60 protein-coding genes (2 of these 60 cut by a window edge) are annotated in these 55,960 nt (G+C 71.0%); 39 read left to right on the forward strand and 21 right to left on the reverse strand.

The annotated features are described in order from the left end of the window. The 7 genes from SNA_RS36190 to SNA_RS36220 form a co-directional block, all read right to left on the reverse strand. A protein-coding gene (locus SNA_RS36190; RefSeq protein WP_037793238.1) for a sensor histidine kinase crosses the window boundary here: on the reverse strand, nt 1–193 show its start. It extends 1,238 nt beyond the left edge of the window; the window shows 193 of its 1,431 coding nt (coding positions 1–193); its start codon is at nt 191–193; the stop codon falls past the left edge of the window. Next, nucleotides 190–927, reverse strand: coding sequence for a response regulator transcription factor (locus SNA_RS36195; RefSeq protein ID WP_044368598.1), 738 nt, complete (start codon nt 925–927; stop codon nt 190–192). The genes SNA_RS36190 and SNA_RS36195 overlap by 4 nt, the downstream gene beginning before the upstream one ends. A gap of 108 nt (nt 928–1,035) precedes the next feature. Beyond that, on the reverse strand, nt 1,036–2,094 hold the full coding sequence (locus SNA_RS36200; protein ID WP_030070823.1) for a S1C family serine protease: 1,059 nt from the start codon (nt 2,092–2,094) through the stop codon (nt 1,036–1,038). A gap of 109 nt (nt 2,095–2,203) precedes the next feature. Continuing rightward, nucleotides 2,204–3,229, reverse strand: a complete 1,026-nt coding sequence (locus SNA_RS36205) for a LacI family DNA-binding transcriptional regulator (RefSeq protein ID WP_044368599.1) — start codon at nt 3,227–3,229, stop codon at nt 2,204–2,206. A gap of 24 nt (nt 3,230–3,253) precedes the next feature. Then, the gene (locus SNA_RS36210; protein WP_044368601.1) at nt 3,254–4,078 is read right to left on the reverse strand and encodes a response regulator transcription factor; all 825 of its coding nucleotides are present in this window, start codon (nt 4,076–4,078) and stop codon (nt 3,254–3,256) included. A gap of 728 nt (nt 4,079–4,806) precedes the next feature. Further along, nucleotides 4,807–6,720, reverse strand: coding sequence for an ABC transporter ATP-binding protein (locus SNA_RS36215; protein ID WP_104532156.1), 1,914 nt, complete (start codon nt 6,718–6,720; stop codon nt 4,807–4,809). Between the two features lie 65 nt (nt 6,721–6,785). Beyond that, nucleotides 6,786–8,519, reverse strand: coding sequence for an ABC transporter ATP-binding protein (locus tag SNA_RS36220; RefSeq protein ID WP_030069840.1), 1,734 nt, complete (start codon nt 8,517–8,519; stop codon nt 6,786–6,788). 137 nt (nt 8,520–8,656) lie between these two features. On the opposite strand from SNA_RS36220, the gene SNA_RS36225 reads away from it, so the two are divergent. The 7 genes from SNA_RS36225 to SNA_RS36250 all read left to right on the forward strand — a co-directional run bounded on the left by SNA_RS36225 (nt 8,657) and on the right by SNA_RS36250 (nt 13,047). Continuing rightward, a complete protein-coding gene (locus SNA_RS36225; RefSeq protein WP_030069838.1) occupies nt 8,657–8,920 on the forward strand; it encodes a MoaD/ThiS family protein in 264 nt (87 codons plus the stop codon). A 10-nt stretch (nt 8,921–8,930) separates the two neighbouring features. Further along, on the forward strand, nt 8,931–10,067 hold the full coding sequence (locus tag SNA_RS36230) for a hypothetical protein (protein ID WP_030069836.1): 1,137 nt from the start codon (nt 8,931–8,933) through the stop codon (nt 10,065–10,067). 99 nt (nt 10,068–10,166) lie between these two features. After that, entirely contained in the window at nt 10,167–10,865 is a 699-nt protein-coding gene (locus SNA_RS36235) for an LmeA family phospholipid-binding protein (protein WP_030069834.1), read from the forward strand. Between the two features lie 287 nt (nt 10,866–11,152). Then, complete coding sequence (locus SNA_RS45400) at nt 11,153–11,260, forward strand: putative leader peptide (protein WP_359112129.1); 108 nt, start codon at nt 11,153–11,155, stop codon at nt 11,258–11,260. A gap of 192 nt (nt 11,261–11,452) precedes the next feature. Further along, nucleotides 11,453–12,298 carry a sulfurtransferase gene (locus SNA_RS36240; RefSeq protein ID WP_030069832.1) on the forward strand — a complete coding sequence of 282 codons (846 nt, stop codon included), beginning with the start codon at nt 11,453–11,455 and terminating at the stop codon, nt 12,296–12,298. Between the two features lie 52 nt (nt 12,299–12,350). Then, complete coding sequence (locus tag SNA_RS36245) at nt 12,351–12,638, forward strand: DUF1416 domain-containing protein (RefSeq protein ID WP_030069830.1); 288 nt, start codon at nt 12,351–12,353, stop codon at nt 12,636–12,638. A 118-nt stretch (nt 12,639–12,756) separates the two neighbouring features. After that, nucleotides 12,757–13,047 carry a DUF3099 domain-containing protein gene (locus tag SNA_RS36250; protein WP_030069829.1) on the forward strand — a complete coding sequence of 97 codons (291 nt, stop codon included), beginning with the start codon at nt 12,757–12,759 and terminating at the stop codon, nt 13,045–13,047. 69 nt (nt 13,048–13,116) lie between these two features. Here the strand turns inward: SNA_RS36250 and SNA_RS36255 are convergent, their stop codons facing one another. Next, nucleotides 13,117–13,482 (reverse strand): DsrE family protein, encoded by a 366-nt coding sequence (locus SNA_RS36255; protein WP_030069827.1) that lies wholly within the window; start codon nt 13,480–13,482, stop codon nt 13,117–13,119. Nucleotides 13,483–13,837: 355 nt separating this feature from the next. Between SNA_RS36255 and SNA_RS36265 the strand changes: the two genes are divergently transcribed. From SNA_RS36265 to ygfZ, 6 genes are all read left to right on the forward strand, one after another. After that, nucleotides 13,838–14,425 (forward strand): heme-binding beta-barrel domain-containing protein, encoded by a 588-nt coding sequence (locus SNA_RS36265; protein WP_044368603.1) that lies wholly within the window; start codon nt 13,838–13,840, stop codon nt 14,423–14,425. A 247-nt stretch (nt 14,426–14,672) separates the two neighbouring features. Continuing rightward, the gene (locus SNA_RS36270; protein ID WP_030069819.1) at nt 14,673–15,716 is read left to right on the forward strand and encodes a FecCD family ABC transporter permease; all 1,044 of its coding nucleotides are present in this window, start codon (nt 14,673–14,675) and stop codon (nt 15,714–15,716) included. Further along, a complete protein-coding gene (locus SNA_RS36275) occupies nt 15,716–16,510 on the forward strand; it encodes an ABC transporter ATP-binding protein (RefSeq protein ID WP_030069816.1) in 795 nt (264 codons plus the stop codon). The genes SNA_RS36270 and SNA_RS36275 overlap by 1 nt, the downstream gene beginning before the upstream one ends. 16 nt (nt 16,511–16,526) lie before the next feature. Then, nucleotides 16,527–17,567: an ABC transporter substrate-binding protein gene (locus tag SNA_RS36280; RefSeq protein WP_241779983.1), complete on the forward strand. Its 1,041-nt coding sequence runs from the start codon at nt 16,527–16,529 to the stop codon at nt 17,565–17,567. A 41-nt stretch (nt 17,568–17,608) separates the two neighbouring features. Further along, entirely contained in the window at nt 17,609–18,106 is a 498-nt protein-coding gene (locus SNA_RS36285; protein ID WP_044368604.1) for a Fur family transcriptional regulator, read from the forward strand. Nucleotides 18,107–18,127: 21 nt separating this feature from the next. Beyond that, a complete protein-coding gene (ygfZ, locus tag SNA_RS36290; RefSeq protein ID WP_044368605.1) occupies nt 18,128–19,093 on the forward strand; it encodes a CAF17-like 4Fe-4S cluster assembly/insertion protein YgfZ in 966 nt (321 codons plus the stop codon). 97 nt (nt 19,094–19,190) lie between these two features. Here the strand turns inward: ygfZ and dtd are convergent, their stop codons facing one another. Then, entirely contained in the window at nt 19,191–19,616 is a 426-nt protein-coding gene (gene dtd / locus SNA_RS36295; protein ID WP_030069809.1) for a D-aminoacyl-tRNA deacylase, read from the reverse strand. Nucleotides 19,617–20,007: 391 nt separating this feature from the next. Between dtd and SNA_RS36300 the strand changes: the two genes are divergently transcribed. The 5 genes from SNA_RS36300 (at nt 20,008) to SNA_RS36320 (ending at nt 24,313) form a co-directional block, all read left to right on the forward strand. Next, nucleotides 20,008–20,553 (forward strand): RsiG family protein, encoded by a 546-nt coding sequence (locus tag SNA_RS36300; protein ID WP_030069807.1) that lies wholly within the window; start codon nt 20,008–20,010, stop codon nt 20,551–20,553. 53 nt (nt 20,554–20,606) lie between these two features. Beyond that, nucleotides 20,607–21,623: an asparaginase gene (locus tag SNA_RS36305; protein WP_044368607.1), complete on the forward strand. Its 1,017-nt coding sequence runs from the start codon at nt 20,607–20,609 to the stop codon at nt 21,621–21,623. Nucleotides 21,624–21,734: 111 nt separating this feature from the next. Next, nucleotides 21,735–22,976, forward strand: a complete 1,242-nt coding sequence (locus SNA_RS36310; protein WP_044368608.1) for a GNAT family N-acetyltransferase — start codon at nt 21,735–21,737, stop codon at nt 22,974–22,976. Between the two features lie 166 nt (nt 22,977–23,142). Continuing rightward, on the forward strand, nt 23,143–23,574 hold the full coding sequence (locus SNA_RS36315) for an ankyrin repeat domain-containing protein (RefSeq protein ID WP_030069800.1): 432 nt from the start codon (nt 23,143–23,145) through the stop codon (nt 23,572–23,574). 154 nt (nt 23,575–23,728) lie between these two features. Next, nucleotides 23,729–24,313 carry an NADPH-dependent FMN reductase gene (locus tag SNA_RS36320; protein ID WP_044368609.1) on the forward strand — a complete coding sequence of 195 codons (585 nt, stop codon included), beginning with the start codon at nt 23,729–23,731 and terminating at the stop codon, nt 24,311–24,313. Nucleotides 24,314–24,493: 180 nt separating this feature from the next. Here the strand turns inward: SNA_RS36320 and SNA_RS36325 are convergent, their stop codons facing one another. From SNA_RS36325 to SNA_RS36335, 3 genes are all read right to left on the reverse strand, one after another. Continuing rightward, the gene (locus tag SNA_RS36325; protein WP_030069794.1) at nt 24,494–24,952 is read right to left on the reverse strand and encodes a carboxymuconolactone decarboxylase family protein; all 459 of its coding nucleotides are present in this window, start codon (nt 24,950–24,952) and stop codon (nt 24,494–24,496) included. A gap of 90 nt (nt 24,953–25,042) precedes the next feature. Next, nucleotides 25,043–25,456 carry a VOC family protein gene (locus SNA_RS36330; protein WP_030069791.1) on the reverse strand — a complete coding sequence of 138 codons (414 nt, stop codon included), beginning with the start codon at nt 25,454–25,456 and terminating at the stop codon, nt 25,043–25,045. A gap of 96 nt (nt 25,457–25,552) precedes the next feature. After that, a complete protein-coding gene (locus tag SNA_RS36335; protein ID WP_030069789.1) occupies nt 25,553–26,539 on the reverse strand; it encodes an aldo/keto reductase in 987 nt (328 codons plus the stop codon). 324 nt (nt 26,540–26,863) lie between these two features. On the opposite strand from SNA_RS36335, the gene SNA_RS36340 reads away from it, so the two are divergent. Next, entirely contained in the window at nt 26,864–27,787 is a 924-nt protein-coding gene (locus tag SNA_RS36340; RefSeq protein ID WP_030069787.1) for a putative protein N(5)-glutamine methyltransferase, read from the forward strand. Here SNA_RS36340 and SNA_RS36345 read toward each other — a convergent pair. Further along, on the reverse strand, nt 27,784–28,335 hold the full coding sequence (locus tag SNA_RS36345; RefSeq protein WP_030069786.1) for a DoxX family protein: 552 nt from the start codon (nt 28,333–28,335) through the stop codon (nt 27,784–27,786). The two genes, SNA_RS36340 and SNA_RS36345, sit on opposite strands and share 4 nt — an antisense overlap. 102 nt (nt 28,336–28,437) lie before the next feature. On the opposite strand from SNA_RS36345, the gene SNA_RS36350 reads away from it, so the two are divergent. The 5 genes from SNA_RS36350 (at nt 28,438) to SNA_RS36370 (ending at nt 32,259) form a co-directional block, all read left to right on the forward strand. Further along, nucleotides 28,438–29,127 (forward strand): TetR/AcrR family transcriptional regulator, encoded by a 690-nt coding sequence (locus SNA_RS36350; RefSeq protein WP_078970449.1) that lies wholly within the window; start codon nt 28,438–28,440, stop codon nt 29,125–29,127. After that, entirely contained in the window at nt 29,124–30,569 is a 1,446-nt protein-coding gene (locus tag SNA_RS36355) for an MFS transporter (RefSeq protein WP_044368610.1), read from the forward strand. The genes SNA_RS36350 and SNA_RS36355 overlap by 4 nt, the downstream gene beginning before the upstream one ends. Before the next feature lie 101 nt (nt 30,570–30,670). Then, nucleotides 30,671–31,114 (forward strand): helix-turn-helix domain-containing protein, encoded by a 444-nt coding sequence (locus SNA_RS36360; RefSeq protein ID WP_030069778.1) that lies wholly within the window; start codon nt 30,671–30,673, stop codon nt 31,112–31,114. A 33-nt stretch (nt 31,115–31,147) separates the two neighbouring features. Beyond that, entirely contained in the window at nt 31,148–31,783 is a 636-nt protein-coding gene (locus tag SNA_RS36365) for a hypothetical protein (RefSeq protein ID WP_030069776.1), read from the forward strand. A gap of 131 nt (nt 31,784–31,914) precedes the next feature. After that, nucleotides 31,915–32,259, forward strand: a complete 345-nt coding sequence (locus tag SNA_RS36370) for a DUF2516 family protein (protein WP_030069774.1) — start codon at nt 31,915–31,917, stop codon at nt 32,257–32,259. Nucleotides 32,260–32,369: 110 nt separating this feature from the next. On the opposite strand, the gene SNA_RS36375 is transcribed toward SNA_RS36370, so the two are convergent. Together SNA_RS36375 and SNA_RS36380 are read right to left on the reverse strand one after the other, a co-directional pair. Further along, nucleotides 32,370–33,722 (reverse strand): PP2C family protein-serine/threonine phosphatase, encoded by a 1,353-nt coding sequence (locus SNA_RS36375; protein ID WP_030069772.1) that lies wholly within the window; start codon nt 33,720–33,722, stop codon nt 32,370–32,372. 359 nt (nt 33,723–34,081) lie between these two features. Next, nucleotides 34,082–35,251, reverse strand: a complete 1,170-nt coding sequence (locus SNA_RS36380; protein ID WP_241779984.1) for a C40 family peptidase — start codon at nt 35,249–35,251, stop codon at nt 34,082–34,084. A 468-nt stretch (nt 35,252–35,719) separates the two neighbouring features. Between SNA_RS36380 and pstS the strand changes: the two genes are divergently transcribed. The 4 genes from pstS to pstB all read left to right on the forward strand — a co-directional run bounded on the left by pstS (nt 35,720) and on the right by pstB (nt 39,839). Further along, nucleotides 35,720–36,847, forward strand: coding sequence for a phosphate ABC transporter substrate-binding protein PstS (gene pstS / locus SNA_RS36385; protein WP_030069768.1), 1,128 nt, complete (start codon nt 35,720–35,722; stop codon nt 36,845–36,847). A gap of 108 nt (nt 36,848–36,955) precedes the next feature. Continuing rightward, nucleotides 36,956–37,954 carry a phosphate ABC transporter permease subunit PstC gene (gene pstC, locus SNA_RS36390; RefSeq protein ID WP_030069766.1) on the forward strand — a complete coding sequence of 333 codons (999 nt, stop codon included), beginning with the start codon at nt 36,956–36,958 and terminating at the stop codon, nt 37,952–37,954. After that, complete coding sequence (gene pstA, locus SNA_RS36395) at nt 37,951–39,030, forward strand: phosphate ABC transporter permease PstA (RefSeq protein WP_030069764.1); 1,080 nt, start codon at nt 37,951–37,953, stop codon at nt 39,028–39,030. Before pstC ends, pstA begins: the two co-directional genes overlap by 4 nt. Nucleotides 39,031–39,062: 32 nt before the next feature. Next, a complete protein-coding gene (gene pstB / locus SNA_RS36400) occupies nt 39,063–39,839 on the forward strand; it encodes a phosphate ABC transporter ATP-binding protein PstB (protein WP_044368680.1) in 777 nt (258 codons plus the stop codon). 123 nt (nt 39,840–39,962) lie between these two features. On the opposite strand, the gene SNA_RS36405 is transcribed toward pstB, so the two are convergent. Both SNA_RS36405 and SNA_RS36410 read right to left on the reverse strand, forming a co-directional pair. Further along, nucleotides 39,963–40,961, reverse strand: coding sequence for an inorganic phosphate transporter (locus SNA_RS36405; protein ID WP_030069758.1), 999 nt, complete (start codon nt 40,959–40,961; stop codon nt 39,963–39,965). Nucleotides 40,962–40,970: 9 nt separating this feature from the next. Next, nucleotides 40,971–41,591, reverse strand: coding sequence for a DUF47 domain-containing protein (locus SNA_RS36410; protein ID WP_030069756.1), 621 nt, complete (start codon nt 41,589–41,591; stop codon nt 40,971–40,973). A gap of 277 nt (nt 41,592–41,868) precedes the next feature. Here SNA_RS36410 and SNA_RS36415 point away from each other — a divergent pair, with 277 nt between their 5' ends. Further along, nucleotides 41,869–42,273: a metal-sensitive transcriptional regulator gene (locus SNA_RS36415; protein WP_030069754.1), complete on the forward strand. Its 405-nt coding sequence runs from the start codon at nt 41,869–41,871 to the stop codon at nt 42,271–42,273. A gap of 49 nt (nt 42,274–42,322) precedes the next feature. On the opposite strand, the gene SNA_RS36420 is transcribed toward SNA_RS36415, so the two are convergent. Then, nucleotides 42,323–42,574: a hypothetical protein gene (locus SNA_RS36420; protein ID WP_198535188.1), complete on the reverse strand. Its 252-nt coding sequence runs from the start codon at nt 42,572–42,574 to the stop codon at nt 42,323–42,325. A gap of 138 nt (nt 42,575–42,712) precedes the next feature. Beyond that, nucleotides 42,713–43,573 carry an SCO4651 family lipoprotein gene (locus SNA_RS36425; protein WP_030069752.1) on the reverse strand — a complete coding sequence of 287 codons (861 nt, stop codon included), beginning with the start codon at nt 43,571–43,573 and terminating at the stop codon, nt 42,713–42,715. Between the two features lie 608 nt (nt 43,574–44,181). Between SNA_RS36425 and SNA_RS36430 the strand changes: the two genes are divergently transcribed. Continuing rightward, nucleotides 44,182–45,780, forward strand: coding sequence for an FAD-binding oxidoreductase (locus tag SNA_RS36430; RefSeq protein ID WP_044368611.1), 1,599 nt, complete (start codon nt 44,182–44,184; stop codon nt 45,778–45,780). 182 nt (nt 45,781–45,962) lie between these two features. Here the strand turns inward: SNA_RS36430 and SNA_RS36435 are convergent, their stop codons facing one another. Together SNA_RS36435 and SNA_RS36440 are read right to left on the reverse strand one after the other, a co-directional pair. Next, nucleotides 45,963–46,760: a phosphatase PAP2 family protein gene (locus SNA_RS36435; RefSeq protein ID WP_044368613.1), complete on the reverse strand. Its 798-nt coding sequence runs from the start codon at nt 46,758–46,760 to the stop codon at nt 45,963–45,965. A 296-nt stretch (nt 46,761–47,056) separates the two neighbouring features. Then, a complete protein-coding gene (locus SNA_RS36440; protein ID WP_030069747.1) occupies nt 47,057–48,061 on the reverse strand; it encodes a C40 family peptidase in 1,005 nt (334 codons plus the stop codon). 214 nt (nt 48,062–48,275) lie between these two features. Here SNA_RS36440 and SNA_RS44910 point away from each other — a divergent pair, with 214 nt between their 5' ends. From SNA_RS44910 to SNA_RS36475, 9 genes are all read left to right on the forward strand, one after another. Beyond that, complete coding sequence (locus SNA_RS44910) at nt 48,276–48,398, forward strand: hypothetical protein (protein ID WP_275042043.1); 123 nt, start codon at nt 48,276–48,278, stop codon at nt 48,396–48,398. Nucleotides 48,399–48,573: 175 nt separating this feature from the next. After that, complete coding sequence (locus SNA_RS43015) at nt 48,574–48,717, forward strand: hypothetical protein (RefSeq protein ID WP_157880191.1); 144 nt, start codon at nt 48,574–48,576, stop codon at nt 48,715–48,717. 22 nt (nt 48,718–48,739) lie between these two features. After that, a complete protein-coding gene (locus SNA_RS36445; protein WP_030069745.1) occupies nt 48,740–48,937 on the forward strand; it encodes a DUF397 domain-containing protein in 198 nt (65 codons plus the stop codon). A gap of 299 nt (nt 48,938–49,236) precedes the next feature. Further along, on the forward strand, nt 49,237–49,545 hold the full coding sequence (locus SNA_RS36450; RefSeq protein WP_030069743.1) for a hypothetical protein: 309 nt from the start codon (nt 49,237–49,239) through the stop codon (nt 49,543–49,545). Between the two features lie 521 nt (nt 49,546–50,066). Further along, on the forward strand, nt 50,067–50,903 hold the full coding sequence (locus SNA_RS36455) for a DUF8175 domain-containg protein (protein WP_044368615.1): 837 nt from the start codon (nt 50,067–50,069) through the stop codon (nt 50,901–50,903). Continuing rightward, nucleotides 50,893–52,218, forward strand: a complete 1,326-nt coding sequence (locus SNA_RS36460) for a hypothetical protein (RefSeq protein WP_030069739.1) — start codon at nt 50,893–50,895, stop codon at nt 52,216–52,218. Before SNA_RS36455 ends, SNA_RS36460 begins: the two co-directional genes overlap by 11 nt. Then, nucleotides 52,215–53,777, forward strand: coding sequence for an SCO6880 family protein (locus SNA_RS36465; protein WP_030069737.1), 1,563 nt, complete (start codon nt 52,215–52,217; stop codon nt 53,775–53,777). The genes SNA_RS36460 and SNA_RS36465 overlap by 4 nt, the downstream gene beginning before the upstream one ends. A 28-nt stretch (nt 53,778–53,805) precedes the next feature. Then, a complete protein-coding gene (locus tag SNA_RS36470) occupies nt 53,806–55,326 on the forward strand; it encodes an ATP-binding protein (protein WP_030069736.1) in 1,521 nt (506 codons plus the stop codon). Next, nucleotides 55,323–55,960: the start of a type VI secretion protein gene (locus SNA_RS36475; RefSeq protein WP_241779985.1), read on the forward strand. The gene runs 1,063 nt beyond the window's last position; 638 of the gene's 1,701 nt are visible here — the first part of the coding sequence; it begins with the start codon at nt 55,323–55,325; the stop codon falls past the right edge of the window. Before SNA_RS36470 ends, SNA_RS36475 begins: the two co-directional genes overlap by 4 nt.

The following is a 55,960-nucleotide window of genomic DNA, read 5'->3' on the forward strand; positions in this document are numbered from 1 at the left end:
GGTCGACCAGCGCCCGCACATAGGTGTCGGTCACCTTGACCGAGCTCAGCGTCTCGTCCAGCTGCTCGGTGAGCCGGTCGCGGGTGACCAGCCAGCACGCCGCGGCCGAGAGCGCCACCGCCACCGCCACCGCCAGTCCCACCAGCATCGCCAGCCGGGAGCGCAACGGCAGCCTGCCGTACCAACGGGTCATTCCGCGCCGCCCTCCGACCGCAGCACATAGCCGACGCCGCGCACGGTGTGCACCAGCCGCGGCTCGCCGCCCGCCTCCGTCTTGCGGCGCAGATACATCACATACACATCGAGGGAGTTGGAGGTGGGCTCGAAGTCGAAGCCCCAGACCGCCTTGAGGATCTGCTCACGCGTCAGGACCTGCCGCGGATGGGCCAGGAACATCTCCAGCAGGGTGAATTCGGTACGGGTCAGCTCGACCGGCCGGTTGCCGCGGGTCACCTCGCGGGTGGACAGATCCATCCGCAGATCGGCGAAGGACAGTGTGTCGTTCTCGTCGACCGGCGCACCGGCGGCCGCCGCATACGTGCTGCGCCGCAGCAGCGCGCGGATCCGCGCCAGCAGCTCGTCCAGCTCGAAGGGCTTGACCAGGTAGTCGTCGGCCCCGGCGTCCAGCCCGGTGACCCGGTCGCCGACCGTGTCGCGGGCGGTCAGCATCAGGACCGGTACGGTCACCCCGCTGGCCCGCAGCCGGCGGGCGGCGGTCAGCCCGTCCATCCGCGGCATCAGCACATCCAGCACGATCAGCTCGGGGTGGTACGTCGCGACCTTCTCGACCGCGTCCAGACCGTCGACCGCCTGCTCCGTCGCATAGCCCTCGAAGGCGAGCGAGCGCTGGAGCGCCTCGCGGACGGCCGGCTCGTCGTCGACGATCAGGATGCGGGCGGGCTGATCACCGTGCTCGGCGGGGCTCATGTGCGTGGTTACCTCGGGTGGATGGGGGGCACCTCCCATGCCCTTGAGGCATGGGGGAGGATCGACGGTCGGCACCTTACGGGCTGCCTTCAGCGTGGCACGGCGGCGTCAGATACGGCCGTTGCCGCCGCCCCCGCTCCCCCCGTCGCGCAGCGAATCGAGATCGGCCTTGACGGTGTTGATCGGTATGGCGAAGCCCAGTCCGATGCTGCCCGCGCTGCTGCTGGAGGCCGAACTCGGCGAGTAGATCGCGGAGTTGATGCCGATGACCCGGCCCTGCATATCGATCAGCGCGCCGCCGGAGTTGCCCGGGTTGAGCGAGGCGTCGGTCTGGATGGCCTTGTACGAGGTCTTGGACGAGCCGGTGTCGCCGTTGTACTGGTTGCCGCCGAACTCGAACGGCCAGCCGTCACCCGGGTCCCGCTGCTGCCGGCCGCCCTCCTTGGGGACGGTGACATCGCGGTTGAGGGCGGAGACGATACCGCTGGTCACGGAGCCGGTGAGGCCCTCGGGCGAGCCGATCGCGACCACGCCGTCGCCCACCGCGATCCCGTCGGAGTCGCCGAGCGTGGCGGGGGTCAGGTTCTTGCCGTCGCGGACCTTGATCAGCGCCAGGTCCTTGTCGGGGTCGGTCCCCACGACCTGCGCGGTCTTCCGGCTGCCGTCGCCGAAGGTGACCTGGACCGCCCGCGCACCGGACACCACATGGTTGTTGGTGACGATCTCGCCGCCGCGGGTGAGGACCACGCCGGACCCGGTGGCCTCCCCGGACCCGGTCCGCGCCTTGATCTCCACTATCGCCGGGCTGACCGCCTTGGCCACCCCCGAGACCCCGCTGCCGCTCTGCTTGCCCGCGTTGACCAGCGGCGTACCGGCGCCGTCCGCCTGCACCTGATGGGTGGCACCGGCCAGCAGCGCCGCGCTCCCCCCGCCGATCAGACCGGACGCCAGCGCCACCGCCGCCAGCAGCGCAACCGGCCGCCGCGCCCGGCGGCGCGACCCGGGCTCGACGGAGTCCGGTGCGTACGGGGGCGGCGGCGGAACGGCCTGCCCGTGGTCGCCGTGCCCGTGGTCGCGGGGCCCGTGCTCGTGCCCGTAAAGGTCGCCGTACGCATACGGCCGGTCCTGTGGCATGTCCTCGCCGCTTCGGCGGTAGCTGTCGGTCATGGCATTGACTGTGCGCCCGGTCCATGAGAACCGTCTGAGAACGTCCTGAGAGGTCCGGCAGAAGTCGGTATGCCCGGCATAAGGACCCGCCGGGCACCAGGGCCCGGGCTCAGCCCTGGCAGCCGCAGGACCGCCGCACCACCAGCCGCGACGGGAACTGCCGCAGCCGCTCGCGGCGCGAGCCGACCACCCGCAGCCCGTCGTCCAGGACGAGGTCCACCGCCGCCCGCGCCATCGCCTGACGGTCCGAGGCGACGGTGGTCAGCGGCGGATCGGTCAGCCCGGCTTCCTTCACATCGTCGAAGCCCGCCACGGCCAGCTCGCCCGGCACATCGATCCGCAGCTCCCGGGCGGCCCGCAGCACACCGATCGCCTGGTCGTCGGTCGCGCACATGATGGCCGGCGGCCGGTCCGGCCCGGCCAGCAGCTTCAGCGCGGTCTGGTAGGCGTCGTAGCGGTTGTACAGGGCCTGGAAGTAGCGACCCTCCACGGACTTCCCGGACTCCTGCATGGCCCGCCGCCAGCCCTCGACGTGGTCGGTGACCGGGTCGCCGGACTTGGGCGTCTCCTCCGTGCCGCCGAGGAAGGCGACGTACGGATGGCCGTGCTCCAGCAGATGCCGGGTCGCCAGCTGCGCGCCCCAGATGTCGTCCGTCATGACGGCGACGTCGTCGATGGCATCCGGGCGGCGGTGCAGCAGCACCACGCGCGCATCCCAGGCGTCGATCTCGGCCGCGGCGTGCTCACTCGGTCCCTGGCTGATCAGGATCAGCCCGGCCACCCGCATCCCGAGGAAGGCGCGCAGATAGTGGGCCTCGCGCTCGTCCTCGTAGTTGGCGTTGCCGACCAGCACCATCTTGCCGCGCTCGGACGCGGCCCGTTCCACGGCGTGCGCCATCTCGGCGAAGAACGGCTGCCGGGTGTCCGGCACGATCAGACCTATGAGGTCGGTGCGGCGGGAGGCCATCGCCTGCGCGACCCGGTCCGGCCGGTAGCCGAGCTCCTTGATCGCGGCGAGTACCCGCTCGCGCGTGGCCGGGGCGACCGGCCTTGGTCCGTTGTTGATGACGTAGCTGACCACGGCGGTGGACGTCCCCGCCAGTCTTGCCACATCATCCCGCGTCACCTTGGCCACGCGCGGCAGTCTACGCGGATGGTCCTACCGGGAGGCAGGTCGTCCGGCCACGGTTTGGGCACGCGGGTCGACGGCCTTCGCGGAGCCGTCACCGTCACGGTCCGCCGCCGACCCGTCCTTCGCCGCCTTCGCGGCGTTCTCGGTCGCCTTCGCCTGGGCGTCCGCCGCCCGCTCCGCCTTCTCCGGCGTGACAAAGCGGTAGCCGACGTTACGGACCGTGCCGATCAGCGACTCGTGCTCGGGGCCGAGCTTGGCGCGCAGCCGACGGACATGCACATCGACCGTCCGCGTACCGCCGAAGTAGTCATAGCCCCACACCTCCTGAAGGAGCTGGGCACGGGTGAAGACCCGGCCCGGGTGCTGCGCCAGATACTTCAGCAGCTCGAACTCCTTGAAGGTCAGGTCCAGGACCCGCCCCTTCAGCTTGGCGCTGTACGTCGCCTCGTCCACCGAAAGATCACCGTTACGGATCTCCGTCGGGCCGTCGTCGGTGGTGATCTGCTGGCGGCCCATCGCCAGCCGCAGCCGGGCCTCCACCTCGGCGGGGCCCGCGGTGTCCAGCAGAACGTCGTCGATGCCCCAGTCGGCGGTGACGGCGGCCAGCCCGCCCTCGGTCACCACCAGCACCAGCGGGCAGCCGGGCCCCGTGGACCGCAGCAGCTGACACAGGGACCGCACATGCGGCAGGTCGCGGCGACCGTCGATCAGTATGACGTCGGCCCCGGGGGTGTCGATCAGGGCCGGGCCCTCGGCGGGGGCCACCCGCACGCTGTGCAGCAGCAGGCCCAGCGCCGGGAGCACCTCCGTCGACGGCTGGAGTGCATTGGTCAGCAGCAGAAGGGAACTCACCTACGACCACCTACCCGGTTTCCGGCGAGCGTCATCCTGTGCGGCTGCTCACGGTCCTGCCTGCCCTGCCTGCTTCGCTTGCCCATGACGTCTGGTTCCTCCTCGGTCCCTGCGACGGGGGGCACCATCCCGGCCCTACGGGCCTAAGAAAGCACGAAAGGACCCGGGGGCTACGCTGCCCGGATCCTTCTTGTCCAGCAGGATAGCTCACCTGGCGGCAGAGCCAAGGTCGATTGTTCACGTTTTTGTGTTTCGTTGATCACCCTCCGCTGCGCTTGGCTTGGGCCCCACGTTTTCGCTGCGCTTGGCTTAGGCCCCACGTTGTCGGCTTTCCCGCCGTCGCGGGTTTCTCCCCACGTTGTCGGCTTTCCCGCCGCGGGGGTGTTTCGCCGTTGCGCCTGCGGCGGGCGTGGGTTGTACGGGTGCGGTGCCACGCCTCCGGACTCCGTCCTGCGGCGCGGCCCCTCCCGTGAGTGGGGGGGAAGAAGGCCGGTGGTCCACCCCCACCGTCTTTTTCCACCCCCAACGGGGAGGTGCCGGTCCGTAGTGGCGGAGCCGTGTAGGGCCGGTGCCGCTGCCGGACAGCCCCGCGCCAGCGGCAACGCCCGCCGCAGGCGCAACGACGGGAAAGCCAGAACGTCGGCTCAGGCAAAGCGCAGCGGACGGGCCCGCCGCAGGCGCAACGGCGGCAAACCCCTACGGCGGGACGGCCGACAACGTGGGAAGCCTTATACAACGGCCCCGGCGAACTGCGCCGCGTAAAGCCGCGCGTACGCCCCCTCGGCCGCCAGCAGCGCGTCGTGCGTGCCCTGTTCGACGATCGCTCCGGATTCCATGACGAGGATGAGGTCCGCATCACGGATGGTGGAGAGCCGGTGGGCGATGACGAAGCTCGTGCGGCCGGTGCGCAGCTGCGCCATCGCGTGCTGGATGAGGACCTCGGTGCGGGTGTCGACCGAGCTGGTGGCCTCGTCCAGGACGAGGATGGCCGGTTCGGCGAGGAACGCGCGGGCGATGGTGATCAGCTGCTTCTCGCCGACGGAGACGTTGGCGCCCTCTTCGTCTATGACGGTGTCGTAGCCCTCGGGGAGGGTGCGCACGAAGCGGTCGACGTGGGTGGCCTTGGCGGCCTCGATGACCTTGTCGAGGGAGGTGCCCTCCGGGGCGCCGTAGGCGATGTTCTCGGCGATGGTGCCGCCGAAGAGCCAGGTGTCCTGGAGGACCATGCCGATGTTGGCGCGCAGGTCCTCGCGGGACATCTCGGCGATGTCGACGCCGTCGAGGGTGATCCGGCCGCCGCGGACCTCGTAGAACCGCATCAGGAGGTTGACGAGGGTGGTCTTGCCGGCGCCGGTCGGGCCGACGATGGCGACGGTCTGGCCGGGGTGGACGGCCAGGGAGAGGCCGTCGATGAGGGGCTTGTCCTCGTCGTAGCGGAAGGAGACGTCCTCGAAGGCGACCCGGCCTTCGATGTGCTCGGGCCGCACGGGGCGCTCCGCGTCGGGGTCCTGCTCCGTGGCGTCGAGGAGTTCGAAGACCCGCTCGGCGGAGGCGACGCCGGACTGGACGAGGTTGGCCATGGAGGCGACCTGGGTCAGCGGCTGGCTGAACTGGCGGGAGTACTGGATGAACGCCTGGACGTCGCCGATGGACAGGGCCCCCGAGGCGACGCGGAGGCCGCCGACCACCGCCACCAGCACGTAGTTGAGGTTCCCGATGAACATCATCGCGGGCTGGATGATCCCGGAGATGAACTGGGCCTTGAACCCCGCGGCATAGAGCGCATCGTTCTGCTCGCGGAAGAGGGCGGCGGACTCCCGCTGCCGGCCGAAGACCTTGACCAGGCTGTGGCCGGTGTACATCTCCTCGATGTGCGCGTTGAGCTTGCCGGTGGTCTTCCACTGCTGGACGAACTGCGGCTGCGCCCGCTTGCCGATCTTCGTGGCTACCAGGACCGACAGCGGGACGGTCAGCAGCGCGACCGCGGCCAGCAGCGGCGAGATCCAGAACATCATGGCCAGCACGCCGAGGATGGTCAGCAGCGACGTCACGATCTGGCTCATGGTCTGCTGGAGCGTCTGCTGGATGTTGTCGATGTCGTTGGTGGCGCGGGAGAGGACCTCACCGCGCTGCTGTTTGTCGAAGTAGGCGAGCGGCAGCCGGGCCAGCTTCTCCTCGACCTGCTCGCGCATCCGGAAGACGGTGCGCTGGACGACGCGGGTGGCGATACGGGCCTGGACGAAGCCGAAGAGGGAGGCCACGGCGTAGAGCAGCGCGGTGGCCCCCAGGACCGTGCCGACCGTGCCGAAGTCGATGCCGTGGCCGGGCACGACCGGCATCGTGCCGAGCATGTCGGCCAGGCCGCCCTGGCCGTGGGCGCGCAGCTGGGCCGCGGCCTGGGCCTTGGTCACTCCCTCGGGCAGCCGGCGGCCGACGATACCGGCCACGATCAGGTCGGTGGCATGGCCGAGGACCTTGGGCGCCACCACGGTCAGCGCCACGCTCAGCACCCCGAGCCCCAGCCCGAGGCCGATGACGGCGCGCTCGGGCCGCATCTGGCGCAGCAGCCGCTTGCCGGAGCCCTTGAAGTCCATCGACTTCTCGGTGGGCTGGCCGCCCATCATCCGGCCGGGGCCCGCCATCGGGGCGGGGCCGCGCCGGGGGGCGGCCGTGGGAGCCTCGGCGCCCGCTTTCCTGTCCGCGGTGGTCACGCCGCCTCCTGCTCGGTGAGCTGGGAGAGCACGATCTCCCGGTACGTTTCGTTGCCGGCCATCAGCTCGGTGTGGGTGCCGGTGCCGACGATCCGGCCCTCGTCCAGCACCACGATCCGGTCGGCGCCGCGGATGGTGGCGACCCGCTGGGCGACGATCACCACCGTCGCCCGGTCCGTCTCGCGGGCCAGGGCCGCGCGCAGCGCCGCATCCGTGGCGTAGTCGAGCGCCGAGAAGGAGTCGTCGAAGAGATAGACCTCGGGTTTGCGGACCAGCGCGCGGGCGATGGCGAGCCGCTGACGCTGGCCGCCGGAGACATTGGAGCCGCCCTGCGCGACGGCGGCGTCCAGACCGCCCTCCATCCGCTCGACGAACTCCCGCGCCTGCGCGGTCTCCAGGGCGTGCCACAGCTCCTCGTCGGTGGCGTCCGGATTGCCGTAGCGCAGGTTGGTGGCCACCGTCCCGGAGAAGAGGTACGGCTTCTGCGGCACCAGCCCGATGGCCCGCGCCAGCGTCTCCTGGTCGAGGGTGCGTACGTCCTCGCCGTCCACCAGGACCTGGCCGCCGGTGGCGTCGAAGAGGCGGGGGACCAGCCCGAGGAGGGTGGACTTGCCGCTGCCGGTGGAGCCGATGACGGCGGTGGTCTCGCCGGGGCGGGCGGTCAGCGAGATGTCCTTGAGGACCGGTTCCTCGGCGCCGGGGAAGCGGAACTCGACACCGCGGAGCTCCAGTTCGCCGTGGCGGCGCAGTTCGGTGACGGGGTGCTGCGGCGGGACGACGCTGGTGTCCGTGCCGAGCACCTCCTGGATGCGCTCGGCGCAGACCTCGGCGCGCGGCAGCATCATCACCATGAACGTCGCCATCATGATCGACATCAGGATGTACATGAGGTAGGAGAGGAACGCCGTCAGCGCGCCGATCTGCATTCCGCCGCTGTCGATCCGCAGCCCGCCGAACCATACGACGGCCACGCTGGAGAGGTTCACGATCAGCATGACCAGCGGGAACATCATCGACATCAGCCGGCCGGCGCGCAGCGAGACATCGAAGAGATCGGTGTTGGCCCCGGCGAACCGCTCGCGTTCGTGCCGGTCGCGGACGAAGGCGCGGATGACGCGGATGCCGGTGATCTGCTCGCGCAGGACACGGTTGACGGTGTCGATCCGGGTCTGCACCCCGCGGAAGAGCGGACGCATCCGGCGCACGATCAGCGAGACGAAGATCCCGAGGACCGGGACGATGACCAGCAGCGTGCCCGACAGCGTCACGTCCTGGTTCAGCGCCATCGCCACGCCGCCGACGCACATGATCGGCGCCGAGACCATCATCGTGAACGTCATCAGGACCAGCATCTGGACCTGCTGGACGTCATTGGTGGTGCGGGTGATCAGCGAGGGTGCGCCGAAGGTGCCCATTTCCCTTGCGGAGAAGGACTGCACCCGGTCGAAGACGGCGGCGCGGATGTCGCGGCCCAGCGCCATGGCCGTACGGGCGCCGAAATAGACCGCCACGACGGCGCAGACGATCTGGAGCACGGTGACGGCGAGCATCAGGCCGCCCAAGCGGAGGATGTAGCCCGTGTCGCCCTGGACGACACCGTTGTCGATGATGTCGGCGTTCAGGGTGGGGAGGTAGAGATTGGCCAGGGTCTGTATCAGCTGGAGCAGAACGATCAGGGATATCGAGCGCCTGTAGGGCCGCAGATGCGCCCGCGCGAGTCGGACCAACACGGATTGAGCCTAAGGGAAAAATTGCCTTCGGCAATCGAATATCCGGATTCGGCAGGCCGTCCCGAATGCCTCGGCGGGACGGGGCCCGCCGCCGCGTACGCCATCATGGAGGCGGCAACGAAGGAGAAGGGGCCGTCGTGACAACAACAGGCACCGTGCGCTACTGGGCAGCGGCCAAGGCCGCGGCCGGTACGGCCGAGGAGCCGTACGCGGCGGGCACGCTCGCCGAGGCGCTGGACGCGGCGCGCGCCGCACACGCCGCCAACCCGGAATTCGCACGCGTCCTGGTGCGCTGCTCCTTCCTGGTGAACGGCATCGCCGTCGGCACCCGTGACCACGCGACGGTCGAACTGACCCAGGGCGGCACGGTCGAGGTCCTGCCCCCCTTCGCCGGAGGGTGAGCACACAGACATGAGCGACAACCAGCCGCAGTACCCCGGGCACCCCGCGTACGACCCGGCCGCGCAGCAGCAACAGCAGCAACAGCAGTACGGGTACGGCTACGGGCACGGGCACGACGGGCAGAATCCCTACGCCCAGCAGGACGCGTACGGCCAGCAGGACGCGTACGGCCACCAGGACGCCTACGCCCCGCAGGACGCGTACGGCCAGGATGCCTACGGCCACCAGGACGCCTACGCCGCCCCGGCCCCGGCCCCGGCCCCGGCCGACCCGTCGCACGTCCCCTCCCAGCCGCACCAGGTGACGCTGACGCCCGAGGAGCCGGCCGCCCGGCCGCATCCGCAGCCGGCCAGGCCGCACCCCGCCGTCCCCGCGTCCATCGCGCACCTGGCGCCGAATCAGCGCGCCCGCGCCGAGGGCCGCTCCCCGATCATCCCGCCGGGCATCCAGCCGGCCGCGCTGACCGCCGTCCTCGCCGTCCTGCTCGCGCTGACCGCGCCGCTGGCCCGCCCGGTGCTCGCCGTACCGGTCGTGCTGCTCCAGGCGGTCACCGCCGCGGGCTGGTTCCGGCTGAACGGCATGTGGCCCGCCCGCCAGGGCATCGCGCTGGCCTTCCTGGCCGGGCTGGTCACCGATGTCGCCCTGCTGGCCACCGACCGCTCGGAAGCTCCCGTGGTCGCCCTCGGCACGCTCGGCGTGTGGTGTGCGTTCGTCCTCGTCCTCCAGCTGCGCAACCGCAGCAGCGCCGACGAGCGGATGTACGCGCTGACCGCGGGCATCGCCTCGACCGCGCTCGCGGTCCTGGCCTCCGGCCATCTGGCCGCCGCCCCGCAGGCCGTCACGGTCGGCGGCGCCGCGGTCGCCCTGGCCACCCTTGCCCGTGCGCTGCCGCTGCCCTCCGTCGTCTCGGTGGCTGTCGCCCTGCTGGCGGCCGCGGGCGCCGGTATCGCGGCCGGTCAGCTGAACGGCTTCGGCACCGCCGGCGCGTTCCTGGGCCTGGCCGCCGGCGGCTGCGCCCTGATCGGGCTGCGCGTCGCCAGCTACGACTACCCCTCCCGCTTCGTCCACATGACCGCCGGCGTCGCCCTTCCCCTGGCCCTGGCCGCTCCTGCGGTCTACGTGCTGGGCCGGGCGCTGGGCCACTGACTCCTCGTTTAGGGTCGGCGGTGCGCAGACCGGCGGTCTGCGGCAATTGCACCGATGACATGGCCGGGGGTCCGGCCCTTGCGTGGGGGTAGTGGTTCGATGCGTGCACTGAAGTGGCTGCTGTTCGTCGTCGTCATACTCGGCGTGCTGTTCGTGGTCGGCGACCGCGTCGCGGTGAGTTACGCCGAGAGCATGGCCGCGGACAAGATCCGCAGCAGCCAGGGACTGGAGAAGACGCCCGAGGTCTCGATCAAGGGGTTCCCGTTCCTGACCCAGGTCGCCGGGCGCAGCCTGACCGAGGTGGACGCCGAGCTCGGCGGGATGTCGGCCAGCGCCGACGGCCACACCCTGCGGGTGGAGAAGCTCAGCGCGCAGTTCCACGACGTGGCGCTGAGCAGCGACTACACCTCCGTCCAAAGCGCCGCCTCGGCCACCGGCAACGCCCGGATCTCGTACGCGGATCTGACCAAGGCGGCCGGCGGTGACGTCAAGATCGCCTACGCGGGCGAGAAGAACGGCCGCAGCCAGGTGAAGATCTCCCCGAACGTCCCGGTCCTCAACTCCCTCGAAGTGACCGGCTCGATCACCGTCTCCGGCAACACCGTCAGGCTGCGCGCCGACCAGATCCCGGCGATGTGCCGGGCCCTCCCCGCCTGCCAGTCCACCGTGCGCTCGCAGACCGACCATGTGTGGAAGCTGGACCAGCTGCCCGGCAACCTCAAGCTGGACAAGGTCGTGACGCAGCCGGACGGGATCTCCCTCACCGCCTCCGGCCACGATGTGAAGCTTCCCGGCTGACCGGCGTCTGCGGCATCCTGGTGCGGGCCGCCCCACCGGCCCGCACCGGCCGCACCGCCCCGCCCACCCTGATGCGCCGCCGGGGCCCTCGCGCGGCCCCGGCGCCCACCCCGTCCATCTACTGAGACGGCACCGTCCGCAGGCCAGACCCCCCACCTGCGCACCGCTTCCCCCGGCCCGGCCCGAACCCCCGGCCGGAGCCCTCCCATCCCACATCACGGACAATCGCGTCTCATTATTTGAGGCACCGGTGACACGCCCGGCCGGGCGTCCCTACGATCGGTCCCATGCAGAGCGCATGGAGCGGTCTCCGTCCACGGAGACAAGCGGTACTGACGAAGCGGCGGGCAGTCGACCTGTGCCGCGTCGCCGCCATGCTCTGTCGCCCTGCCTGACGGGGCTTTCGCTCCCCGTTTCTCACGGGCTCGGCCCCTCGGGCCGGCCCTCGCCCGTCCCGCGCAGCGCCGCGTGCCGCACCACGCCGTACCTATATCCCGCCAGACGGGGTGCCGCCACGCATATCCGGCCTACCCGCGGGCAAACCTGCCCCTGCACCGCCCCCCGCAACTGCCCCGGAGGAGAAGAACATGAGCCGTAGCGACGTCCTCGTAGACGCCGACTGGGTCGAGGCCCACCTCGAGGACCCGAAGGTCGTCCTGGTCGAGGTCGACGAGGACACCTCGGCCTACGACAAGAACCACATCAAGAACGCGGTCCGCATCGACTGGAAGAAGGACCTCCAGGACCCGGTGCGCCGCGACTTCGTCGACCAGGAGGGCTTCGAGAAGCTCCTCTCGGCGAAGGGCATCGCCAACGACGACACCGTCGTCCTCTACGGCGGCAACAACAACTGGTTCGCGTCCTACGCCTACTGGTACTTCAAGCTCTACGGCCACAGCAGCGTCAAGCTGCTCGACGGCGGCCGCAAGAAGTGGGAGCTGGACTCGCGCGACCTGGTCGACGGCTCCCAGGTCCCCAACCGCCCGGCCACCACGTACCAGGCCAAGGCCCAGGACACCTCCATCCGCGCCTTCCGTGACGACGTCGTCGCCGCGATCGGCAGCCTCAACCTGGTCGACGTGCGCTCCCCCGACGAGTTCAGCGGCAAGCTGCTCGCCCCGGCGCACCTGCCGCAGGAGCAGTCGCAGCGCCCCGGCCACGTGCCCAGCGCCCGCAACATCCCGTGGTCGAAGAACGCCAACGACGACGGCACCTTCAAGTCGGACGACGAGCTCACGAAGCTCTACCAGGAGGAGTCCGTCGACCTGGCGAAGGACACCATCGCCTACTGCCGGATCGGTGAGCGCTCCGCGCTGACCTGGTTCGTGCTGCACGAGCTGCTCGGCCAGACCAACGTCAAGAACTACGACGGTTCCTGGACCGAGTACGGCTCGCTGGTCGGCGTGCCGATCGAGCTCGGCGCCAACAAGTAATCCCGGCTCCGCCCCCCGGAGCTTCTCCCTTACCCCTCAAGGAAGTAACCCCATGTGTGGAGCACAGGCAGGCGGCCCCGACGCCTCGACCATCAAGCCCGGTGAGACCACGATCCAGGGCAGCGTGACCCGCGGCGGCGAGCCCGTCACCGGTTACGTCCGCCTCCTGGACAGCACCGGTGAGTTCACCGCCGAGGTGCCCACCTCGGCGACCGGGCAGTTCCGGTTCTACGCGGCCGAGGGCACCTGGACGGTGCGCGCACTGGTTCCGGGCGGCACCGCCGACCGTACCGTCGTCGCCCAGAAGGGCGGCCTGGCGGAGGTCGCGATCGCGGTCTGAGACCGCGCTTGTACGGCCGGAGGGCCGCACCCCAGGGTTTGGACGCCTTGGCGGGGTGCGGCCCTCCGTCCTTGTTGCGCGGCTTCTCACCGCCCACCGGCGGATTTACCGTGGACTCATGGACGCGCACGGCCGGCTGTCGGCGCCGCAACGCCGTCATCGCAGGTACTTCGTCCTGATGGGCGTGTGCCTGGTGCTGTTCGTGCTGGCGTGGAGCGTGGTGCGGCTGTGGTCCGTACCGGCCGCGGTGGCGATGTGCGTCGTCGCCATGGTCATTCCACCCGTCGCGGCGATCGTCGGCAACCGCCGGGAGCCCGGTGAACGCTGGTGGGACGAGTCCGGCGACCCGGAGTCCGACCGCTGGTGGCACGAGCTGGACGACCGGGACGACGAACAGCATCCCCAGTAAGGCGCCGCGGGGCGGTCAGTGCACGCGGGGCGCTCAGCGCACGCCGGGTGCTCAGTGCACGCGGGGCGGTCAGTACACCAGCGCCTGCACGCCCTCCGGCATGATCTCGCTGACGAAGACCTGGGCCCCCGCGATCCCCGCCTTGTCGATCAGGTCCTTCTGCTCGATGCCCCGCCGGGCCGCGCACTGGGTGCACACCGTGATCGACCCGCCGCCCTCAAGGATCCCGTCCATCAGCTCCGGCAGCGGGGCCGCATGCGGCAGTTCGAACTCGGCGGCCCGCCCCGGCAGCGCGAACCACGACGACTCCCCGGTCAGCCACAGCGACACCTCGACGCCGCTGGCCACCGCCACCGCCGCCACCGTGAACGCCTGCGAGCACCGCTCGGGCGCATCCGCACCCGCCGTCACCTTGATCACGAGCTTCTTCGCCATACGGCAAGACTAGGCCGCCCCGTGCGAGAGGGTTCCCCTGCTCCCTGAGACCTTGGCGCCAGACCTCAAGACCTTGGCGGCAGACCTCACAGCGCCACCGTCGGCGGCGCCGACTAGACTCACAGGCGGTCCCCGTTACACCTCACTCCCCAGGAGCGCGCTCGTGCTTGAGGCAGTCTTCACCACCCTGCTCGTCCTGGTCGCCGTCGGCGTGATCGCCTTCGCCGGCCTGACCTGGAAGAAGCTGTACCAGGGCCAGCGCTGAAGAATCCGCCCACCCGTCGCCCACCACCACCCTTCGTAGGAGCGCTTCGCGCGCCCCTGCCGATTCCCTCACTACAGATCGCCTGAGCTGATGATCGAGATCCCGTCCGACCTGAACCCGGCCCTGGTGCCGCTCGCCTTCCTCCTCGGCACCTGGGAGGGAGCCGGCGTCGCGGACTTCCCCGGCGCCGAGAAGTGCAACTTCGGGCAGGAGGTCACCTTCACCCACGACGGCCGTGACTTCCTGGAGTACCACTCGCACAGCTGGGTGCTCGACGGCGAGGGCAAGAAGGTCCGCCCGCTGGAGACCGAGAGCGGCTACTGGCGCATCGACAAGGACCGCAAGGTCGAGGTCGTGATGATCCGCGACCAGGGTGTGGTGGAGGTCTGGTACGGCGAGCTGGCCGACCAGAAGCCGCAGATCGACCTGGCCACCGACGCCGTCGCCCGCACCGCCGCCGCCGGCCCGTACAGCGGCGGCAAGCGGCTCTACGGCTATGTCAACAGCGACCTGATGTGGGTCGGCGAGAAGGCCACCCCCGAGGTGCCGCTGCGGCCGTACATGTCGGCGCATCTGAAGAAGGTCGCCGACCTCCAGCAGTGGGCCGAGAGCCTGCCCGACGACATGCCCGACGGGGTCTCCTTCTTCCGCCCGGACGGGACCCCGTACGAGGGCTGACCGGCCCTGTAGATGTGACGCGCCCCGCGGGGGAAGTCCGGTGAGAGTCCGGCGCTGACCCGCAACGGTAAGCGGAAGCTTTCCTTCCGCAAGCCCGATCGCCCGCGGCGGCGCCGGATCCTGACAACTCGCCGTGGACTGCGAGGGGACGCCGCGCGGCCGCACGCTCCGGGCCGCCGCCCCGTTTCCGTACGCCTTTGCGTACCGCTGTCGTACGCCCGCGGCCCGAGCCGAAGGCGTACGTCCCTTGGCACCCCCCTCCCGTACCACCGCCCTGGTGGCCGCCCTCTGCGCGCTCCTCGCCGGCTCCGTCCTGTGCGGCGTCGGCCTCGGCGCCGCCGGGGTGAGCTGGCCGCAGGTGCTGCGCTATCTGGGCGCCGGGCTCACCGGCGGCACCATCGGGGCCGACGAGGTCTCCGCGTACACCATCGTCTGGGAGCTGCGCTTCCCGCGGGCCGTGCTGGCCGCCGTCGTCGGCGCCGGCCTCTCCGCGATCGGCGTCGCCGTCCAGGCGCTGGTCCGCAATGCGCTCGCCGACCCCTTCGTCCTCGGCATCTCCTCCGGGGCCGCCGTCGGCGCCAATGCCGTCCTGCTCTTCGGGGCGCTCGGCGCGCTGGGCATCTGGGCGCTGTCGGTGTCGGCGTTCGTCTCCGCGCTGGTCGCCATGGCCCTGGTGTACGCCGCCGCCCGTACGGCGCACGGGCTCACCCCGCTGCGCCTCGTGCTGACCGGCACCGCGATGTACTACGGATTCTCCGCGGTCACCACGTTGATGGTCTTCACCGCGGACCGGGGCGAGGCGGCCCGCTCGGCGATGATGTGGCTGCTGGGCAGCCTGAGCGGGGCCGGCTGGGGCTCGGTGCCGATCGCGGCGGCCGCGGTGGCCGGCGCGCTGGCCCATCTGCTGCTGTCGGCCGGCCGGCTGAACGCGCTGGCCATGGGCGATGAGACCGCCGCCGCGCTCGGGGTGGACGCCGGCCGGCTGCGCCGCGAGCTGTTCGTCGTGGCCGCCGCGGTCACCGGGGCGGTGGTCGCGGTCAGCGGCGCGATCGGGTTCGTGGGGCTGATGGTGCCGCATGTGACGCGGATGCTGACCGGGGCCGATCACCGCCGGGTGCTGGCCGTCGCGCCGCTGCTGGGCGCGGTGCTGCTGGTGTGGGTGGACCTGCTGTCGCGGGTGCTGCTGGCGCCGGTGGAGCTGCCGGTCGGGGTGCTCACCGCCGTCCTCGGCGTGCCCTGCTTCGTCCTGCTGATGCGGCGGCGCGGCTACACCTTCGGGGGCGGCGCCTGATGCGGATCGACATCGAGGGCCTGTGCGTGGACGTGGCCGGGCGCCGCGTCCTGCACGACATCACGCTCCGGGCCGCGAGCGGCCGCGTCGTCGGCCTGGTCGGCCCCAACGGCAGCGGCAAATCGACCCTGCTGCGCTGCGTCTACCGCGCGCTGCGCCCGTCGGCCGGGACCGTACGGCTGGACGGCGCCGACCTGCACGCCATGGCTGCCCGGGAGTGCGCCCGGCTGCTGGCCGCCCTGCCCCAGGAGGCGCGCACGGAGTTCGACTTCACGGTGGCCGAGGTCGTCGCGATGGGACGGCTGCCGCATCAGCGCGGTTCGGGCCGGGCGAGCGCCGCGGACCGGGAGGTGTGCGAGCGCGCGCTGATCCGGGTCGGCGCGGCGCGGCTGGCCGGGCGCGGCTTTCTGAGCCTGTCCGGCGGCGAGAAACAGCGGGTGCTGATCGCCCGCGCGCTGGCCCAGGAGCCGCGAGTGCTGGTCCTCGACGAACCCACCAACCACCTTGACATCGCCCAGCAGTTGGAGGTGCTGGCGCTCGTACGGGAGGGGGGCAGCGGGTCCGGCGGCGGACTCACGGTGCTGACGGCGCTGCACGACCTCAATCTGGCCGCCGTGCACTGCGACGACCTCCATGTGATCGCCGAGGGCCGGCTCGTCGCCTCGGGACCGCCGCACGAGGTGCTCACCCCCGGACTGCTGGCCGAGGTCTTCGGCGTCCGGGCGCATCGCGTACGGCATCCCGAAACGGGCGCCGTACAGCTGCTGTTCGACCGTCTGCACCACCCCGAGTAAGGACCTCCTGCGCCCCATGAACATGATCCGGCACCACCTGCCCCTGCGCCGACGCCCCGCCGCCGCCCTGCTCGCCACCCTCGCCGCCCTCGCGCTGCCCGGCTGCGGCGCGAAGGTGGCCCCCGACTCCCGGCACACCGCCGGCCGTTCCCCCGTCACCGTCGTCAACTGCGGTGTGCCGACCACGTATGCGCGCCCGCCCCGACGGGTCGTCACCAACGACGTCGGTATCACCGAGCTGATGTTCGCGCTCGGGCTGGAGGACCGGATGGCCGGCTATGTCATGCCCGACGACAAGGGGGACGTCGACGCCGTCCCCTGGAAGGACGCGTACCGCGAGGTCCCCTGGCTGTCCAAGAAGACCCTCACCAAGGAAATCGCCCTGGACGCGAAGGCCGATCTGGTCATCGCGGGCTGGAACTACGGCTTCGGCGAGGACAACGGCCTGACCCCCGCCTCCCTGAAGAAGCTCGGCATCGCCGGCTACGTCCTGACCGAGTCCTGCCACCACGGCCGCGACGCCGCCGCCCGCGGGGTGATGCCGCCCCTGAAGGCGCTCTACACCGACCTGGAGAACCTCGGCCGGCTCTTCGGCGTGCAGGACCGGGCCCGCGCCCTGGTGGCGAGGTACAAGAAGCAGGTCGCCGACGCCGCCGCCAAGGCGCCCGCCCCCGCCCGCCGCCCCTCCGTCTTCCTCTACGACGACGGCCGCGACAAACCGCTGACCGCGGGCGCCTACGCCGGACCGCACGACATCATCACCAAGGCCGGCGGCGATCACGTCATGAAGGACCTCAAGGACTCCTGGACGACGGTCGGCTGGGAGACGGTCGTGGCCCGCGATCCCGATGTCATCGTCATCAACAACTACGGCGACACCTCCGCCGCCCAGAAGAAGGCGTTCTTGATGTCCTACGGTCCGCTGCGCAATGTCTCCGCGATCAAACACCACCGGATCTATGTGATGGACTACGCGGATCTGGTGGAAAGCCCCCGCAATCCGGCCGCCATCGCCCATCTGGCCCGCTATCTGCGCACCGTGGCGGCGGGTGGCTGACGCGCGGGCGCCCCGCGCCCCCGCCCTCCTACACTGGCTGTGTGGTGACCACCGACTGGCAGAGCGACCTCCGCAGGCGCGGGTACCGCCTGACCCCACAGCGCCAGCTCGTCCTGGAGGCCGTGGACAGGCTGGAGCACGCCACGCCCGACGACCTCCTCACCGAGGTGCGCAAGACGGCGGGCAGCGTGAACATCTCCACCGTCTACCGGACCCTGGAGCTGCTGGAGGAGCTCGGCCTGGTCAGCCACGCCCACCTGGGCCATGGCGCGCCGACGTACCACCTGGCCGACCGGCATCACCACATCCATCTGGTGTGCCGCGACTGCACCGAGGTCATCGAGGCGGATGTGTCGGTCGCCGATCCGCTCACGTCCCAACTGCGCAGCCAGTTCGGCTTCGATACGGATATGAAGCACTTCGCGATCTTCGGGCGTTGTGCGTCCTGCACCGAGAAGGCGGCGCACGAGGCCGCTGGTGAGGCCACCGGTGGGACCACCGGTGGGACCACTCGTGAGGCCCCTCGGAAGGACGCCTGAGCGCGCCGTAGGCTGGCTGCCATGAAGAGCCCACTGCTGTCGCTGCCCGGTGCCGTTCCCGCCGAGGCCCCCGACGAAGGCGTCGCCGCGCATTACGGCGATCTCTTCCGGGAGCAACGCGCCCTCGCCGACGGCTCCGGCTTCGTGGATCTTTCGCACCGCGGCGTGCTCGCCGTCAGCGGGCCCGAGCGGCTGAGCTGGCTGCATCTGCTGATCACCCAGCACGTCAGCGAGCTGCCGCCCGGCCAGGCCACCGAGGCCCTGATCCTGTCCGCCCACGGCCATATCGAGCATGCTCTCTATCTGGTCGACGACGGCGAGACCACCTGGATCCACACCGAGCCCGGCAACCAGGGGGCGCTGCTCGCCTACCTGGAGAGCATGAAGTTCTTCTACCGGGTCGAGGTCGCCGACCGCACCGCCGAGCTCGCCGTGGTCCATCTGCCGGCCGGTTCGATCGCCGAGGTGCCCGCGGACACCGTCGTACGGGAGACCCCGCAGGGCCGCGACCTCTTCCTGCCCCGCGCCGACCTGGAGTCCTTCGCGGCGGTCACCGGGCCGGCGGTCGGCATCCTGGCCCTGGAGGCGCTGCGCGTCGAGGCGCACCGGCCGCGGCTGGGCCTGGAGACCGACCACCGCACCATCCCGCACGAGCTGGGCTGGATCGGCACCGCCGTCCACCTCCAGAAGGGCTGCTACCGCGGCCAGGAGACCGTCGCCCGCGTCCACAACCTGGGCAAGCCGCCGCGCCGCCTGGTCTTCCTCCACCTGGACGGCAGCGAGGTGCACCTGCCCCCGCACGGCACGCCCGTCCGGCTGGCCGCCGACGGCGAGGAGGGCCGCCAGCTCGGCTTCGTCACCACCTCCGCCCGCCACCACGAACTCGGCCCCATCGCCCTGGCCCTGGTCAAGCGCAACGTGCCGGTGGACGCGGCCCTGCTGGCCGGGAACACGGCGGCGGCCCAGGAGGTCGTGGTCGAGCCGTAGCCGGATCCTGGCCGGCGGCCCGGCCCTGACGGTCGGCCGTGGCGGTCGGCCCTGGCGGCCAGCCGTCGCGGTCGGCCCTGGCGGCCAGCCGTGGCGGCTAGACCTCCACCAGCACCGTGAACGGCCCGTCGTTCGTCAGCGACACCTTCATCTCGGCGCCGAAGCGGCCGGTCTCCACATGGGCGCCCAGGGCGCGGAGTTGGTCGACGACCTCGTCGACGAGGGGTTCGGCGACGGGGCCGGGGGCGGCGGCGTTCCAGGTGGGGCGGCGACCCTTGCGGGCGTCACCGTAGAGGGTGAACTGGCTGATCACCAGGAGCGGGGCGCCATTGTCCGAACATGACTTCTCGCCCTGAAGGATCCGCACGGACCACAGCTTGCGGGCGAGCTGGGCCGCCTTCTCGCGGGTGTCCTCGTGCGTGACCCCCACCAGCACGCACAGCCCTTCTCCGACGATCTCGCCGACCGTCTCGCCCGCCACCTCGACCCGGGCCCCGTCCACCCTCTGTACCACTGCTCGCATACGCGCCATCATGCCCCGGGAGTCGCGGCGTTCGGACGCCCGTACCCCCGCAAGGGCCGTTCGGGTGCCCTCGCGCTGCACACGGACCGCCCAGAGTGGCACGATGCGTGCACGTGGTGCCTTTCACGGACAACATGCCCTGGATGCCGCACCGGACGAGGGGACGGAACGACCCATGACCACTGCCGACTCCGGGCAGACACCCGGTCCCGTACCAGCCGCCCGTACGACTCCGGCCGGCCGGGCGGCACCGGCCGCGCCCGTGTCCCCGGCGGGCGCCCTGGGACCGGCGGCCCCCAAAGGGCCCGTCCCGACCCCGCCCCCCACCGCCCTGACGACCACGGCAACGGCTCACCTGGAGCCCGCGCCCGCCCGCACCGAGGATGGCTCCATGCCCCAGGCAGGCCAGACGCAGCACTCCCGCCCGCCGCAGCAGCGCGACCGCTTCAGCCCCGTCGCCCCGCCCGATCTGCCCCGGCTGAGCCTGCCCGAGCTGCGGGTGGTGCGGCGCGACTCGCAGCAGGAGGAGGCCGATCTGAGCTATCTGCGGCGGCTGCTCCAGGGGCGGATCGACATCCTGCGGGCCGAGATGGCGCATCGGACCACCCCGCATTCCCCGCTGCTGGACCGCCTCCCGGAGATCCTCACGGACGTTCCGTCGCGCCATCGCTCCTCGGCCCGGCATGTGACGCTGGGCACCCCGCACAGCGAGGAGTACCGCCGGCTGGCCGAGGAGATGCTCGGCGAGGTCGAGCTGTCCGACCTGGGGGCGCGGACGGACGAGGAGCTGCACACCGCGATGGCGCGGCTGATCCGCTACGAGCAGCAGATCTCCCGGCGCCGCCAGTCACTCCAGCGGACGGCCGACGATTGCAGCGGGGAGATTGCCCGCAGGTACCGTGAAGGTGAAGCACAAGTCGACGACCTGCTGTCCTGACCGGCCACAAGCCTGGGGCGCGGGTTCTCCTCAGCCCTCCGGAAGGCCGCCCGATGACCTCGACCCGTCCGATATCCGACGAGATGGACGAGATTTCCGAAGCGGCACCTTCGCAGTCGCCGGAGTCCCCCGTCTCCCCCGTCCTCGCCGAGGTCGTCCGCTCCGGTTTCGTCGAGGGCCGCCACCGCGGGTCCCTGGTCGTGCTGGGCGCCGACGGGAGCGTGGAGTGGTCGCTGGGCGATATCGCCGCCCCGGTCTTCCCCCGCTCGACGAACAAGCCCATGCAGGCTGCGGCCGTACTGCGGGCCGGTCTGGACCTCGCGGACGAACGGCTGGCGCTGAGCGCGGCCAGCCACTCCGGCGAGCCCTTCCACCTCGACCTCGTGCGCACCATGCTCACCGAGCACGGCCTGACCCCCGAGCAGCTCCAGACGCCGCCCGACCTGCCGCTGGACCCGGCGGAGGCGGAGTCGTACCTGGCCGCGGGCAACGTCCGCGACCCGCTCGCCATGAACTGCTCCGGCAAGCACACCGCCATGCTGGCCGCCAGCGCCGCCAACGGCTGGCCGCTCGACTCGTACCTGGACCGGGACCATCCGCTCCAGCAGCTGGTGCTGGCGGGCGTGCGGGAGGCGAGCGGCGAGGACGTCGTGCACATCGGCACGGACGGCTGCGGCGCGCCCCTGATGTCGCTGTCGCTGACGGGGCTGGCCCGCGCCTTCCGCCATTTCGTCCTGGCCGCGCCCGGCACCCCCGAGCGCCGGGTCGCCGACGCCATGCGGGCGCACCCCGAGTACGTCGCCGGCACCCGCCGCCCGGACACCTGGCTGATGCAGGCGCTGCCCGGCACGCTGTCCAAGATGGGCGCCGAGGCCGTGCAGGCCCTGGCCCTGCCCGACGGCCGGGCCCTCGCGTTCAAGATCGACGACGGGGCGAACCGCACCCTGGGCCCGATCCTGGCGCGCGTCCTGCGCCGGATGGGCGTCGAGGACCCCGTTCTGGAGCGGATCGAGGACGTGCCGCTGCTGGGCGGCGGGGCCCGCGTGGGCGAGATCCGCGCGGCGTTCTGACGGCGGGGCGGGCGGCCCCGGCGTCCGCGTCCGCGGGAATGCCGGGGCCGCCCGCTCAGCGGCTCGCAAAATCCACACGACGTTCCGGGCCTGTGTGACTAGCGTGCCGTTATGAGCTCAGAGATACGGACGATCGGTGACGACGACCTCCACGACTGGTCCGTGGCCGTGCTGGCAGGCTTCCTCATGGGACCGACGGTCACCGAGGAGGACGTCGCATTCCGCAGGGGGAATTACGACCCCGAGCGGACCTTGGGCGCGTTCGACGGCGGCCGGTGCGTCGCCACCCTGCGCAGCTTCACGCAGGAGCTGACGGTGGTGGGCGGCGCGCGGGTGACCGCGGACGCCGTCTCGACCGTGACGGTCTCCCCCACCCACCGCCGCCGCGGGCTACTGACCCGGATGATGGCGAACGACCTGCGGGCCGCCAAGGACCGCGGCGACGCCGTCTCCACCTTGATCGCCGCGGAGTACCCGATCTACGGGCGCTACGGCTTCGGCCCGGCGACCCACACCGCCGGCTGGCTCATCGACACCGCCCGCACCGGGCTCGACCCGCGGCACGCCGTCCCGGAGGGCGGCGGCCGGATCGACTTCGCCACCGGGGAGGAGGTCCGCGGGTTCGGCCCCGCCCTCCACGACCGCTTCCGCGCCCGGAAGCCGGGGGCGGTCTCCCGGGGCGAGCGGTGGTGGCTGCGGAACACCGGCGCGATACGCCTGTCCCACGACCCGAAGCTGGACCTGCACCACGCCGTCTACCGTTCCCCGTCGGGCGAGATCGAGGGCCTGGCCAGCTACACGTACGACTCGACCTGGACGGCCGGGCGGCCGGACGCCACGGCGCAGGTCCAGCGGCTGATCGGCACCTCGCCCGCCGCCGAACGGGCCCTGTGGCAGTTCCTGTGCTCCATCGACTGGGTGCAGCGGGTCGACACCGGCCGCCGGGCCCCCGACGATCTGCTGCCGCACTTCCTGGGTGATCCGCGGGCGGCCGCCATCCAGGAGATCGCCGACTATCTGTGGCTGCGCCCGCTGGACGTCCCCCGTCTCCTGGAGGCCCGTACCTACCCGGTGGCCGGCAGCCTCGTCCTCCAGGTCGAGGACCGTGCCGGACTGGCCGGCGGCCGCTTCCTCCTGGAGGCCGGCCCGGAGGGCGCCAGCTGCACGCCGACCACCCGGTCCGCCGGACTGACCCTGGACGTGGGCGAGTTGGGCGCGCTCTATCTGGGCGATGCGACCGCCACCCGGCTGGCCGCACTGGGCCGGATCGGCGAGGAGCGGCCGGGCGCGCTCACCACCGCCGACACGCTGCTGCACACGGCGCGCCGACCGTGGTGCCCGGACATGTTCTGACCTGGCGGTTGCGAGCGTTGCCTGCCGCGTCCTCGGCCCGGCGGCCGCGACCGCTGCCGCGCGCCCACCGGCCTGCATAAGGTGGCGACGACAGACCATGTGCACCGGTGCGCCAGCGCACCTCGCGCACCGGGGCACCACCCATCACAGCAGGAGGCCGGCGACCATGAGCGACGCGAATTCCGAGCCGCGGGGGCCCGAGGCGATCGAGCACGCGCACGACCCCGAGGTGCTCCAGCTCGCGGCCAAGGTGTTCGACCTGGCGCGGCACGGTGACACCGACACCGTCGCCGCCTACGTGGACGCGGGCGTACCCGCCAACCTGACCAATGACAAGGGCGACTCCCTGGTGATGCTCGCCGCCTACCACGGCCATGCGGACACCGTGGAGGCCCTGCTCCAGCGCGGTGGCGACGCCGACCGGGCCAACGACCGGGGGCAGACGCCGCTGGCCGGCGCGGTCTTCAAGGGCGCGGACGAGGTCATCAAGGTCCTGGTCGCGCACGGTGCGGATCCGGCGGCGGGGATGCCGTCGGCGATCGACACGGCGCGGATGTTCGAGAAGACCGAGCTGCTGAAGCTGTTCGGCGAGGAGTGACGGCGCTGCCGTTCGGGGCGGGCGGACGGAACTGCGGGGCGGCCGGGGAGCGGCTTGACCTCAAGATTGCTTGAGGTTTTAGCGTCTGGGTCGACGGCCACACCGCCGCCGCGCACGGTCAGCCGTGCGCGCCCCGGACCCGAAGGATCCCCGCATGTCCGAGCACCGCTCCCCCTCCGAGCAGCGCCACACCCTCGCCGTGATCGTCGGCAGCACCCGGGAGGGCCGGTTCGCGCCCGTCATCGCGAACTGGTTCACCCGGCACGCCGAGACCCACCCCCATCTCGACGTCGACGTCATCGACCTGGACGCGATCCGCCCCTACACGCTGCGCCCCGGCACCGAGGCGTACGAGTCCTTCGCCAAGCGGGTCGACCAGGCGGACGCCTTCGTCGTGATCACCCCGGAGTACAACCATTCCTTCCCGGCCCCGCTCAAGCACGCGATCGATCTGCTGCACTCCCAGTGGCAGGCCAAGCCGGTGGGCTTCGTCTCGTACGGCGGGATCTCCGGCGGCCTGCGGGCGGTCGAGCAACTCCGCCTGGTATTCGCCGAGTTGCATGCCACCACGGTCCGCGAGACGGTCAGCTTCGCGCTCCCCGGCAACCCCTTCGACGACCGGGGCGAACTGCGCGATCCCGCCCCGGCCGCCAAGGCCGCCGACGCCCTGCTCCGGCAGCTGACCTGGTGGGCGCTGGCCCTGCGCGAGGCGCGACTGACTCGCCCGTACGGGGCCTAGGGCGCTTCTGATGGATCTCCGCGGCGTCGCGGCGCCTGGCACGCACGCTCGCGGCGTTGCCGAAATGTCCCCATAGCTCCGCTATGAAGACATCCCGGCGCCTTGCGATCGCACGCACCAGGCGCCGCTCCTTCCTCCACGGAGATCCGTCAGAAGCGCCCTAGCGCCACCGGCACATCGCTACCAGGTCTGCTCCCCCGCGGGCTGCCGGGTCGTCACGTTGAGGCGGTTGAAGAGGTTGGTCATCCCGATCCACAGGACCAGGGAGGCCAGTTGCCGCTCGTCGTAGTGCTCGGCCGCGGCATCCCAGATCGCGTCCGGAACCGGGTCGGGGCGGTCGGCCAGCCGGGTGGCCGCCTCGGCCAGTGCCAGGGCGGCGCGCTCGGCGTCGGTGAAGTACGGCGCCTCCCGCCAGGCGGCCACCGCATGCAGCCGCTCATCGGTCTCGCCCGCCTTCTTGGCGTTACGGGCGCCCAGATCCAGGCAGAAGCTGCACCCGTTGATCTGGCTCGCGCGCAGATGCACCAGCTCCAGCGTCGCCTCCGGCACACCCCCCTCCTTCGCCGCCTTGACCGCGCCCAGGAGCGGCTGCAAGGCGTTGGGGAGGACCGTGGCCGGGTTCTGAATACGTGCCGTCATCGCTGTTCACCTCAGGGTTCGTGGCCATCCGGCGCCGCCGGTGCGGCGCCTCCACCGGTCTGACGAACCCCGCGGGGAGAATGTGACCGCTCACGCCCCGTCGGCCGGCCGCTCCTGGAGGGCCCAGCCGTTGCCGTCCGGATCGCTGAAGTAGACGAAGGAGTTCCACGGCTCGCCCGGCCCGTCGGCCAGCGCCCCGTTCTCCACGTGCTGGACCGGCCCGGCCGCCACCCCGCGCGCCACCAACTGGGCGCGGGCCGCCGCGATATCGGGGACCACCAGCTGAAGCCCCTGCACGGAACCGGGCTCCGGCTCGGCGACCCCCTCACCCGCGGCGATGACGATGGAACAGCCCGACCCCGGCGGCGTCAGCTGCACGATACGGACGTCCTCGCCGACGCGGGTGTCGTGGTCGACCACAAACCCCATCTGCTCGCTGTAGAAGCGCTTCGCCCGGTCGACGTCGGTCACCGGGACCGGTACGAGTTCGAGCTTCCAGTCCATGGGCAAAAGTGTAGATACCGGATGCCGGGCGCGCACCGGCGCCCGGCGGACGGCGCCTACCGGGCGACGGCGCGGCCCCGCCCCACGGCCGTCGGCTCAGCGGCCCACGAACGTCAGGTTCACCTCGTCGTAGCGGGTACCGGCGACCTGCCCGGCCGGGGCGGCGGCGTCGATCGCCGCGAGGTCCTCGGAGGTCAGGTCCACGGCGAGCGCGCCGAGGTTCTCCTCCAGGTACTTCTGGCGGCGGGTGCCCGGGATCGGCACCACATCGTCGCCGCGGTGCTGCACCCAGGCCAGCGCGAGCTGTCCGGCGCTGACGCCCTTCTCGGCGGCCAGTTCGTTGAGCTTGTCCACGATGGCCAGGTTCTGCTCCAGGTTGCCGTCGGCGAACCGCGGCTGGGTCCGGCGCACATCCGACTCCGGCAGGCCCTCCACCGAGGTGTATCGCCCCGTCAGGAAGCCGCGCCCGAGCGGCGAGAAGGGCACCAGGCCGATGCCGAGCTCCCGGCACACCGGCGCGATCTCCTGCTCCAGATCGCGGGTCCACAGCGACCACTCGCTCTGGAGCGCGGCGATCGGGTGCACCGCATGCGCCCGCCGGATGGTCTCGGCGCCCGCCTCGGACAGCCCGAGGTGGCGCACCTTGCCGGCCGCGACGAGTTCGGCCATCGCGCCGACGGTCTCCTCGATCGGCACGTCGGGGTCGACACGGTGCTGGTAGTAGAGGTCGATGTGGTCGACGCCGAGACGGCGCAGCGAGGCGTCACATGCCTCCCGGACGTACGCGGCATCGCCACGGATCGCGGTGGGCTCGCCGAGACGGTTGGCGAAGCCGAACTTGGTCGCCAGCACCGCCTCGTCCCGCCGCCCGGCGATGGCCCGACCGATCAGCTCCTCGTTGTGCCCCGCACCGTAGAAATCGGAGGTGTCCAGCAGGGTCACACCCAGGTCGAGCGCCCGGCTGATGGTGGCGATCGACTGCGCGTCGTCGGACTCCCCGTAACCGTGGCTCATCCCCATGCAGCCGAGCCCCTGCGCGGAAACCGACAGCTCACCGAGGTGACGGGTGGGAATGTTCGTCATGCTGCTGCCTCCTGGCGCCGTACCGTGGAACGATCCCGGGCTCCCCCCGTGATCCGTGAGAAACGCTAGGAGTTGGAGCACACTCCAAGTCAACTGCCTTTCCCCGCGGTCGAGGTCGGCACCCTCGGGGCGTAGGCCCGCATCGGGTACCCTTGCCGTCCCCGCAGTGGACCGTCCGAGGAGGTGAGACCGATTCCCCGCCAGATCAGGCAGGTGCTCCCGTCTCACGCCGTACGGTCGGCCGGATACGCCGGACACAGGTGACCGTGCGACACAGGTGACCCGGGAGCGCCGCTCGGCGCCCCGAAAGGCTCACGGATTCGTATGCCGACCCACCGCTCCACCCCGCAGGCGTCCCACCGCCCGTCCCCCTCGTGCCGCCCCTACCCCGTCGGCTCCTGCGCCGGCTTCCCGCCGCGCCTCTCCCGCCCCGACGTCATCACCAGGCTCCGCGCCGCCGGCTGCGTCTTCGCCGAGGACGAGGCCGAGTTGCTCCTCACCACGGCCCGCACGCCCGCCGCACTGGCCGCCATGGTGGACCGGCGGGTCAGCGGTCTGCCCCTGGAACAGGTCCTCGGCTGGGCGGAGTTCGCCGGTCTGCGGGTGGCCGTCGACCCCGGGGTCTTCGTGCCCCGCCGCCGTACGGAATTCCTCGTCGGCCAGGCCGTCGCCCTCGGCCGCCGCGCCGCCCGCCCCGCCCCCGGCTCCACGGTCGTCGTCGATCTGTGCTGCGGATCCGGTGCGGTGGGTGCGGCGCTCGGTACGGCGCTGGAGCGGGTCGAGCTGTACGCGGCGGACATCGAGCCCGCGGCGGTGCGCTGCGCGCGGCGCAATGTCGCCGCGGTCGGCGGCACGGTGTACGAGGGGGACCTCTTCGCCCCGCTGCCCGCCGCGCTCCGGGGCCGTATCGACATCCTGGTCGCCAACGTCCCGTACGTACCGTCCGAGGAGGTCGGCCTGCTCCCCGCCGAGGCCCGCGAGCACGAACCGCTGGTGGCGCTCGACGGCGGCGCGGACGGGCTGGACGTGCTGCGCCGGGTGACCGCAGAGGCGTCCCGGTGGCTGGCGCCCGGCGGCCATCTGCTCGTCGAGACCGGCGAACGCCAGGCCGAACGGGCCGTCGAGGCCATGACCCGCGGCGGCCTGCTGCCCCGGGTCGCCGTCTCCGAGGAGCTCTGCGCCACGGTGATCATAGGAACCCGTCCCGGCGACGGCGCATCGTGCGGGCGCCCGGTGGCGGGACGCTAGAGGGCCAGTACGAGCGCGGCGCCCGCGCCCCCGAGACCCAGCGCGAAGGCCGCCTCGCGCCAGCCGCCCTTCCCCCAGCGGAACGGAAGGTCGAGGGAGAGCCGGCCGGGGCCGATCGCGGCGACGGCGAGGGCGACGGCCGTGATGCAGATGCTGTATTCCATGCCGCCGTTGAAGTCCCACAGTCCGTGCAGGGACGTGACGGTCACCATGGCGTTGATCATGACGCCGATCAGCGCCGCGGCCGCCAGCGGTGTGAACAGCCCCGCCGCCAGACCGAGGCCGCCGAGGAATTCGGAAAGGCCGCCGGTGACGGCGTACACCCTGCCGGGGTGGTAACCCAGCGCGGCAAATCCCCGGCCGGTGGCGGCCAGGCCGGGGCCGCCGAATATCCCGAAGAGTTTCTGTGCGCCGTGGCCCGCCATGATCAGGCCGACGGCGAGGCGGATGAGGAGCAGGCCGCAGTCACCGGCGGACACCGACGGCCGTGCTTGAGCGGCCGTCTCGGGTGTGGGGGAGGCACGCAGTCGCTCACCGATGCGTTTCATCGTGAGCCTCTTTCGTCGTTCTTACCCTTCAGCCTCTCACGCCGGCACGGCGGTACGGGAGCCGGTGTAGACACTGTCTACCTCTCCTGGTAGACAGTGTCTATGCCCACCTCGCATCCCCCCACTCCCCCTGCTCCCTCCGGCCCCTCCGGCTCCGCCGACGCCCAGGACGCGGGCCTGCGCGCCCGGCTGGTGGACGTCGGGGTCGACCTCGTCACCCGGGAAGGCATCCAGGCGCTGTCCCTACGGGAGATCGCCCGCCGGGCCGGGGTCTCGCACGGGGCGCCGCGCCGCTACTTCCCGACGCATCTGGCCCTGCTCTCCGCCATCGCCCGCCGCGGTTTCGCCGACCTGGCCGCCAGGACCGCCGAGGTACTGGGCGACAGTGGGGGTCACCAGGCCACCGACCAGGCCACCGACCGCGCCGCCGCCCGCGCGCAGCTCCGTGCGCTCGCCCGCGTCTACCTGGACTTCGCCCTCGCCCACCGCGGCATGTACGAGCTGATGTTCCGTCACGATCTGCTGGAGAGCAACGAGTTGGGTCTGCGCGAAACCAGCCTGCCGCTCTTCGGCGTACTCGTCGGGCTCATCGCCCGAGCGCGGCCGCAGCCGGACGAGGAGCGGGGTGCGGAGCCGGCCGTCATCGCGGGCGCGCTGTGGAGCAATCTGCACGGCATCGCCCAGCTCTGGGGCTGGGGCAGCCTCCCCCTCGCAACGGGCACCGACGAGGTCGAACCGCTGCTCCGCGCCGCGCTCGACGCCCACCTCGGCCCGGAGGCGACGGCCCGATGACCGCCCTCACGCACCCCACCCGGACCCCGCAACCCCTGCCGCCCCCGCACCGGCGCCGCCGCCGTCTCGTCCTCACCGGCAGCATCACCGGCGCCGTCATCGTCGCCCTCGACGGCACCGTACTGACCGTCGCCCAGCCCTCCCTCCAGCATGATCTGCACGCCTCCTTCGCCCAGGTGCAGTGGACCAGCACCGGCTATCTCCTCGCCGTGGCCGGTCTGCTCGTCTTCGCCGGCCGGCTCGGGGACCGTTACGGCCACCAACGGGTCTTCTCCGTCGGCATCCTGGGCTTCGGCGCCGCCTCGGCCGGCATCGGCCTGGCGTCCGGGATCGGCTGGGTGATCGCCCTGCGGATCGCCCAGGGCGTCTTCGGCGCGCTGCTCCAGCCGGCCACCCTGGGGATGCTGCGCGCCACGTACCCGCCCGACGCGCTCGGCATGCCCCTCGCGCTGCGGACCAGCGCCATCGGCCTGTCGGCCGCGGCCGGCCCGCTGATCGGCGGCGCGCTCACCGCCCACCTGGGCTGGCGGGCCGTCTTCTTCCTCAACGTCGTCCCCGCGACCGTCATCGGCGTCCTGGCGCTCCTCGTCCGGATGCCCGCCCCGCCCACGAGCGCGCCCGCCGCCCGGCCCCCGCTCGACCTCCCCGGCGCGGCCCTGCTCACGGTCGCCCTGGTGTCCCTGGTGCACACCCTCGTGGGCATACCGGAATCCGGCTGGACGGCCGCGACCGGCCTCGGACTCGCCGTGGCGGCGGCCGCCGGCGCCCTGTTCGTACGGCATGAACGGCGGGCCGCCGCCCCCATGGTGCCGCCGGGCGTCCTGGGGTCGGCGGCCGTCGCCTCGGCGCTCGCCCTCCTCCTCGCCGCCTCCGCGGCGATGTTCGGCGCGCTCTTCGTCGGCACGTACTTCTTGCAGGACGTCCTCGGACTGGACCCCTTCCAGAGCGGTCTGCGCGTCCTCCCGCTGGCCGCGATGATGGTCCTGAGCGCGCCCGCCTCGGCCGTCCTCCAGCGCCGCCACGGCCCTCGGCGCACGACCGCCGCGGCCATGACCCTGCTGGCCCTCGGCATCCTCCTCCTCGCCCTCGCCGCCCTCTCCCTCCCGGGCCGGTCCTGGACGACGCCGATGCTCGGCGGCGGATTTCTGCTGCTGGGCGCGGGGTTCGGCACCGTGATGGTCACCGCGACGGCCGTCATCGTGCGTCATGCCCCGGCGGCCGACGCGGGGGTGGCCGGCGGCCTCCAGCAGACCGCGATGAACACCGGCCCGGCACTGGGCGTCGCCACGGCGACCATGCTGCTCACCCTCACCGCCCACACCACCGCCGTCACGATGGGCACCACCCTCCTCACCCTGGCGGCCCTGCCCGCACTCGCCGCCCTGCTCACCACACAGTTGCCCGCTCACCCCAACTCCCCTTCACCAGATCGGCGGCGCTGACCGAAGACCGCCACAGCGGCCGGGTCTCCGACCTGACTCGCCCCGCACTCTTTTGCTAGCGCTTGCTTGCAATAGTTAGCACTGGCGTGCACCATGTACGCATGGCATCACTCAACGTCGGCAATCTCGGCGAGTTCCTGCGGGAGCAGCGGCGCACGGCGCAGCTGAGTCTGCGGCAGCTCGCGGATGCGGCGGGGGTGTCCAACCCGTATCTCAGCCAGATTGAGCGCGGCTTGCGCAAGCCGAGTGCGGAGATTCTGCAGCAGCTGGCGAAGGCTCTGCGGATTTCTGCCGAGACGCTGTATGTCCAGGCCGGGATCCTCGATGAGCGACAGGGGCTCGATGGAGTCGAGGTGCAGAGCGCAATACGCACCGATCCGTCGTTGAACGAGAAGCAGAAGCAGGTCCTGCTGCAGATCTATGAGTCCTTCCGTAAGGAGAACGGGCTCGGGAGCGGCGCGGACCGCACTGCGAACGGGCAGGAGAACGGGCGCGGTACGGACTCCCCGGAGTCAGAGGCCGACGGCGGCCCGCACGGCACCTGAGCAACCGAATTCGTTTCCAGGAGGAAGAACGTCATGCCCATCACCGATGACCTCCGCAAGACCCTCACCGATGCGACGCCGCTGTACGCCGCGGCGGGTGCCGTCGACCTGGCCGCCGAGAAGCTCGGCGAGGTGCCGACCCTCGTCGAGAAGATCCGCGTCGAGGCTCCCAAGCGCTTCGAGTCGGTGCGGGCCACCGACCCCAAGGAAGTGCAGGACCGATTCGCCAAGGGCGCGAAGGAGGTCCAGGAGAAGGTGACCGAGCTGGTGGGTTCGCTGGACGGCGACCTCAAGCGGCTGCGCGACCAGGCGCAGGAGGCCGCGCTCCAGGGCGTGGGCCGGGCCGCCGAAACCGCTGTGTGGATGCGCGAGCGGTATGACGAGCTGGCCGAGCGGGGCCGCGGCGCGGTGCAGACCTGGCGCGGGCAGACCGCCGACCACTTCGAGGAGCTGGCGGTGGCGATCGAGCCGGAGCCGGCCGCGAAGTCCGAGCCGCAGTCGCAGTCGACCGTGAACCACTCGACCGTCAACCACGACGCGAGCAAGCAGGAGACCGGGACGGCCAACGGGGCCAAGGCCGCGGACGGCAAGGCGGCCGGGTCGAAGAAGACCGCCCCGGCGGCGCGCAAGCCGGTGGCGAAGAAGACCACACCGCCCGCCGCGAAGTGACATCGCTCACCTAGCAGCGGGAGCGGAGCCGGGCCGGGCACACTTGGGGTGCCCGGCCCGTTGGTTGGGTACGGTGAGGCCGCACAGGCCGCACAAGACCGAGACCGAGAAAGCGAACGGGTGGTGGCAGCGTGCTGGTATTCGGCTTCATGGGCCTTCTGTACTGGGTCGGCAAGGCCCTGGGCGTGTACGCCGCCGTCATGCTGGTCGATGCCGCGGTGCGGCGCGAGGACGCCTATCGGGCGGCCGACAAGCAGAACAAGGGCATGTGGCTGATCTTCCTCGGGCTGGCCACGGCGCTGCTGTTCCTGATGCCGTTCACCGCGTTCCTGCCGATCCTCGGGCTGATCGCCGTGATCGTCTACACCGTGGACGTCCGCCCGGCGCTCCGCCAGGCCGCCGGTGGTGGCCGGGGCCCGCGCCGCGGCGGTTCCAGCTCGGACGGTCCGTACGGGCCGTACAACGGCGGACGGTGAGCGGGCGGGCGTAGGTGAGCGGGCGGGCGTAAGCGCCCGGCCGAGCCCACGGGTGCAAGCCCCGGGCCCCGTGAGACGTCAGGCCCCGGCCCGTAGCAACGGCCCCGGCCCTACCGCCGGTCCAGCAGCAGGACCGCGACATCGTCGGTCAGCTCGCCGCCGTTGAGATCGCGCACTTCCCGCACCGACGCATCCAGGAGTTCCTCGCCGGTCAGACCGGCCGCCATCTGCCGGCTGACGAGATCGGTCATCCCGTCCTGGCCCAGGCGGCGGTTGCCCTCGCCGGTCCGGCCCTCGATCAGGCCGTCGGTGTACATCATCAGGCTCCAGGAGCCGCCCAGATCGACCTGGCGGCGCGGCCAGCGGGCGTGCGGCAGCAGGCCGAGCGCCGGGCCGCCGGATTCATACGGCAGCAGGCGCGGCGGGCGTCCCGCGCGGGCCAGCAGCGGCGCGGGGTGGCCGGCCAGGCACAGGCCCGCGCGGCGGCCGTCGGGGGAGATGTCGACGGTGCACAGGGTCGCGAAGATCTCGTCGTCGGAACGTTCGTGCTCCAGCACCTTCTGGAGCGTGGAGAGAAGTTCGTCGCCGCACAGGCCCGCGAAGGTCAGGGCCCGCCAGGCGATGCGCAGTTCGACGCCGAGGGCGGCCTCGTCCGGGCCGTGGCCGCAGACGTCGCCGATCATGGCGTGGACGGTGCCGTCCGGGGTGCGGACGGTGTCGTAGAAGTCGCCGCCGAGCAGCGCGCGGCTGCGACCGGGGCGGTAGCAGGCGGCGAAGCGCAGATCGGAGCCGTCGAGCAGCGGGGTGGGCAGCAGGCCGCGCTCCAGGCGGGCGTTCTCCTGGGCGAGCATCCGCGATTCGGTCAGCTGGCGCTGGGCGAGGTCGGCCCGTTTGCGTTCGACGGCGTAGCGCACGGCACGGCTGAGCACGGCGCCGTCCAGCTCGTCGCGGAAGAGATAGTCCTGGGCGCCGACGCGTACGGCATCGGCGGCCCGCTCGGCATCGGCTTCGGCGGTGAGCACCAGCACGGCCTGCGTACGGGCCATCCGCAGCACCTCACGCAGCACACCGAGCTCGTCACCGGGGCGGTCGGCGTCGGTCGCGTCGCGGTCGGTGTGCTCGGGCGGGGCCAGGTCGAGCAGGATGCAGTCCACATCGGTGGTGAGCAGCCGCTCGGCCTCGGTGAGGTTACGGGCGGTGCGCAGGCGGACCCGGCGGCCCGCCCAGTCCCACATCTCGGGGACGGGACTGTTGGGGTCCTCGCCTATGAGGAGGAGGGTCAGTCCCTGGGGCGCAGCGCCGTGGCTGGAACCGTTCGCCGTCATCGGGGCGTCCATGGGGTGGAGGGAGCCATCGCCCGCCACCGGTCCGACGGCCGCCGGCGCCTCGGCGCTTGCGTCATCCACCGGTCCTGCCTGCTGCGGCAGCACGGCCGTCCGCTGGTGCGGTACGGGTACGGGCATTCCTTCGGTCCTTCCCTCCCCCCGAGGGTGCAATGGCACGCCGAGTGGCGCGCCGTGCCCGGTTTCACGCCGCTCGTCGGTCGGGCGAGCGAGGTGCTGTCGAGCGCTGAGAGGCGACCATAGCGCCAGAACCAAGCGATGTGGAATGGCCGATGGCAATCGGCCATTGTCATATGCGGCGGCTCAGCTGCGGTTTGACGCGCCTCGGGAGGAATGCGGAATGACGAACATCACCCCGCCTGACCGAATACTGTCCGGTCACAGTTACGGGCGGCCAACCGCCCGATACCGATCAATCCGGTCATTTACCAGTGGCTCAGATCACGATTTCGGGATTTCGGGGGCGCGCGACCGCCCCGCTACTGGCCCTCGTCCCCGTCCCGTTCGGCATCCGGCCGTACGACCCCCAGGATCGGCATCGAGCCGGCGCCGGTGATGGTCACCTGGCGGCCCGGACGCGGGGCGTGCACGACGGCGCCGTCGCCGAGGTACATCCCCACGTGGCTGGCGTCCGAGAAGTAAATGATCAGGTCGCCCGGACGCATGTCCTTGAGCGGGACCCGGTGCAGCCGGCGCCACTGCTCCTGCGAGGTCCGCGGAATCGTCGTCCCGCCGGCCTGCCAGGCGCGCAGCGTCAGGCCCGAGCAGTCAAAGGTGTCGGGCCCTTCGGCGCCCCATACATAGTCCTTGCCGATCTGCGCGGTGGCGAAGGCAATGGCCTTTTCCCCATAACTGGACGCTTTGTTGTGGATCTCCTTCAGTACGCCCGAGTCGAGCCATTTCTGCTGCGCCAGGAACGCCTGCTGGTCCTCCAGCTTCAGTAGCCGCTCCTTTTCCTTGGCGGCCAGCCGGGATTCGATTTTCTTCGCCGCGTCGATCTGTTTCTTGATGTCCCGGCGCGCGCTTTCCTTCTTCTTGCGGTCCGCCTCCAACCGCTCCCAGCGGTCCGTGGCGGCCTGCGCATAGTCGTCCAACTCGGCCTTGGTCCGGGACAGTTGGGTGATCACGCCCTTGGCGGCCTGCTGCGCCTTACGGAACAGGGTGGCGTCGTCGAGGAAGGCGCCGGAGTCGCTGCCGAGCATCAGCCGGGCCTCGGCGGGAATGCCGCTGGCGCGGTACTGGGCGCTGGCCAGCGCGCCCGCCTGGCGCTTGAGGGCGACCAGCTTCTGGCGGGTGCTCTCGATCTTCCGGGCGAGCCCCACGATCTCCTTCTGCTGGAGCTCGACCTGTTCCTTGGCCCCGTTGTAGGCGTCGGTGGCGCGCTCCGCCTTGCGGTAGAGGTCGTCGATCTTCTTGCGTACGTCCTGGAGGTGCTTGAGCGACGCCTCGGCGGATCCGTTGTCCGGCGCCTTGGGCGCCGTATCGCGCCGTTCACCGGGCCGGGGATCCGCGGCGGCCGCCGTGGCCGTGCCCCCCAGCAGCCCCATCGCGCACAGGACCACGGCCGTACCCACCACGACCCGGCCGCCCCGTGCGACGCCCCGGCCCCCGCCGTCCCGAACGCCCTGCCGTGCCCCCTGGCTCCCCACCAGCCACCTCCGGTCGTTCCGCACCGATTCGCGTGGTCATCTCCCGCGCGGATGCTGCCATACCTGCCGGTAATTCAACAGGCCGACGAGCCGGTGAGCACCGCACAATGGAGCCGCCGGGGCACGCATCCGGACACCGCGCGACGGGACGGGGACCCGCCGTCCGCCCTGCCGCACGTCGACCGCCCCCGGATCGCCCGCACCCCTCTAGCCGTACGTTTTCGGCCACGCCCCGCAGGGCGCGCGGCACACCCCCAGCCGATGGCCGAGGTTCACCTTGCGTTCACTCCGCCCAGTCGGCCGCTTCACCTGATCTGCCTAATTTCGGCCGTACCGAGTGCGCCTCATGCTCCTGTGGCAAGCGCGACACGGTCGGCCGACGCTGGATGTAGCGCTGGTCATCACACCCCCGAAAACGCTCCCCAGCACGCCGGTGAAGCGGCGCGCACCAGGAAGGAACTCTCGACAGTGAAGCTTCAGCGCAAGAACCGGGTTCGCGCCCTCGCCGTTGGCGCTCTCGCCGTCTCCGGTGCCCTGGCCCTGACCGCGTGCGGCTCCGATGACACCAGCGGTTCCGGCGGCGCCGGCGGTTCGGCGGCCAAGCCCGCGAACATCAAGTGTGAGGGCAAGGGCAAGCTGCTCGCCTCCGGCTCCTCCGCGCAGAAGAACGCCATGGACGTCTGGGTGCAGAACTACGCCGGGGCGTGCAAGGGCACCGAGATCAACTACCAGCCGACCGGCTCCGGCGCTGGTGTGACCACCTTCCTCCAGGGCCAGACCGCCTTCGCGGGCTCCGACTCGGCGCTCAAGCCGGAGGAGATCGCCAAGTCGAAGAAGCTCTGCAAGGGCGGCCAGGCCATCGACCTGCCCATGGTCGGCGGCCCGATCGCGGTCGGCTACAACGTCCCCGGCGCGGACAACCTCGTCCTGGACGCCCCGACCCTGGCGAAGATCTTCGACTCGAAGATCACCAACTGGAACGACGCCGCGATCAAGAAGCTCAACCCGGGCGCCAAGCTCCCGAACCTCAAGATCCAGGCGTTCCACCGCTCCGACGACTCGGGCACCACGGACAACTTCACCAAGTACCTCAAGGGCGCCGCCCCCGGTGACTGGAAGCACGAGCCCGGCAAGAAGTGGGAGGGCAGCGGCGGCCAGGCGGCCTCCGGCTCCGCCGGCGTCTCCTCGCAGGTCAAGCAGACCAGCGGCGCGATCTCGTACTTCGAGCTGTCCTACGCCACCTCCGGCAAGATCCCCACGGTCAAGCTGGACACCGGCGCCAAGGCCCCGGTCGAGGCCACCGTCGACAACGCCTCCAAGGCGATCTCCGAGGCCAAGCCGGCCGGCCAGGGCAACGACCTGGCGCTGAAGCTCAACTACACCACCAAGGCCGAGGGCGCCTACCCGATCACCCTGGTGACGTACGAGATCGCCTGCGACAAGGGCAACAAGGCCGACACCCTGCCGGCCACCAAGTCCTTCCTCACCTACACCTCCAGCAAGGACGGCCAGGCCGCCCTGAAGGCGCTCGGCTACGCCCCGCTGCCCACCGAGATCGCCGACAAGGTCCGCAAGACCGTCGCCACGCTCTCCTGACCCTCCGGGCGGCGGCCGCACCCCACGGTGCGACCGCCGCCCGTCCGGTGCACCGCCGCCAGGAGCCCTGGACTCACCGTCCGCCCGGCTCCGCAGACCGGAGAAACCATGAATTCACCCTCTTCGATATCCGAAACGCCTCCGCCCCCGGCCTCCCCGGCCGGCGCCGCCATATCGGGCAAGGCAGTCCGCCCCGGTGACCGGATCTTCCTCGGGTTCTCCCGTGGCTCCGGCATCGCCCTCCTGGTGATCATGGCGGCCATCGCCGCCTTCCTCACCTACCGGTCCGTGCTCGCCATCACCGGCGACAAGGCCGACTTCTTCACCACCTTCGACTGGAACGCCACCGGCACCGAGCCGAAGTTCGGCATCGCGGTGCTGGCGTTCGGCACGGTCGTCAGCTCCGTGGTCGCGATGGTCATCGCGGTCCCGGTCGCGGTCGGCATCGCGCTGTTCATCTCGCACTACGCCCCGCGCAAGCTGGCCTCCCCGCTCGGCTACGTCATCGACCTGCTCGCCGCGGTGCCCAGCATCGTCTACGGCCTGTGGGGCGCGCTCTTCCTCGTCCCGCATCTTTCCGGCCTGTACGGCTGGCTGGACGACTACCTCGGCTGGACCGGCATCTTCAGCTACGGCGGCGGCGCGGCCCGCTCGCTGTTCACCGTCGGCATCCTGCTCGCGATCATGATCCTGCCGATCGTGACCAGCGTCAGCCGCGAGGTCTTCCTCCAGGCCCCCAAGATGCACGAGGAGGCCGCCCTCGCCCTCGGCGCCACCCGCTGGGAAGTCATCCGGATGTCGGTGCTCCCCTTCGGCCGCTCCGGCGTGATCAGCGCCTCCATGCTGGGCCTGGGCCGCGCGCTCGGCGAGACCATGGCCGTCGCCACGGTCCTCTCCCCCAGCTTCCTGATCAGCAAGAGCCTGCTGGACCCGGGCGGCGGCACCTTCGCCCAGAACATCGCCAGCAAGTTCAGCGAGGCCGATCAGTTCGGCCAGGACGCCCTGATCGCCTCCGGTCTCGTCCTCTTCGTGATCACGCTGCTCGTCAACGGCGGGGCCCGCCTGATCATCGCCCGCCGCAAGGAGTACTCGGGAGCCGCCGCATGACCGCCGTAACGGACCGTCCCACGGTCGCCAGTGGCGGTGCGCCGCTCCCCGTCTCCCTCAAGCAGGCCCGGCTGCCCCGCTGGGCCCCGCCGGTGATCGCGCTGGTCGCGGCCGGTGCGGGCTGCGGTATCGGCCTGGGCGCCGGACTGGACAGCACGATCCAGTGGGGCCTGATCGCCGCCGCGCTCTTCGTGCTGGGGACCTACGTCCTGTCCGCGGCCGTCGAGGGCGGCCGGCAGGCCAAGGACCGGCTGGCCACCAGCATGGTCTGGACGTCCTTCCTGCTCGCCGTGATCCCGCTGGCCTCCCTGCTGTGGGAGACCGTCGCCCGCGGCATCAAGGTCCTCAACGTCTACTTCCTGTCCCACTCGATGGGCACGCTCCCCGACGCGCTGCCCGGCGGCGGGATCTACCACGCGATCATCGGCACCCTGGAGCAGGTGGGCCTGGCGACCCTGATCGCCGCCCCGATCGGGCTGCTCACCGCGATCTACCTCGTCGAATACGGCCGCGGCCGGTTCGCCAAGACCGTCACCTTCTTCGTCGACGTGATGACGGGCATCCCGTCCATCGTGGCCGGCCTGTTCATCCTCTCCGTGTGGATCCTGATCCTCGGCTTCGGCCCGTCCGGCTTCGCCGGCGCGATGGCCCTGGCGATCCTGATGATGCCGGTCGTCGTCCGCTCCACCGAGGAGATGCTCAAGCTCGTGCCCAACGAGCTGCGCGAGGCGTCCCTCGCCCTGGGTGTCCCGAAGTGGCGCACCATCCTCAAGGTCGTCCTGCCCACCTCCCTCGGCGGGATCACGACCGGTGTGATGCTGGCCATCGCCCGTATCACCGGTGAGACCGCCCCGGTGCTGCTCCTGGTGTGGGGCGCGAAGACGATCAACAACAACCCCTTCGACGGTGCCCAGCAGTCGCTGCCGCTGTATGTGTTCCAGCAGTGGCAGATCGGCACGGACGCGGCGTACGACCGCGCCTGGGGCGCGGCGCTCGTCCTGATCGCCTTCGTCATGATCCTCAACCTGGTGGCCCGCGGCATCGCCCGCTGGAAGGCTCCCAAGACCCACCGCTGACCACGCGGCGAACGAAAGAAGCAGTGATCCCCATGGCCAAGCGAATCGACGTCAGCGGCCTCTCCGCCTTCTACGGCAGCCACAAGGCCATCGACGACATCTCCATGACCATCGAGCCGCGCTCCGTGACGGCCTTCATCGGCCCGTCCGGCTGCGGCAAGTCGACCTTCCTGCGCACCCTGAACCGGATGCACGAGGTCACCCCCGGCGGCCGCGTCGAGGGCAAGGTGATGCTGGACGACGAGAACCTCTACGGCTCCGGCGTCGACCCGGTCGCCGTGCGCCGCACCGTCGGCATGGTCTTCCAGCGCCCCAACCCGTTCCCCACCATGTCGATCTTCGACAATGTCGCGGCCGGGCTGCGCCTGAACGGCTCGTACAAGAAGTCCGAGCTCAAGGAGATCGTCGAGCGCTCCCTCAAGGGCGCCAACCTCTGGAACGAGGTCAAGGACCGCCTGAACAAGCCCGGCTCGGGCCTCTCCGGCGGCCAGCAGCAGCGGCTGTGCATAGCCCGCGCCATCGCGGTCGAGCCGCAGGTCCTGCTGATGGACGAGCCCTGCTCCGCCCTCGACCCGATCTCCACCCTCGCCATCGAGGACCTGATCGGGGAGCTCAAGGAGCGGTTCACGATCGTCATCGTGACGCACAACATGCAGCAGGCCGCCCGCGTCTCGGACCGTACGGCGTTCTTCAACCTCGCGGCCGTCGGCAAGCCCGGCAAGCTGATCGAGATCGACGAGACCGAGCGGATCTTCTCCAACCCCTCGGTCCAGGCCACGGAGGACTACATCTCCGGCCGCTTCGGCTGAGCCGCTCAGGCCCGGCCGACGCCCCTCAAGCGTCCTGCGGTGCTGCATGGCGGTGCCACCGCAAGGCGAAGGGCCCGCCCCTCTTCCCGGGGGGCGGGCCCACTTTTCGTCTGCCGGAGGGCGTTACCCGAACGCCAGCCGGACGAGCCAGTACGCCAGCGCCGCGACACCCGCCGCGGCCGGCATCGTGATGAACCAGCCCATCACGATGTTCTTGGCGACGCCCCAGCGCACCGCGCGCGAGCCCTTGGTCGAGCCGACGCCCATGATCCCGGCCGTGATGACATGCGTCGTGGAGATCGGCGCGTGGAACATGAAGGACGCGGTGTACATGACCGAGGCGGCCGTGGTCTCCGCGGCGAAGCCCTGCGGCGGGTCCAGCTCGATGATCCGGCGGCCGAGCGTGCGCATGATGCGCCAGCCACCCGCGTACGTACCCAGCGAGAGCGTGATCGCGCAGGCCAGCTTGACCCAGATCGGAATGGCGTCGTTGGGGCTTTCGACATCGGCGATGACCAGGGCCATCACCACCACACCCATGGTCTTCTGCGCGTCCTGGAGGCCGTGGCCGAGCGCCATGCCCGCCGCCGAGACCGTCTGCGCTATACGGAAGCCGCGCTTGGCCTTGTGCGGGTTGGCCTTACGGAAGAGCCACAGGATCACGACCATCACCAGATAGCCGACCACCAGGCCGACGAACGGCGAGATGAACATCGGCAGGACGACCTTGTCGATCACGCCGGTCCAGATCACCTTGGTGCCGCCGGCCAGCGCCGCGCCGACCATGCCGCCGAACAGTGCGTGCGACGAGGACGACGGCAGCCCGAAGTACCAGGTGACGAGGTTCCAGACGATCGCGCCGAGCAGCGCCGCGAAGAGGATGCCCATCCCCTGGTCGCCGTGGGGCGTTTCGATCAGCCCTTCGCTGACGGTCTTGGCGACCCCGCTGCCCAGGAAGGCACCGGCGAGGTTCATCACGGCGGCCATCGCGAGCGCCGCCCGCGGGGTCAGCGCCCGCGTCGAGACCGAGGTCGCGATCGCGTTGGCCGAGTCGTGGAAGCCGTTGGTGTAGGTGAAACCGAGCGCGACCGCAATGGTCACGACAAGCGCAAAGGTATCCATGGCCGGGGCTCAGGATTCCTTTACCGCGATGGTCTCGACGGTGTTGGCGACATGCTCGAAGGCGTCCGCCGCCTCTTCCAGGATGTCCACGATCTGCTTGAGCTTGAGGACCTCGATGGCGTCGTACTTGCCGTTGAAGAGGTGCGCGAGCAGCTTGCGGTGGATCTGGTCGGCCTGGTTCTCCAGGCGGTTGACCTCGATCCAGTACTCGGTGAGGTTCGACATCGTGCGCAGATTCGGCATCGCCTCGGCGGTCAGCTCGGCCGCCCGCGCCAGCACCTCGATCTGCTGCTCGATGCCCTTGGGGAGCTCCTCGACCTTGTACAGAACGACAAGATCGACGGCCTCCTCCATGAAGTCCATGATGTCGTCGAGCGACGAGGCGAGGTTGTAGATGTCCTCGCGGTCGAACGGCGTGATGAAGGACGAGTTCAGCTGATGGAAGATCGCGTGCGTCGCGTCATCTCCCGCATGCTCGGCCGCTCGCATCCGCTCGGCGATCTCGGTCCGCGCGGAGGCGTCCGCCCCGAGCAGTTCCATCAGGAGCTTGGAGCCCGTGACGATGTTGTCCGCGGATGCGGCGAACATGTCGTAGAAGCTCGTCTCCCTGGGGGTCAGACGAAATCGCACGTGAAATCCTCGGGGTGCATCGGATTCGGTCGGGTTGATGCTAGGCGCATCATCCAGCCACTGCTAACCGGCATTCCTTCAGTGTCGCCCATCGGACAGCATGCTCTGCACGGGGTACCTTCAGTGCCCGCAAAATTCGGTACAATATACCCACCAGGGGTATATGGATAGCCCGTATGAGCCACCGCGACCTCACGCTCACCGCGAACGGCGCATAACGGACCGCCTCGATATCGCACATGCGCCAGATATCGCCTAGATACCACGGGAGACGGCCATGACGACCACGGACGCCGACACCAACGGCACCGCCACAGCCGCCGCGGCCGACCACACCGCGCAGCCGAAAACCGCCCCCGGCACGGTGACCGATCCCACTCCGCCCACCCCGTCGACGGGCGTCCACGGCTACGCCAAACAAAAGGACGCCCACATCAAGCGACTGCGCCGCATCGAGGGCCAGATCCGCGGCCTCCAGCGGATGCTCGAAGAGGACGTCTACTGCATCGACATACTCACCCAGGTCTCGGCCAGCACCAAGGGCCTCCAGTCCTTCGGCCTCCAGCTCCTGGAGGAGCATCTGCGCCACTGCGTCGCCGACGCGGCCGTCCAGGGCCCCGAGGCCATCGACGCCAAGGTCCAGGAAGCCACCAAGGCCATCGAGCGCATGCTGCGGACCTAGGGCCGGCCCGATGGGCCGGCCTGGCCCACGCCGCCCCATCCGGCAGGCCCTAGGCCAGGCACGGGCCGCGTCCGCCCGGCCCCGCGCACGGCGGGGCCGGATGCGCGCCGTCGTCGCCGTCCGCCCCGTTGCCCCCGTCGTCGTCGCCGTCCACGTCCAGCACCTCGTCGATACGGTCCGGGCTGAGCCGCTCCTCAGGGGCGGCCGCGGCCGCGATCATCAACTCTGCGGTGAGGTCGATCTCGACGAGGGCCACGGGATCCTGAACCGTCGGATGGCGGTGCGCAGCCACGCACAACACCTCCTCCTCCGAGCGCCTTCCCACGCCTGTGGTGGTTACCGCCCAGCGTAGGGACGGCCGCACGCTCCGCGCATGGCACGGATGGACCATTTCCGCCACCCGGCAAGCGCCCCGGGCAGATACCCCGGCCCGGCCGCCCTACTGCGTAGCAGAAGCGATCCGCCCGGCGTAGATCGCGCTCCGCTCGGGCAGCGCCACCCTCCTCACCTGCACCCCGAAGCCGGACAGCTCCGTGGTGGAGGTCACCAACGCCCCCTGCGGCGCACCATTGGCGAACTGGAACCGCTCGCGCACCTTGCGCACCCGCCCCGCGTCGTCCAGATAGGCGTCGAACGGCACCACCTCGGTGGTGAACCCTTTCTCCGCCGCGACCAGCGCCGGCCTGCTGCGCCGCGACGCCGCCCGCGCGGCCGCTTTGATGTTGGTCGTGCCGCGGTAGTGCCGCACCCGGACCCCGCCGAGCCGCCCCTCCCCGCGGTAGGTCACCTTCCGTGCGCCCCGCAGGAGTTCGGCGGCGGTCAGCGGATCGGTCACGCCGCCGGTGACCAGGTTCCCGTCGTCCAGCGAGGCGGTGGCCACCCGTACCCATTTGTCGGCCGGCACCCCGGCGCCGCGGTTCTTCATGTACAGCGCGCCGGGCGCAAGGATCTCGGTGACCGGCTGATGGCCCTCGCCCGGCTTGTCCGCCGGATCGGGCAGGATGACGCGCAGCCGTCCACTGGCCGTACGGAAGTCGTAGGTCCCGGTGCCGCGGATGGCGACGCGGGTGCCGCCGCTGGCCGTCTCCATCGTCGTACGCACCCGGGCGGAGTCGGCCCGCACCAGGGCATCGGCGCTGCGCTGGACCTCGGAGGCGGCGGCGGCCCGGGCGGGCGGCGCCTGATCCTCGGCGGCGGCGCCGTCGGGGGAACAGCCCGTCGCCAGCAGCCCCACGGCCAGACCCGCCCCGCACGCCACGGCCAGGGTGACCGCACCGCCTCGCCTGTCCTGCACCACCATCGCGTACGAGCCCCCTCGGCCGCTGTGTTCGGGACGGCCTGTGCCGACCGCTCCGTTCAACGACCAATACCGGGGGCCCGTCACGCAGACCCCCTCCGGGCGCGTAGCGTGGCCGGGTGCCCGACCGAGCCCCGCACGCGACCTCCACCACCGAACGCGGTGCCTTCTGTCACGCCCGCTGCGACTGCGGCTGGCGGGGGCCGGCCCGCCGCGCCCGCTCCCAGGCACGTACCGACGCGGAGCGCCATCGGACGACGTCCGAGAGTGACGCGAAACGCCCCCCGGAATGAGCCCGTCCTCACCGGGAACCCCCGACGCCCGCACGGCATCTGGGTAAGAGGGAAGCAAGAGCAGCGAGCGGTAGCGGACTTTACGGTCACAGCCGATGCCATCGGACATCACGGGCATCGAGGGCCGGGGGGTATGCGTCGTTTCCGGACATGACGGTCCACACCGGCCGTGTCCTTCGGATCTCCGCACCGGCCGGGCGCCCCGGCCATGCGCCCGCCGCCCGATGCCCGCTTCCCCTTCCTGCGCGCCCCGTCACCGACCATCGGCCGGCAGCCGACGGGCGGGGCCGGACCGTACGAATCGAGGGGGACATCCCAGTGAAGCGGCGCACACTCCTACAGGCGGGCGGCACCCTGGCGGCGACCTCGGTCGCCTGGGCCACCGGCTGCGACACCAAAACGGGCGCGGCGTCGGCCACCACGGGGGCGGCCGGCGCCGACGGGGCCCGGACCGCCTCGGCCGCCGGTGCGGGCGCCATCGGCAGCCGGGCCACCCCGTCCTCCTGGACGGCACTCGGCAAAAGCCTCGACGGCCGGCTGATACGGGCCTCGGACGCCGCCTACGCCAAGGCCCGCCGCCTGTACAACACCCGCTACGACGACCTCAAGCCGTCGGCCATCGCCTACGTCCAGCACCCGGCCGATATCGCCGAATGCCTGGCCTTCGCCCGGCGTTACGACACCCCGGTCGCCATCCGCAGCGGCGGCCACTCCTACGCCGGCTGGTCCAGCGGCAACGGCCGGCTGATCGTCGACGTCTCCGCCCTCTCGAAGGTCGGCGCCCCCTCCGGCGGCGTCACCCGCATCGGCGCCGGCACCAAGCTCATCGACGTCTACCAGGGCCTGGCCGCGCGCGGCGTGACGATACCCGGCGGCTCGTGCCCCACCGTCGGCATATCCGGCCTCACCCTCGGCGGCGGCCATGGCGTGGTCTCCCGCGCATACGGCCTGACCTGCGACAGCCTCGTGGGCGCCACCCTCGTCACGGCCGACGGCAAGACCGTCGACTGCGACAAGTCCCAGCACTCCGACCTCTTCTGGGCGCTGCGCGGCGCGGGCAACGGCAACTTCGGCGTGGTCACCGAACTGCGCTTCCGTACGCACCCCGCACCGCGCGCCGTCATGGCGTACCTGACCTGGCCGTGGTCCAAGGCGGCGAAGGTGCTGGCCTCCTGGCAGAAGTGGGGCCCGGTGCAGGCCGACGAGATCTGGTCGTCCTGCCATCTCGACGCCCGGCCCGGCGGCACCCCGGGCGTCTCCGTCGCCGTCTTCTCCCTCGGGACGAAGGGCGATCTGCACAACGCCGTCGACAAGCTCGCCGACCAGCCCGGCGGCCCCGGCCCCGCCTCCACCGTCCACATCACGCCGATCGGCTACCTGGACGCGATGGAGGCGTACGCCGGCTGCTCGTCCAAGTCGTCCGCGCAGTGCCACACCCCCGGTACGCTGCCCGGCCAGACCGGCACCGGCCAGCTGGGCCGCGAGACCTATGCCGCCCGCTCCGACTTCTTCGACCGGTCGCTGTCCGCGGCCGGTATCCAGACGCTGATGGCCCAGATCGAGAGCGGCGGCCGCAAGGGCGTGGCCGGAAACGTCGCCCTGACGGCGCTGGGCGGTGCGGTCAACCGCGTCGGCCGCACCGACACCGCGTTCGTCCACCGCGGATCGCGCTTCCTCGCCCAGTACTTGACGTCCTGGCCGGCCAACGGCTCGTCGTCCTCCCGTACCGCCTGGCTGAATTCCTTCCACTCCGCCATGCGCCGCCATTCCTCCGGCGCCGCCTACCAGAACTACACCGACCCGGCGCTCACCGACTGGAAGTCCGCCTACTACGGGCCCGCGGCCGACCGCCTCGCGCAGGTCAAGCACACCTACGACCCGCAGCGGCTGTTCAGCACCTTCCCGCAGGCCCTGTGAGGGGAACGTTCCTGCGGGTGCTCTGAGGGGCGTTTCCGCAGGCGCTCCGACGGACACGGAGACGGCAACGGACCGGCTCCTGACGGCAATCGGCCCGGCTCCTGCGGGGGAGCCGGGCCGATTGCCGTGCTGTGGGCCGGTGAGCCGTTGCGGGGCCTGTCAGGCCGCCGTGGGCGCGCCCGTCAGGCCGCCAGGTCCTTGTCGCGGGCGCGGCCCCGCTGCCGGCCCCGTGCCCGGTCGTCGTCATGGCCCCCCGGCACCCCGGCGGCCCGCCGCCCGCCGTCGGCGCCCTCAGCGCCCTCGCCGTCGCGCCCGGAGCGTGCGTCCCGCCGCGCACCGGCCTGCGCGACGGGGCCGCCCGGTGTCCGTACCAGCCAGGCGATCCCGCCGACCGGCGAGCGCCCGACCGCCGTCATCAGCGGTACCAGCAGCGCCTGGGCGAGCGGCGCGAGCAGCAGCGCCACGGCCGTACCCAGCGCGAACCCGCCCACCACATCGGTCGGGTAGTGCACACCCATGTACACCCGGCAGAAACCCTCCGCCAGCGCCAGCGCGATCCCGATGAGCCCGTACTTCCGGCTGGCGATGAACAGGCCGACGCCCACCGCCATCGTCAACGTCGCATGGTCGCTCACGAACGAGTAGTCGCTCTTGCCCTGGATCAGGACGTCCAGCCCGGCATGGTCCTTGAACGGCCGCGGCCGCTCGACGAACGCCCGGATGGGGATGTTGGCCAGCAGCGCGATCCCGGCCGCCAGCGGCGCCCAGACCAGACCGGCGACGGCGGCGGGCGCATCGGACCTGCGCCGGGCGCCCCACCACGCGATCAGACACAGCACGGCGAGCCCGGCGATGATGCCGTACTCGCCGACGTACTCCATGGCTTTGTTGACCCAGTGGGGGGCGTCCTTCGCGAGGCCGTTGATGCCGTCGAGCACGTCGACATCGGGGTTCGGCCCCTCCAGTGCGAGTCCAGCCATCTGCCGCGACCCCTTACCTTTCGCGCGCCCGCGAGCGCCTGTGTGTGCTGCCGGCCCCCGTGTTCGTCGAGCGTCTGCCGTGCCCCGCTGCCGGTGCGGTGCCGCGCGCCGGCCCGGATACGTCCATACGTCCCCACGCAAGGGGAACGCGGCGCCCCCCTCCGGCGTTCCACCCGCTACCGGATGATCACCAGGACGTTATCGAAGCTTGACTCATCACCGCAGTTCAGGGCGCGGTTCCCGGGCCCGGCCGGCGGCGCGCCGCAAGCCGCTCCCGGGCCCGCTGTGCACCATGGTCAGGCAGTGCCCGAGCTGGGCAGCGCTTTCGCGCCATCGGAGGTGACGCGGGTCGCCCCGATGTAGTCGGGCGTATCGATCTTGTCGAACCGGATCACCGCCCCGGTGTACGGCGCATTGATCATGTAACCGCCGCCCACATAGATCCCCACGTGGTGAATCGTCCGCGGATCCTTCAGGTCGTACGCGAAGAACACCAGGTCCCCCGGCAGCAGTTGATCCCTGCTCGGATGCGGTCCGGCATTCCACTGGTCATTGGCGACCCGCGGCAGCTCGATCCCCACGGAGTGGTACGCGGCCTTGGTCAGCCCGGAACAGTCGAACCGCCCGCCCTGGTCCGCCGTCCCGTCCCCGCCCCACAGATACTTCGTCCCCAGCCTCTTCTGGGCGAAGTAGATGGCGGCCGCGGCCTGCCGCGACGACGCCACCGGCCCGGTCGGCGCCTCGAAGCTCTTCGCCAGCGTCGTGATCGTCTTCACATAGTTCTGCGTCTCGCGGTACGGCGGGACACCGTTGTACTGAATCACGCGGTACGCGCCCGCGTTGTAGGCAGCGAGCATGTTGCTCGTGGCGTCCCCCGACGCGCCCTTCACATACTTCGCCAGATCACAGTCGTACGAGGCGGCGGACGGAATGGCATCCTCCGGATCCCATACATCCCGCTTCCCGTCCCCGTTCCCGTCCACCCCATGGGTCGCCCAGGTCCCCGGAATGAACTGCGCCATGCCCTGTGCGGCGGCCGGACTCTGCGCCTTCGGGTTCCACCCGCTCTCCTGGTACAGCTGCGCCGCCAGCAGCGCCGGGCTGAGCGCCGGACAGAGCGCCCCCCACTTCTGCACCAACGACTGATACGCGGCCGGCACGGCCCCCTTGGCCAGCCCCAGGGCCCGCCCGCCGGCCCCCATCAGCCCGGCCGCCGCCGAATACGTCCCCACCACCAGCAGCGCCAGCAGGCAGAGCACCAGCCCCACCCCGGCCCCACCGGCCACCCAGTATTTCCGCACCCCTCAACACTCCCCCATCCGGGCCGGGTTCACCGCCGCTTTCCGTACCTGCGCACGAATTACGGCCATGGTGCCGCGCCCCGGCCGCGCGGCACAGGGGCGCACGCGGCACCCACCCCCTTGATCCATCCCGGGATGAGCGACACTGAACGGGACACTCGGAGACAGGACGGCCCACAGGACACCCCGGACAGGCCCCCAGACAGGACAGGCCATGGACAGCAACAACGAGAAGCAGATGAACCGGCACCTGTGGTGGCGCGTCGCCTACTTCCTGTTCGCGATCCACCTGGTGGCCCTCGTCATGATCTTCGCCGTGTCCCACGCACCGAAGTAGCGCCCGGCCGCCACGGGCAAGGGCCGGCCGTCCCGAACTGCCGCCCGGCCACATCCAGATCTCGGTCCCGATCCCGGTCCCGGTCCTGGCCCCGGTCCCGGTCCCGATCTTGCATCGAGATCCCGGCATTCAGATCCAGATCCTGCCGTTCGAGGCCGCGACCTATCCTGATGCCATGGACACACCCTTCGTGGTCCTTGAACCCTCGGCGCCGGAGCCGAGCACGGTGCACATCAGGCGCCCCGTCTCCGCCCTGCCCCCGGACGACCGGGCGCGGCCCACTCCGGGGTCCCCCTCACCCCCTCACCACTCCCTCTGACGACGCGTCTTAAGGAACCCCCATGTCCCTCACCTGGCAGAAGGCAACCGACGACCCCAGCGCCCCGGAGTACATCGAGGTCGCCTTCGCGGACGACGGCGCCGTGCACCTGCGCACCAACACCGACCCCGAGAACATCGTCACCACCACCCGCACCAAGTGGGACGCCTTCGTCCTCGGCGTAAAGGCAGGGGAGTTCGACCACTTCGCCGGTCTCTGAGACAACGGTCGCGGCCGGGCGCGCACGAGGGGCCGCGCCCCCGGCCCCTCCCCGTTGATCATTGCTCGGGGTTATCGGCCGTGATACACACAGTGAGACTAATGGGTTCGGTGGACGGTGTGAGCGCCCACGCACACCTCCCCGCGGGATCCGTCTCTACATCCACCACAGAAAGCCGCCAAGTCGACTTCTGGCGGCGTGCCTTCGTCGGCGAAGATAGAGACCGACTGCATCATCCGAGGCGGTCAACCAACTACCCATAAAGGGCGGTGAGTTCACACATGGCACACATGTCACACATGGTTCTGGCGGGCCAAAAGGGCGACATCAGCACCATCATCGGCGGAATCGCCCCGGACTGGGGGCCGTTCGGGAGCCTGGGCAGCGAAGCCCGCGTGATGGTCGAAGTGGTCATGGCGGTCGCGATCCTGCTGTGCCTGGGCATCGCGATCTGGGGCGCGGCCAAACAGCGCATCGGCGCCACCGCGCTGCGCGACACCTTCAGCGCCGAACAGGGCAAGGGCCTGATCGTGGCCGGCCTGACCGGCGTCTTCATCATCGGGTCGCTGGGGACGCTCTTCACGATCGTCTACGGCATGGCGGTCTAACGGGCCACGAGGGTCGGCCGCCACCAGGACCACAAGCCCGCCCGTGGTCACCGGTCGGCTTGCCGCCCTCATCACCCCTCGCCACCGCCTGCCCGGGCACACACCTGCCGGACACAACCCGTCCCGGTGCCCCCGTGCGCCCCCGTCCGCGACCTCTCCGCCGTCCCGTGCCCCCTTTTGCCCCCACTGGCCCCACTTCCCCTGCCGAGGCCTCATGCTGACGCCCACTCACCCAGGCCCGGCGCCATGCCGGCCGCTCCTGCGCCACCCCTGCCACCAGCGGGCCGATTGGGCGGGGCGCTACGCGGGGACAGGTGCTTCCGGAGAGAAGAAGGCCACGACAGGCAGGGAGGCAACGAGGGGCGCAAATACCCTAAAGCGCCCCATTCGCCTCCGCCGCCCAGCACCTGAGGAACCGTCACCGTGAGATGTACTCGTACCAGTTCGCCCGAGCCGCCGCCCACGCGGCTACGGTCATATGAGGGCGGAACCACGACGGCGGCAGAGGGGGCACAGGCGCGATGAGTCTCAGCGATGACGGTGGCTACGGGGACAACCGCGGCCCCGAGACGGGGCAGACCCGCACAAGACTTCCCGACAGCGGAGGCGACGGCTACGGCTCGGGCCGACGCCCCCGAGCCGGCGTCTCCAGCCGCAACCTCGTCACGGCCGTAGGCGTGGTCGTACTCCTCATCGCAGCCATCGCCTTCGCCAACCGCACCGACACCACCCCCTCAGGCTCCTCCGATTCCCCTGCCTCCCCCCACACCCAACCCACCGCCCCCACTGGCACCAAGCCCGTCACCGGCAAGAACGGCACCATCGCCTCGGGCTTCGCCAAAACGGAACAGGGGGCGCAGTCGGCGGCGGCTAATTACGCGGTGGCGCTGGTTTCCGCCGATATCCTCAAGCCCAACGAGCGCCACTCCATCGTCCGGAAGGCATTCGCACCGGACAAGGTCGACGAGATGCAGACGAAGCTCGACGCTGCGTACTCGCCCGATTTCCTGAAGAGGCTCGGACTCGACGCGAACGGCAATGTAGCTCAGGGCATGACCTACGTCTCGCGCACCGTCCCTGTCGGGACCAAGCTCGTAAAACTCGAGGGCGACACGGCAATCCTCGAGGTGTGGTGCACGGGGCTCTTCGGCACAGCCGGAACGAAGTCAACCACTCCGGTCACCACCGGCTGGTTCACCATGCGCCTCCAGCTCAAGTGGGCAGCTGGCGACTGGAAAGTCGAGGGCTTCTCCCAGAAGGACGGCCCCGCCCCAGTAAATGGCGACAACAAAACATCCGGCGCAGACGAAATCGCCAAGGCTGTTGAGCAGTACGGAGGGTTCACATATGCGCGGTAACCAGCGAAGGCGCGCCCTCTCCATCACGTCCATGCTCGTCGGCGTGCAGACCACGACCTTCATGATGGCCACGCGGGTCCTGGCCGCGCCAAGCCCCAGTCCGTCCCCCAAGGACAAGTGCGACCTCATCGTCGGCCCCGCCAGGGACTACTGCCAATCCGGCGACAAAGTCGGCTCCACCACCCCCAAACTCCCCTCCACCAACCCCCTCGACAACAACCCCCTAGACCCCCTCACCTCCCTGGCCCAAGGCTGCGCCAAAGCCGCCTCCTGGATCATCACCAAGCTCTCCGACGCCGTAAAAGCCACCTCCCAGGTCGACTTCACCAACGCCGCCTTCCTGCGCCAGTACGCCGTCGTCTTCGCCGCCTCCACCGTTCTGACGCTCGTCCTGTGGCTGCTCGCCGTCGCCAAGCGCGCCGTACGCGGGGTGCGGCTGACGGAGGCCATCAGCGAAGCGGTCGGGCTCCTCTGGCTGACCGTCCTCGCCTCGGCCTTCACCCCCCTCATCCTGTACACCGTCGTCTCGGCCACCGACGCCGTCACCGAGGTCATCGCGAAGGGCACCGGCGCCCAGACCGACACGTTCTTCGGCGCGTTCTCCCAGGCGCTCACCAAGGGGACGGATATCGGCGGCGGCCCGATCATGCTGATCGTCGTCTCGCTGGTGTCCGTGCTCGCCGCCGGCATCCTGTGGCTGGAACTCGTCGTCCGGGCCGCCCTGCTGTACGTCGGCGCCCTCCTCGGCACAGTCGTCTACGCCGGTCTGGTCGACAAGAACATGTGGACGCACGTACGCCGCTGGGCGGGCGTCATGATCGCCGTGATCATGGTCAAACCGGTCATCGTGATAGTGCTCGGCATCGCCGGCGCGCTCTCCTCCGACAAGGGCCCCAACGCCTTCTCCGCCGTCGTCTCCGGCCTCGCCATCATCCTGCTCGCCATCTTCGCCAGCGCGATGATCTACCGCTTCGTCCCCGGCTTCGGCGACGAGATCGCCAACTCCCGCAACAACCGCATCATGCAGGGCGCCGAGAACAAGGCGGCCGCCGTCATCAGCTCCCCCGCCGCCCTCGTCTCCCAGGGCATCAAAACCCACAGCGCCCGCCGCTCCGACGACGGCGGAGGCGGGGGCGGCCAGAGCAGCGGCGGCCAGTCCCGCCCGGCCGACGCCGTGGCCGGCGGCGTCGCCGCGCACAGCACCCGCTCCGGTGGCGGCGCCCGGTCCGCCGCCCCCGCCCCCCGTACGAACCCCAAACCCGGTCCCAGCGGCAGCACCCGCACCGGCAAGACAGCAGGAGGTGACGGGCGTTGAGTACGCACTCCCACCCGATCGCGCCCCGGCGCACCTATCTGATCGGGCGCGCCCGTCCCAACGCCATCGTCGGCAAGAACCGCGAAACCGGCGAGATCGCCCTGATCATCGCGGGCGCGTTCCTCGGCATGATGTGCGGCCTCCTGGTGCCCGTACTGCCCCTGCGCATCGCCACCCTCACCGGCTTCCCGCTGATCGGCCTCGCCGCCGTCTACATCCCGTACCGGGGCCGTACGTTCTACAGGTGGTTCGAGATCAACCGCAGCTATCGCCGTACGGTCCGCAGCGGCGCCGTCTACCGCTCCGCCGCCGCCGAGGCCGGCACCCGGCTCGACGGCCGGGAGATCGAGATCGGCCCGCCGCCCGGCATCGGCCGGATCAACTGGCTGTCCGCCCCCTTCGGCCCGGACGAGATCGCCGTCCTGCTGCACGCCGACCGCCGGACCGTGACCGCCGCCATCGAGATCGAGGGACCGGGCGTCGGCCTGCGCGACAGCGAGGACCAGGAGGCGCTGGTCGACCGCTTCGGCACGCTCCTCAAGCACGTCGCCAACGGGGACGGCTTCGTCACCCGCCTCCAGATGCTGGCCCGTACGCTCCCGGCCGACCCCGACGCCCACGCCAAGGACGTCGCCCAGCGCGGCGACCGCAGCTCCCCGCGCTGGCTCCAGGATTCCTACGACCAGCTCCAGTCGATGGTCTCCACCTCCTCCGAACAGCACCGCGCCTATCTCGTCGCCTGCATGCACTACACCCGCGAACTGGCCGCCGAGGCCCACACCATGGCGCGCGCCGCCCGCACCCAGCGCGGCGGTCTGCTCGGCAAGAAGCTGGACCGCGACGCCGGTCTCGCCGTCGTCATGGCCCGCGAGCTGACCGATATCTGCGCCCGCCTGGCCGAGGCCGACATCCGCGTCCGCCAGCCCCTCGGCCAGGGCCGCCTCGCCTCCCTCGTGCACTCCATGTACGACCCGGACCATCCCATCGACCACATCCAGGCCATGAGCAGGCGCAACACCTGGCCGGCCGAACTCGACGCCACCGAGCCCACCTATCTCCAGGCCAAGACCCGCGAGTCGACCACCCGCGCGCCCTGGTGCCACTCCACCGCCTGGATCAAGGAGTGGCCGCTGACCCCGGTGGGCGTCAACTTCCTGGCGCCGCTCCTGGTGCACACCCCGGACGTGATCCGTACGGTCGCCGTCTGCATGGACCTGGAGCCCACCGAGATCGCCATCGAGCGGATGCTGACGGAGAAGACGAACGACGATGCCGAGGCCAGCCGCGCCGCCAAGATGAACCGCGTCGTCGACCCGCGCGACGTCGCCCATCACGGCCGCGTCGACCAGCGCGGCGAGGACCTGGCCTCCGGCGCCGCCGGCGTCAACCTCGTCGGCTACATCACCGTCTCCTCCCGCTCCCCGGAGGCCCTCGCCCGCGACAAGCGCACCATCCGCGCCTCCGCCGGCAAGTCCTACCTCAAGCTGGAATGGTGCGACCGCGAGCACCACCGGGCGTTCGTCAACACCCTGCCGTTCGCGACCGGGATCCGCCGCTAAGCCGCTGGGAGGCGCGTACGTCATGGCCATGCTCGACCCGCTCGGTGCCCTCACCGACGCATTCACCAGCTTCCTGTTCGGGAAGGTGGAGACGACACGGCTGCCCGTACGCACCTCCACCGGCCAGGCCCAGGCGGTCTATCTGCCCACGGCCGCCCCGGGGCTCGGCGACTCCGGCGTGATCATCGGCCGCGAGGTCTACAGCGGCAAGGGCTATATCTACGACCCCTTCCAGCTGTACGGACAACAGCTCCCGGCACCCCACTGGCTGGTCCTCGGCGAATCCGGCAACGGCAAGTCCGCGCTGGAGAAGACATACGTCCTGCGCCAACTGCGCTTCCGCGACCGGCAGGTCGTCGTCCTGGACGCCCAGGGCGAGGACGGCGTCGGCGAATGGAACCTCATCGCCCAGGAGCTGGGCATAACCCCCATCCGCCTGGACCCCACCGCCGCCCTCAACGGCGGCATCCGCCTCAACCCCCTCGACCCCTCCATCACCACCACCGGCCAGCTGGCCCTGCTCCGTACGATCATCGAGGTCGCCATGGGGCGCGGCCTGGACGAACGCTCCGGCTTCGCCCTCAAGGTCGCGCACGCCGCCGTCCTCAGCGACTTCCCCTCCACCGACGGCACTGACGGCACTGACGGCACTGACGGCACCGATGCCACAGAGGGCAACCGCGGCACCAAACCCCCCTCCCGCCGCCAGCCCGTCCTCACCGACATCGTCGAGCAACTGCGCCACCCGCAGGCGGAATCCGCCGAGGCCATGAACGTCGACATAGACGATGTACGGGCCTGGGGCCTGGACGTGGCGCTGGTGCTGGACCGGCTGGTCGACGGCGACCTGCGCGGTATGTTCGACGGCCCGACGACCGCGGGCATCGACCTCGATGCGCCCCTGATCGTCTTCGACCTCTCGCACATCGACCGTAACTCCATCGCCATGCCGATCCTGATGGCCATCGTCGGCGTCTGGCTGGAGCACACCTGGATCCGTCCCGACCGGAAGAAACGCATCTTCCTGGTCGAGGAGGCCTGGCACATCATCAACTCCCCCTTCGTTGCCCAGCTCTTCCAGCGTCTGCTCAAGTTCGGCCGCCGGCTCGGCCTGTCCTTCGTGGCCGTCGTCCACCACCTCAGCGATGTGGTCGACGGCGCGGCCGCCAAGGAGGCCGCGGCCATCCTCAAAATGGCCTCGACCCGCACCATCTACGCCCAGAAGGCCGACGAGGCCCGCGCCACCGGCCAGGTCCTCGGCCTGCCCCGCTGGGCGGTCGAGATCATCCCGACCCTCACCCCCGGTATCGCCGTCTGGGACGTCAACGGCAACGTCCAGGTCGTCAAACACCTCATCACCGAGGCCGAACGCCCGCTGGTCTACACCGACCGGGCGATGACCGAAGCCTCCGCCATGCCGACGGACGAGGCCCGCGCCCTCCAAGCCGCGGCCGACGCCGAGGCCGAGGCCCGCGCCGAAGCCATGGCGATGGAACGTCAGTTGCGCAACGGGCAATGGAGCGACGAGTCGAGCGAGACGGTGGCGTGACACGCGGATACGAGCCGGACCGAGGCCGCAACAGCTACGGCAGAAACGGCAGATACGGCAGCTGGGACGATTGCGACGACAGGTCCGCTCGCGGCCGCGAACGCGGCATCCCCGACGCCCTGCTCATCGGTCTGCTGCTCTTCCTGCTCGGCCTGACCCTGCTGGTGTGGACGGCGACCGGCCTGGCCGGCCTCCTGGCCCACGGCGCCTGGCCACAGGGTGTCTCCTACACCGGCACCCCGATCGCCCTGCGCCATCTCGCACTCGCCCCACACGACCTGGCCGCCGCCTGGCCCGGCACCCCCCGAAACCAGCTCTCCGGATACGGCCTGTTCTGGGGCCTGTTCATCGGCCAGCTGATGGTGCTGCTCGTTCTGACCATCTTCACCCTGGGCACCATCACCCGCTATCGCGCCGTACGCGCCGCCCGTCGGCAGGCCGCCCGCGCCACGGCGGCCCCCGCCCCCGAACCCGCGCCGGCAACGCCACGCCCCGACGAATCGACACCGGCAATCCCCACACCTGCGCCACCCCCCACATCTCTCCAGAAACCCCCCGCCGCCGCGACCGGCACTCCCGCCCCGCCCGCCGGCGACCTACACCCCGCCCAACGGCCCGCCCCTGCACCGAATTC

This window comes from Streptomyces natalensis ATCC 27448 (assembly GCF_000935125.1).
GTDB lineage: Bacteria > Actinomycetota > Actinomycetes > Streptomycetales > Streptomycetaceae > Streptomyces > Streptomyces natalensis.

Coding starts and splice junctions, on each gene's coding strand:
- SNA_RS44910 (WP_275042043.1), top strand. CDS start 48,276: ATGGACAGCAACAACGAGAAGCAGATGAACCGGCACCTGTGGTGGCGC.
- SNA_RS36335 (WP_030069789.1), bottom strand. CDS start 26,539: ATGACGAACATTCCCACCCGTCACCTCGGTGAGCTGTCGGTTTCCGCG.
- SNA_RS36250 (WP_030069829.1), top strand. CDS start 12,757: ATGGACGCGCACGGCCGGCTGTCGGCGCCGCAACGCCGTCATCGCAGG.
- SNA_RS36435 (WP_044368613.1), bottom strand. CDS start 46,760: ATGGCTGGACTCGCACTGGAGGGGCCGAACCCCGATGTCGACGTGCTC.
- SNA_RS36450 (WP_030069743.1), top strand. CDS start 49,237: ATGGTTCTGGCGGGCCAAAAGGGCGACATCAGCACCATCATCGGCGGA.
- SNA_RS36305 (WP_044368607.1), top strand. CDS start 20,607: ATGACCTCGACCCGTCCGATATCCGACGAGATGGACGAGATTTCCGAA.
- SNA_RS36330 (WP_030069791.1), bottom strand. CDS start 25,456: ATGGACTGGAAGCTCGAACTCGTACCGGTCCCGGTGACCGACGTCGAC.
- SNA_RS36195 (WP_044368598.1), bottom strand. CDS start 927: ATGAGCCCCGCCGAGCACGGTGATCAGCCCGCCCGCATCCTGATCGTC.
- ygfZ (WP_044368605.1), top strand. CDS start 18,128: ATGAAGAGCCCACTGCTGTCGCTGCCCGGTGCCGTTCCCGCCGAGGCC.
- SNA_RS36375 (WP_030069772.1), bottom strand. CDS start 33,722: ATGCCCGTACCCGTACCGCACCAGCGGACGGCCGTGCTGCCGCAGCAG.
- SNA_RS36240 (WP_030069832.1), top strand. CDS start 11,453: ATGAGCCGTAGCGACGTCCTCGTAGACGCCGACTGGGTCGAGGCCCAC.
- SNA_RS36355 (WP_044368610.1), top strand. CDS start 29,124: ATGACCGCCCTCACGCACCCCACCCGGACCCCGCAACCCCTGCCGCCC.
- SNA_RS36230 (WP_030069836.1), top strand. CDS start 8,931: ATGAGCGACAACCAGCCGCAGTACCCCGGGCACCCCGCGTACGACCCG.
- SNA_RS45400 (WP_359112129.1), top strand. CDS start 11,153: ATGCAGAGCGCATGGAGCGGTCTCCGTCCACGGAGACAAGCGGTACTG.
- pstA (WP_030069764.1), top strand. CDS start 37,951: ATGACCGCCGTAACGGACCGTCCCACGGTCGCCAGTGGCGGTGCGCCG.
- pstB (WP_044368680.1), top strand. CDS start 39,063: ATGGCCAAGCGAATCGACGTCAGCGGCCTCTCCGCCTTCTACGGCAGC.
- SNA_RS36340 (WP_030069787.1), top strand. CDS start 26,864: ATGCCGACCCACCGCTCCACCCCGCAGGCGTCCCACCGCCCGTCCCCC.
- SNA_RS36425 (WP_030069752.1), bottom strand. CDS start 43,573: ATGGTGGTGCAGGACAGGCGAGGCGGTGCGGTCACCCTGGCCGTGGCG.
- SNA_RS36365 (WP_030069776.1), top strand. CDS start 31,148: ATGCCCATCACCGATGACCTCCGCAAGACCCTCACCGATGCGACGCCG.
- SNA_RS36445 (WP_030069745.1), top strand. CDS start 48,740: ATGTCCCTCACCTGGCAGAAGGCAACCGACGACCCCAGCGCCCCGGAG.
- SNA_RS36310 (WP_044368608.1), top strand. CDS start 21,735: ATGAGCTCAGAGATACGGACGATCGGTGACGACGACCTCCACGACTGG.
- SNA_RS36470 (WP_030069736.1), top strand. CDS start 53,806: ATGCTCGACCCGCTCGGTGCCCTCACCGACGCATTCACCAGCTTCCTG.
- SNA_RS36360 (WP_030069778.1), top strand. CDS start 30,671: ATGGCATCACTCAACGTCGGCAATCTCGGCGAGTTCCTGCGGGAGCAG.
- pstC (WP_030069766.1), top strand. CDS start 36,956: ATGAATTCACCCTCTTCGATATCCGAAACGCCTCCGCCCCCGGCCTCC.
- SNA_RS36275 (WP_030069816.1), top strand. CDS start 15,716: ATGCGGATCGACATCGAGGGCCTGTGCGTGGACGTGGCCGGGCGCCGC.
- SNA_RS36245 (WP_030069830.1), top strand. CDS start 12,351: ATGTGTGGAGCACAGGCAGGCGGCCCCGACGCCTCGACCATCAAGCCC.
- SNA_RS36255 (WP_030069827.1), bottom strand. CDS start 13,482: ATGGCGAAGAAGCTCGTGATCAAGGTGACGGCGGGTGCGGATGCGCCC.
- SNA_RS36345 (WP_030069786.1), bottom strand. CDS start 28,335: ATGAAACGCATCGGTGAGCGACTGCGTGCCTCCCCCACACCCGAGACG.
- SNA_RS36460 (WP_030069739.1), top strand. CDS start 50,893: ATGCGCGGTAACCAGCGAAGGCGCGCCCTCTCCATCACGTCCATGCTC.
- SNA_RS36215 (WP_104532156.1), bottom strand. CDS start 6,720: ATGGCGGGCCCCGGCCGGATGATGGGCGGCCAGCCCACCGAGAAGTCG.
- SNA_RS36455 (WP_044368615.1), top strand. CDS start 50,067: ATGAGTCTCAGCGATGACGGTGGCTACGGGGACAACCGCGGCCCCGAG.
- SNA_RS36350 (WP_078970449.1), top strand. CDS start 28,438: ATGCCCACCTCGCATCCCCCCACTCCCCCTGCTCCCTCCGGCCCCTCC.
- SNA_RS36405 (WP_030069758.1), bottom strand. CDS start 40,961: ATGGATACCTTTGCGCTTGTCGTGACCATTGCGGTCGCGCTCGGTTTC.
- dtd (WP_030069809.1), bottom strand. CDS start 19,616: ATGCGAGCAGTGGTACAGAGGGTGGACGGGGCCCGGGTCGAGGTGGCG.
- SNA_RS36280 (WP_241779983.1), top strand. CDS start 16,527: ATGAACATGATCCGGCACCACCTGCCCCTGCGCCGACGCCCCGCCGCC.
- SNA_RS36320 (WP_044368609.1), top strand. CDS start 23,729: ATGTCCGAGCACCGCTCCCCCTCCGAGCAGCGCCACACCCTCGCCGTG.
- SNA_RS36200 (WP_030070823.1), bottom strand. CDS start 2,094: ATGACCGACAGCTACCGCCGAAGCGGCGAGGACATGCCACAGGACCGG.
- SNA_RS36325 (WP_030069794.1), bottom strand. CDS start 24,952: ATGACGGCACGTATTCAGAACCCGGCCACGGTCCTCCCCAACGCCTTG.
- SNA_RS36235 (WP_030069834.1), top strand. CDS start 10,167: ATGCGTGCACTGAAGTGGCTGCTGTTCGTCGTCGTCATACTCGGCGTG.
- SNA_RS36300 (WP_030069807.1), top strand. CDS start 20,008: ATGCCCCAGGCAGGCCAGACGCAGCACTCCCGCCCGCCGCAGCAGCGC.
- SNA_RS36265 (WP_044368603.1), top strand. CDS start 13,838: ATGATCGAGATCCCGTCCGACCTGAACCCGGCCCTGGTGCCGCTCGCC.
- SNA_RS36315 (WP_030069800.1), top strand. CDS start 23,143: ATGAGCGACGCGAATTCCGAGCCGCGGGGGCCCGAGGCGATCGAGCAC.
- SNA_RS36415 (WP_030069754.1), top strand. CDS start 41,869: ATGACGACCACGGACGCCGACACCAACGGCACCGCCACAGCCGCCGCG.
- SNA_RS43015 (WP_157880191.1), top strand. CDS start 48,574: ATGGACACACCCTTCGTGGTCCTTGAACCCTCGGCGCCGGAGCCGAGC.